This is a genomic window from Stenotrophomonas sp. STEN030, assembly GCF_056759995.1.
Map to the genome: position 1 here is coordinate 1 of NZ_JBRREB010000025.1, position 57,671 is coordinate 57,671.

45 protein-coding genes and 1 pseudogene (1 of these 46 running past the window's edge) are annotated in these 57,671 nt (G+C 63.2%); 25 read left to right on the forward strand and 21 right to left on the reverse strand.

Features of this window, described 5'->3' with window-relative positions; translation table 11 throughout:
• Positions 1 to 343: 343 nt before the first annotated feature.
• The 11 genes from gyrA to rpsF all read right to left on the reverse strand — a co-directional run bounded on the left by gyrA (position 344) and on the right by rpsF (position 15,243).
• Positions 344 to 3,043, reverse strand: a complete 2,700-nt coding sequence (gene gyrA / locus ACVOLR_RS10400; protein WP_481536347.1) for a DNA gyrase subunit A — start codon at positions 3,041 to 3,043, stop codon at positions 344 to 346.
• Between the two features lie 395 nt (positions 3,044 to 3,438).
• Positions 3,439 to 4,503, reverse strand: coding sequence for an S-methyl-5-thioribose-1-phosphate isomerase (mtnA, locus tag ACVOLR_RS10405; protein ID WP_481536348.1), 1,065 nt, complete (start codon positions 4,501 to 4,503; stop codon positions 3,439 to 3,441).
• Between the two features lie 62 nt (positions 4,504 to 4,565).
• Positions 4,566 to 5,249: a DUF3011 domain-containing protein gene (locus ACVOLR_RS10410; RefSeq protein ID WP_481536349.1), complete on the reverse strand. Its 684-nt coding sequence runs from the start codon at positions 5,247 to 5,249 to the stop codon at positions 4,566 to 4,568.
• Positions 5,250 to 5,371: 122 nt separating this feature from the next.
• Positions 5,372 to 6,319, reverse strand: a complete 948-nt coding sequence (gene epmA / locus ACVOLR_RS10415) for an EF-P lysine aminoacylase EpmA (protein WP_481536350.1) — start codon at positions 6,317 to 6,319, stop codon at positions 5,372 to 5,374.
• Positions 6,316 to 6,792, reverse strand: coding sequence for an N-acetyltransferase family protein (locus ACVOLR_RS10420; protein ID WP_481536351.1), 477 nt, complete (start codon positions 6,790 to 6,792; stop codon positions 6,316 to 6,318). The genes epmA and ACVOLR_RS10420 overlap by 4 nt, the downstream gene beginning before the upstream one ends.
• Positions 6,789 to 9,266, reverse strand: coding sequence for an NAD-dependent DNA ligase LigA (gene ligA, locus ACVOLR_RS10425; RefSeq protein WP_481536352.1), 2,478 nt, complete (start codon positions 9,264 to 9,266; stop codon positions 6,789 to 6,791). The genes ACVOLR_RS10420 and ligA overlap by 4 nt, the downstream gene beginning before the upstream one ends.
• Before the next feature lie 185 nt (positions 9,267 to 9,451).
• Positions 9,452 to 10,192: a cell division protein ZipA gene (gene zipA, locus ACVOLR_RS10430; protein ID WP_481536353.1), complete on the reverse strand. Its 741-nt coding sequence runs from the start codon at positions 10,190 to 10,192 to the stop codon at positions 9,452 to 9,454.
• Between the two features lie 48 nt (positions 10,193 to 10,240).
• Positions 10,241 to 13,744, reverse strand: a complete 3,504-nt coding sequence (gene smc, locus ACVOLR_RS10435; protein ID WP_481536354.1) for a chromosome segregation protein SMC — start codon at positions 13,742 to 13,744, stop codon at positions 10,241 to 10,243.
• Positions 13,745 to 13,975: 231 nt separating this feature from the next.
• A complete protein-coding gene (rplI, locus tag ACVOLR_RS10440) occupies positions 13,976 to 14,425 on the reverse strand; it encodes a 50S ribosomal protein L9 (RefSeq protein WP_282266083.1) in 450 nt (149 codons plus the stop codon).
• A 144-nt stretch (positions 14,426 to 14,569) separates the two neighbouring features.
• The gene (gene rpsR / locus ACVOLR_RS10445) at positions 14,570 to 14,800 is read right to left on the reverse strand and encodes a 30S ribosomal protein S18 (RefSeq protein WP_002804494.1); all 231 of its coding nucleotides are present in this window, start codon (positions 14,798 to 14,800) and stop codon (positions 14,570 to 14,572) included.
• 11 nt (positions 14,801 to 14,811) lie between these two features.
• Positions 14,812 to 15,243 (reverse strand): 30S ribosomal protein S6, encoded by a 432-nt coding sequence (gene rpsF, locus ACVOLR_RS10450; protein ID WP_282266085.1) that lies wholly within the window; start codon positions 15,241 to 15,243, stop codon positions 14,812 to 14,814.
• Positions 15,244 to 15,492: 249 nt separating this feature from the next.
• Between rpsF and ACVOLR_RS10455 the strand changes: the two genes are divergently transcribed.
• On the forward strand, positions 15,493 to 16,707 hold the full coding sequence (locus ACVOLR_RS10455) for an MFS transporter (protein ID WP_481536355.1): 1,215 nt from the start codon (positions 15,493 to 15,495) through the stop codon (positions 16,705 to 16,707).
• Between the two features lie 236 nt (positions 16,708 to 16,943).
• Here ACVOLR_RS10455 and ACVOLR_RS10460 read toward each other — a convergent pair whose 3' ends face one another.
• Positions 16,944 to 17,282, reverse strand: a complete 339-nt coding sequence (locus ACVOLR_RS10460) for a HesB/IscA family protein (RefSeq protein WP_481532009.1) — start codon at positions 17,280 to 17,282, stop codon at positions 16,944 to 16,946.
• A gap of 149 nt (positions 17,283 to 17,431) precedes the next feature.
• On the opposite strand from ACVOLR_RS10460, the gene asnS reads away from it, so the two are divergent.
• The 13 genes from asnS to ACVOLR_RS10525 all read left to right on the forward strand — a co-directional run bounded on the left by asnS (position 17,432) and on the right by ACVOLR_RS10525 (position 27,667).
• The gene (gene asnS / locus ACVOLR_RS10465) at positions 17,432 to 18,826 is read left to right on the forward strand and encodes an asparagine--tRNA ligase (RefSeq protein WP_481516321.1); all 1,395 of its coding nucleotides are present in this window, start codon (positions 17,432 to 17,434) and stop codon (positions 18,824 to 18,826) included.
• 32 nt (positions 18,827 to 18,858) lie between these two features.
• Positions 18,859 to 19,164 (forward strand): hypothetical protein, encoded by a 306-nt coding sequence (locus ACVOLR_RS10470; RefSeq protein WP_481536356.1) that lies wholly within the window; start codon positions 18,859 to 18,861, stop codon positions 19,162 to 19,164.
• Positions 19,161 to 19,472: a hypothetical protein gene (locus tag ACVOLR_RS10475; protein ID WP_481532012.1), complete on the forward strand. Its 312-nt coding sequence runs from the start codon at positions 19,161 to 19,163 to the stop codon at positions 19,470 to 19,472. The genes ACVOLR_RS10470 and ACVOLR_RS10475 overlap by 4 nt, the downstream gene beginning before the upstream one ends.
• A gap of 7 nt (positions 19,473 to 19,479) precedes the next feature.
• Positions 19,480 to 20,124 (forward strand): FMN-binding negative transcriptional regulator, encoded by a 645-nt coding sequence (locus ACVOLR_RS10480; RefSeq protein ID WP_481536357.1) that lies wholly within the window; start codon positions 19,480 to 19,482, stop codon positions 20,122 to 20,124.
• An 81-nt stretch (positions 20,125 to 20,205) separates the two neighbouring features.
• Positions 20,206 to 20,868, forward strand: coding sequence for a carbonate dehydratase (can, locus tag ACVOLR_RS10485; RefSeq protein WP_481532014.1), 663 nt, complete (start codon positions 20,206 to 20,208; stop codon positions 20,866 to 20,868).
• A 309-nt stretch (positions 20,869 to 21,177) separates the two neighbouring features.
• On the forward strand, positions 21,178 to 21,705 hold the full coding sequence (locus ACVOLR_RS10490) for a 3-hydroxyanthranilate 3,4-dioxygenase (RefSeq protein ID WP_481536358.1): 528 nt from the start codon (positions 21,178 to 21,180) through the stop codon (positions 21,703 to 21,705).
• 50 nt (positions 21,706 to 21,755) lie between these two features.
• Positions 21,756 to 23,030 (forward strand): kynureninase, encoded by a 1,275-nt coding sequence (gene kynU / locus ACVOLR_RS10495; RefSeq protein ID WP_481536359.1) that lies wholly within the window; start codon positions 21,756 to 21,758, stop codon positions 23,028 to 23,030.
• Positions 23,031 to 23,048: 18 nt separating this feature from the next.
• The gene (locus ACVOLR_RS10500) at positions 23,049 to 24,419 is read left to right on the forward strand and encodes an FAD-dependent oxidoreductase (protein WP_481536360.1); all 1,371 of its coding nucleotides are present in this window, start codon (positions 23,049 to 23,051) and stop codon (positions 24,417 to 24,419) included.
• Positions 24,419 to 25,858: an exodeoxyribonuclease I gene (gene sbcB, locus ACVOLR_RS10505; protein WP_481536361.1), complete on the forward strand. Its 1,440-nt coding sequence runs from the start codon at positions 24,419 to 24,421 to the stop codon at positions 25,856 to 25,858. Before ACVOLR_RS10500 ends, sbcB begins: the two co-directional genes overlap by 1 nt.
• A complete protein-coding gene (locus ACVOLR_RS10510) occupies positions 25,855 to 26,541 on the forward strand; it encodes a DUF2461 domain-containing protein (RefSeq protein ID WP_481536362.1) in 687 nt (228 codons plus the stop codon). The genes sbcB and ACVOLR_RS10510 overlap by 4 nt, the downstream gene beginning before the upstream one ends.
• 71 nt (positions 26,542 to 26,612) lie before the next feature.
• Entirely contained in the window at positions 26,613 to 26,900 is a 288-nt protein-coding gene (locus tag ACVOLR_RS10515) for an SRPBCC family protein (RefSeq protein WP_481536363.1), read from the forward strand.
• Positions 26,901 to 26,958: 58 nt separating this feature from the next.
• Positions 26,959 to 27,093, forward strand: coding sequence for a hypothetical protein (locus tag ACVOLR_RS10520; RefSeq protein WP_481536364.1), 135 nt, complete (start codon positions 26,959 to 26,961; stop codon positions 27,091 to 27,093).
• Between the two features lie 19 nt (positions 27,094 to 27,112).
• Positions 27,113 to 27,667: a DUF2939 domain-containing protein gene (locus tag ACVOLR_RS10525; RefSeq protein ID WP_481536365.1), complete on the forward strand. Its 555-nt coding sequence runs from the start codon at positions 27,113 to 27,115 to the stop codon at positions 27,665 to 27,667.
• Between the two features lie 15 nt (positions 27,668 to 27,682).
• Here the strand turns inward: ACVOLR_RS10525 and ACVOLR_RS10530 are convergent, their stop codons facing one another.
• The 4 genes from ACVOLR_RS10530 to ACVOLR_RS10545 form a co-directional block, all read right to left on the reverse strand.
• Positions 27,683 to 29,056 carry an NAD(P)-binding domain-containing protein gene (locus tag ACVOLR_RS10530; protein ID WP_481536366.1) on the reverse strand — a complete coding sequence of 458 codons (1,374 nt, stop codon included), beginning with the start codon at positions 29,054 to 29,056 and terminating at the stop codon, positions 27,683 to 27,685.
• Positions 29,057 to 29,522: 466 nt separating this feature from the next.
• On the reverse strand, positions 29,523 to 30,467 hold the full coding sequence (locus ACVOLR_RS10535; RefSeq protein ID WP_481516308.1) for a 5'-nucleotidase: 945 nt from the start codon (positions 30,465 to 30,467) through the stop codon (positions 29,523 to 29,525).
• A gap of 76 nt (positions 30,468 to 30,543) precedes the next feature.
• Positions 30,544 to 31,308: an NAD kinase gene (locus tag ACVOLR_RS10540; RefSeq protein ID WP_481536367.1), complete on the reverse strand. Its 765-nt coding sequence runs from the start codon at positions 31,306 to 31,308 to the stop codon at positions 30,544 to 30,546.
• 291 nt (positions 31,309 to 31,599) lie between these two features.
• Positions 31,600 to 36,582 (reverse strand): NAD-glutamate dehydrogenase, encoded by a 4,983-nt coding sequence (locus ACVOLR_RS10545; RefSeq protein WP_481536368.1) that lies wholly within the window; start codon positions 36,580 to 36,582, stop codon positions 31,600 to 31,602.
• A 246-nt stretch (positions 36,583 to 36,828) separates the two neighbouring features.
• On the opposite strand from ACVOLR_RS10545, the gene ACVOLR_RS10550 reads away from it, so the two are divergent.
• From ACVOLR_RS10550 to ACVOLR_RS10560, 3 genes and pseudogenes are all read left to right on the forward strand, one after another.
• Positions 36,829 to 37,491 carry a TetR/AcrR family transcriptional regulator gene (locus tag ACVOLR_RS10550; protein ID WP_481536369.1) on the forward strand — a complete coding sequence of 221 codons (663 nt, stop codon included), beginning with the start codon at positions 36,829 to 36,831 and terminating at the stop codon, positions 37,489 to 37,491.
• Positions 37,491 to 38,660 (forward strand): annotated as a pseudogene (locus ACVOLR_RS10555) (efflux RND transporter periplasmic adaptor subunit); the annotation flags it as partial. The gene ACVOLR_RS10550 and the pseudogene ACVOLR_RS10555, both read left to right, overlap by 1 nt.
• Positions 38,661 to 38,684: 24 nt before the next feature.
• On the forward strand, positions 38,685 to 41,849 hold the full coding sequence (locus ACVOLR_RS10560; protein ID WP_481536370.1) for a multidrug efflux RND transporter permease subunit: 3,165 nt from the start codon (positions 38,685 to 38,687) through the stop codon (positions 41,847 to 41,849).
• Between the two features lie 329 nt (positions 41,850 to 42,178).
• Here ACVOLR_RS10560 and ACVOLR_RS10565 read toward each other — a convergent pair whose 3' ends face one another.
• Positions 42,179 to 43,327, reverse strand: a complete 1,149-nt coding sequence (locus ACVOLR_RS10565) for an acyl-CoA dehydrogenase family protein (RefSeq protein WP_481536371.1) — start codon at positions 43,325 to 43,327, stop codon at positions 42,179 to 42,181.
• Between the two features lie 126 nt (positions 43,328 to 43,453).
• Here ACVOLR_RS10565 and ACVOLR_RS10570 point away from each other — a divergent pair, with 126 nt between their 5' ends.
• The 5 genes from ACVOLR_RS10570 (at position 43,454) to ACVOLR_RS10590 (ending at position 49,732) form a co-directional block, all read left to right on the forward strand.
• On the forward strand, positions 43,454 to 44,383 hold the full coding sequence (locus ACVOLR_RS10570; protein ID WP_481516303.1) for an ArsR/SmtB family transcription factor: 930 nt from the start codon (positions 43,454 to 43,456) through the stop codon (positions 44,381 to 44,383).
• Positions 44,384 to 44,407: 24 nt separating this feature from the next.
• Positions 44,408 to 45,487 carry a homocysteine S-methyltransferase family protein gene (locus ACVOLR_RS10575; protein WP_481536372.1) on the forward strand — a complete coding sequence of 360 codons (1,080 nt, stop codon included), beginning with the start codon at positions 44,408 to 44,410 and terminating at the stop codon, positions 45,485 to 45,487.
• A 10-nt stretch (positions 45,488 to 45,497) separates the two neighbouring features.
• Positions 45,498 to 46,100 carry a short chain dehydrogenase gene (locus tag ACVOLR_RS10580; protein WP_481536373.1) on the forward strand — a complete coding sequence of 201 codons (603 nt, stop codon included), beginning with the start codon at positions 45,498 to 45,500 and terminating at the stop codon, positions 46,098 to 46,100.
• On the forward strand, positions 46,100 to 48,976 hold the full coding sequence (gene metH / locus ACVOLR_RS10585) for a methionine synthase (RefSeq protein WP_481536374.1): 2,877 nt from the start codon (positions 46,100 to 46,102) through the stop codon (positions 48,974 to 48,976). Before ACVOLR_RS10580 ends, metH begins: the two co-directional genes overlap by 1 nt.
• 72 nt (positions 48,977 to 49,048) lie before the next feature.
• A complete protein-coding gene (locus tag ACVOLR_RS10590; protein ID WP_481536375.1) occupies positions 49,049 to 49,732 on the forward strand; it encodes a hypothetical protein in 684 nt (227 codons plus the stop codon).
• Positions 49,733 to 49,771: 39 nt separating this feature from the next.
• On the opposite strand, the gene ACVOLR_RS10595 is transcribed toward ACVOLR_RS10590, so the two are convergent.
• Entirely contained in the window at positions 49,772 to 50,671 is a 900-nt protein-coding gene (locus ACVOLR_RS10595; protein WP_481536376.1) for a LysR substrate-binding domain-containing protein, read from the reverse strand.
• Between the two features lie 91 nt (positions 50,672 to 50,762).
• Between ACVOLR_RS10595 and ACVOLR_RS10600 the strand changes: the two genes are divergently transcribed.
• The 3 genes from ACVOLR_RS10600 (at position 50,763) to ACVOLR_RS10610 (ending at position 54,665) form a co-directional block, all read left to right on the forward strand.
• Positions 50,763 to 51,434: an ankyrin repeat domain-containing protein gene (locus ACVOLR_RS10600; RefSeq protein ID WP_481536377.1), complete on the forward strand. Its 672-nt coding sequence runs from the start codon at positions 50,763 to 50,765 to the stop codon at positions 51,432 to 51,434.
• Between the two features lie 52 nt (positions 51,435 to 51,486).
• Positions 51,487 to 52,938 carry an amidohydrolase family protein gene (locus ACVOLR_RS10605; RefSeq protein WP_481536389.1) on the forward strand — a complete coding sequence of 484 codons (1,452 nt, stop codon included), beginning with the start codon at positions 51,487 to 51,489 and terminating at the stop codon, positions 52,936 to 52,938.
• 536 nt (positions 52,939 to 53,474) lie between these two features.
• Positions 53,475 to 54,665 carry an MFS transporter gene (locus ACVOLR_RS10610; protein ID WP_481536378.1) on the forward strand — a complete coding sequence of 397 codons (1,191 nt, stop codon included), beginning with the start codon at positions 53,475 to 53,477 and terminating at the stop codon, positions 54,663 to 54,665.
• Positions 54,666 to 54,827: 162 nt separating this feature from the next.
• Here the strand turns inward: ACVOLR_RS10610 and ACVOLR_RS10615 are convergent, their stop codons facing one another.
• The 3 genes from ACVOLR_RS10615 to ACVOLR_RS10625 all read right to left on the reverse strand — a co-directional run.
• Positions 54,828 to 56,891 carry an acyltransferase family protein gene (locus ACVOLR_RS10615; protein WP_481536379.1) on the reverse strand — a complete coding sequence of 688 codons (2,064 nt, stop codon included), beginning with the start codon at positions 56,889 to 56,891 and terminating at the stop codon, positions 54,828 to 54,830.
• A gap of 62 nt (positions 56,892 to 56,953) precedes the next feature.
• The gene (locus tag ACVOLR_RS10620) at positions 56,954 to 57,622 is read right to left on the reverse strand and encodes a DUF2058 domain-containing protein (protein ID WP_481536380.1); all 669 of its coding nucleotides are present in this window, start codon (positions 57,620 to 57,622) and stop codon (positions 56,954 to 56,956) included.
• Between the two features lie 8 nt (positions 57,623 to 57,630).
• Positions 57,631 to 57,671, reverse strand: partial view of a SlyX family protein gene (locus ACVOLR_RS10625; protein WP_481513831.1) — the 3' end only. The gene runs 199 nt beyond the window's last position; only the last 41 of its 240 coding nucleotides appear in the window; its start codon lies beyond the right edge, outside the window; its stop codon occupies positions 57,631 to 57,633.

Sequence of the window (57,671 nt, forward strand, 5' to 3'; positions counted from 1 at the left end):
GGTTGTTGCCGTAGTTTTGGTTGTTTGGTGTGTTCCCTATAACCCGCCGCCCGCTCTTGGGCCCCCACTACGGAGGAACCCGTGCGACACGTGTACTTGTCGCTGCGACGCTGGTCGCGGATTCCGGATCTTGGATTACGAGCTAAAAGCCTGCCCTCACCCCAACCCCTCTCCCGCGCGCGGGAGAGGGGCTAATGCACCGCGAGCGCAAGCATTGCTAGCCCCTCTCCCGCCTGCGGGAGAGGGGTTGGGGTGAGGGCAAGCTCCTAGCCGATAAAGCCTGTCGACCCCAAAGAAAAAGCGCCGGCATGCCGACGCTTTTTCAAACTCAAATCCTGAAAAATCAGGCTTCCGGCGCCGCCGGTGCCACTGCTTCCACAGCGCCTGCAGCATCGTCTTCCAGCACCTCGTCCTCAGCCTCAAGCGAAGCATCCAGGCGTTCAACCGCCTGCAGCTTCTCGCCCTTGGACAGACGGATCAGGGTCACGCCCTGGGTGTTACGGCCGACGCGTGAGATCTCCGAACCACGGGTACGCACCAGCGTGCCGCCGTCGGAAATCAACAACACTTCATCGCCGGTACCCAACAGCACCGCGCTGACCAACTTGCCGTTGCGCTCGCTGGTCTGGATGCCGATCACGCCCTGCGTGCCGCGACCCTTGCGCGGGTAGTCCGCCAGCGGGGTGCGCTTGCCGTAGCCGTTTTCGGTCGCGGTCAGGATGTACTGCACGCCAGCATCGTCTGCAGCTTCGACGATCTCGCCGCCGTCCACTGCCACTTCCTCGACGCCGTTGTCCTCTTCGTTCTCATCCTCAACGCCGCCAGCACTTTCGGCGACGATCAGGCTGACTACTTCCTCGCCCTTGGGCATCTTGATGCCACGCACGCCGGTAGCGGTACGGCCCATCGAGCGGACCTTGTCCTCGCCGAAGCGGACGGTCTTGCCGTTGGAGGCGAACAACACGATGTCACGCTCACCATCGGTGAGGCCGACGCCGACCAGCGCGTCACCGTCATCGAGGTTGATGGCGATCTTGCCGCGCGCCAGGCGGAAAGCGAACTCGCTCAGCGGGGTCTTCTTGACCGTACCGTTGCGGGTAGCGAAGAACACGAAGTGGTTTTCGTCGTACTCGCGCACCGGCAGCACAGCCTGCACACGCTCGCCGTTCTCCAGCGCGATCCAGTTGATGATCGGGCGGCCACGTGCGTTGGAGCCGGCTTCCGGCAACTGATGCACCGGCAACCAGAACACCTTGCCCGAGCTGGTGAAGGTCAACAGCGTGTCATGGGTGTTGACCAGCCACAGCTGTTCGATCGAATCCTCGTCCTTGGTCGCTGCAGCACTGCGGCCACGGCCACCACGACGCTGTGCGCGATAGGCACTGACCGGCTGACGCTTGACGTAGCCAGCACGCGACAACGTCACCACCACGTCTTCCGGCGCGATCAAATCCAGAATATCCAGATCTTCTTCGCTGTGACGGATTTCGGTACGACGCGCATCGCCGAATTCGGCGCGCACGCTCTCCAGCTCATCGCGGATGACCTGCAGCAGCACGTCCGGGTTTTCCAGAATGCGGATCAGGCCAGCGATGACTTCCAGCAACTGCTTGTATTCCTCGGTCAGCCTGTCCTGCTCCAGCCCGGTCAGGCGGTGCAGGCGCATTTCCAGAATCTGCGTGGCCTGCACTTCGCTGAGCTGGTAGGCACCGTTGACCAGACCAATACCCTTGGGCAGGTCTTCCGGACGCGATGCCTCGGCGCCGGCGGCACCCAGCAACGCGCCGACCAAACCTGGCTGCCACACCTTGGAGAGCATGCGCTCCTTGGCTTCAGCCGGATTGGCCGAGGTCTTGATCAACTCGATCATTTCATCGATGTTGGCCAAAGCAACGGTCAGGCCTTCCAACACGTGCGCACGCGCACGCGCCTTGCGCAGTTCAAAGATGGTGCGGCGGGTCACAACCTCACGGCGGTGGCGGATGAACGCCTCGAGCACTTCCTTGAGGTTCAACAGCTTCGGCCGGCCATCGACCAGCGCCACCATGTTGATGCCGAACACCGACTCCATCTGGGTCTGCTGGTAAAGGTTGTTGAGCACAACCTCGGCCGACTCGCCGCGCTTGATTTCGATGTAGATGCGCATGCCGTCCTTGTCGGACTCATCGCGCAGCTCGCTGATGCCTTCGAGCTTCTTTTCCTTGACCAGCTCGGCGATCTTCTCGATCAACCGCGCCTTGTTCACCTGGTACGGAATCTCGGTGACGATGATCGACTCGCGACCATTGTCAGCCACTTCGATATCCGCCTTGGCACGGATACGCACGCGGCCACGGCCGGTGCGGTAACCAGCGATGATGCCGGCGGTGCCATTGATGATGCCGGCGGTGGGGAAATCCGGACCTGGGATGTATTCCATCAAGCCGTCAACGTCGATCGACGGATCGTCGATCAGCGCGATGCAGGCGGTGATGGCTTCGGTGAGGTTGTGCGGCGGAATATTGGTCGCCATGCCCACCGCGATACCGGCCGAACCATTGACCAGCAGGTTCGGGAACCGGGTCGGCATGACCGTCGGCTCCAGTTCCTTTTCGTCGTAGTTAGGCTGGAAATCGACGGTTTCCTTGTCGATATCGGCCATCAACTCATGCGTCAGGCGCGACATGCGGGCCTCGGTGTAACGCATTGCTGCCGCCGAGTCGCCGTCGACCGAACCGAAGTTACCTTGGCCGTCCACCAGCATGTAGCGCAGCGAGAATGGCTGCGCCAAACGCACCAGCGCGTCGTAGACCGACTGATCGCCGTGCGGGTGGTACTTACCGATCACGTCACCGACGATACGCGCCGACTTGAAGTACGCCTTGTTGCTGTGAGCACCCAGCTCATTCATCGCAAACAGGACGCGGCGATGAACTGGCTTGAGGCCATCGCGGGCATCGGGGAGTGCGCGGCCGACGATCACGCTCATCGCGTAATCGAGGTAGCTCTTGCGCATCTCGTCTTCCAGGTTGACCTGGATGATTTCCTTGGCGTTTTCTGCCATTCGGGTTCCGTTGTCAGGTAGCGATCCCGTCCGCTGGCAGCACCATGACGGGCCGCCCTGCCGGAAACTCGGATCAACCTGCGGAGTCTACCACAAGGGCAGGTTTTTCGCCGCCATTTAGGGTGCTTTTACCGGAAGAAATCAGGAACTTAGGGGCAGCCATAGGGTAGTGCCGAGCCATGCTCGGCAGGGGCATTACCGGCGACCCCTGTAGGAGCGGCGCAAGCCGCGAAGCCACAGACCCAACAGGTCGCAACCCTCTCCGACTCAAGCACCATCAGCTTCGCGGCTTACGCCGCTCCCACAATGCAAAAGGCTCCCTGTAGAGCCGAGCCATGCTCGGCCGCGAGGCCTTACGGGGCAAGCCCCTGCCGAGCATGGCTCGGCGCCACCGGTTAGTCGGCGAACGCGGCAGACATCGTCGCCAGGTCTGGCTTCAGGATCACCCCACGCTCGGTGACGATGGCGTCGATCAGCTCGCCTGGGGTCACGTCGAATACCGGATTCCAGGCGGCAATGCCCTCGGCCACGGTACGCACACCGCCCACACCGAACAGTTCGCCCGGATCACGCTGTTCGATTTCGATCTCGTCGCCATGGGCGGTGCCCATGTCCACGGTCGAGGACGGCGCAACCACCATGAACTTGACCCCATGATGGCGGGCCGCGATGGCCAGCTGATAGGTACCGATCTTGTTGGCGGTGTCGCCGTTGGCGCAGATCCGGTCGGCGCCAACGATCACCCACTGCACCGCGCCGGTCTTCATCAGGTGCGAAGCGGCCGAGTCGGCGATCAGGGTCGCGTCGATGCCATCCTGCTGCAGCTCCCACACGGTCAGGCGTGCGCCCTGCAACCACGGCCGGGTCTCACCGGCAAATACCTTCGCAATACGCTCCTGCGCGACACCCGCGCGGATCACGCCCAAGGCAGTGCCGAAGCCAGCGGTGGCCAGCGAGCCGGTGTTGCAATGGGTCAGCACGCCGCTGCCCGGTGCAATCAACGCTGCACCCAAGGCGCCCATATGACGGTTGGCAGCAAGGTCTTCATCAGCGATTGCCTGCGCTTCAAGCGCGGCGACCAGCTTCCAGTCCGAACCGGCAGCGGCCAAAGCGCGGCGCATGCGTGCCAGCGCCCAGGCCAGGTTGACTGCGGTAGGACGCGAGGCATTGAGTCGATCCAGGGCCGGCGCCAATACCTGCAACGCAGCCGCGCCGTCATCGGCCTGCACCTCGCGCGCGGCCAACACCACGCCCCAGGCTGCGGCGATACCGATGGCGGGCGCACCGCGCACGGTCAAGGCATGGATTGCTTCTGCAACCGCATCGCTGTCGTGGCACAGCACGCGGTCGACGATAAACGGCAGTTTGCGCTGATCCAGCAGCTCCAGGGCCTCGCCGGTCCAGCGGATCGGGCGGATATGGTCGTAACGGGCGTAATCAATGGCAGGGGTATCGTTCATTCGCCCATTGTAATCGGCGCTGCCCGGCACGGACCAATAACATCGGATCAGCCAGCTCCCGCTCAATCGGCGGAGAATTCGCCGCGGCAGCCCTTGTCCACCCATATCCCATTGCGATCCCAGCCCCAGCTGTCACCCTCCCGGCAGGCGGCTTTGGACAGCTGCTCCACCAAGGTCACCCGACGGGCCACGCTGACGCCGCATTCGCGCCGCAGCTCACCCTTGGACTCACAGGTCACCCTGCGCGGGGTATCCACAAAGCCCGAGCCGTCCTCGGCACCAACCTCGAACAACCCCTGGCAACCGCGACTGACCCAGATCTCCTTGCCGCTGTATCCCCAGCTGCGGCCTTCGCGGCACGGCAGCACCGACTGCTGCCGCAACAAGCGCACTGGCGCACCACGCAACACCACCGGGCAAACCTCCGTCCGCCCTTTTGATTCGCAGCGCACCACGCGGCGCGTCGTGCGACTGGAAGCCTGCGGGCGGGCAAATTCAGCGCTGCAGCCCTGGCTCACCCAAACCGCATTGCCTTCAACGCCCCAACTGGTCTCGCGGATGCAGTCGCGCCTGGACAGCTGCCGCACCAGTTGCACGCCAGCACTGGTGTCCATCGGGCAGAACGTCCGCAACTGTTCACCCGATTCGCAGCGCACCACCTGCCGGTCCGCCGCTGTTGGCGCAGATTCCCGGGCTGCCAGTACGGTCGGCGCCAGCAATAGCAGCAAGCCGCAGACCCGCTTCATCAGACGCTCCCCTGTTCGGTCATGATGGGTTCCGATGATCACACACTGCCTGAGTCATTGTGAGCAAAGCATTATCATCGTCGCCGGCGAGATGCAGATCCATGATCGAGCGCAAACCAGCATCAGGCGTTGGCGAAATCAAACGCCAATACATCGCCAATGCGCGGCGTACCGGCCAATGCCATCAGCAATCGGTCCACGCCAACCGCAACACCGGCGCAAGCAGGTAGCGACGGCAATGCCGCAAGGAAGGCCTCATCCAAGGGCGGTTGTTCAGCTCCGCGCGCGGCCCGGATCGCCAGATCACGCTCGAAGCGCTGGCGCTGCTCGACCGCGTCGTTCAGCTCGTGATAGCCGTTGGCCAATTCAACCGGGCCCAGATACAGCTCAAAGCGTTCAGCCAATGGCGGTGTACCCGGACGAATCTTCGCCAATGCGGCCTGGCTGGCCGGCCAGTCATGAATCACGGTAATGGCGTCGACTGCGAACTGCGCCTGGATGCGATGGCTCATGAGCAGATCCAACCAGTCATCGCGAGTCAGGCCATCCGGCTGGATACCGACCTCGCCCAGGCCTGCACGTAGCTGCGCTTCGTCACTCAGGAACGGATCCAGCGCCACCGCCTGGATGAACAGGTCGCGGTAGCTGACGATGCGCACCGATGCCGGCGGACGCTGCACCATCGCCAAGGCCTGCTGCACCAGCGCAGTGGCTTCATCAATCAGGCGATGATGATCCCAGCCCACCCGATACCATTCCAGCATGGTGAACTCGGGATTGTGGCGACCACCGGCCTCGCCGTTGCGGAACACCCGGCCCAGTTCATAGCAATCACCAACGCCGGCAGCCAGCAGCCGCTTGAGTGGATACTCCGGCGAAGTGCGCAGCCAGCGCTGCGGTGAACCGGCGTCGACGTGACCACTGAAGCGGGTCTGGAAGCCCTCGATGTTCGGCTCGGTATTGCCGGCAGCCGACATGATTGGCGTTTCCACTTCCAATACATCGCGCTCGGCAAAAAAGCCGCGGATCAGTGCATTCAAGCGTGCGCGCTGACGCAGGGCCTCGATCACGAGTGCAAACGTCCAGCGGACCCGTTCAATGACAGGGTCAGGATGTCGCGCTCATCGTCGCGGTAGCCGGCCGACAGATACAGCGACTTGGCCTTGGCATTGTGGTGGTTCACCTCAAGCCGGATCACCGCAGCACCCCGCCCTGCGGCCCAGTCGCGAGCAAGCGCCAAGGCCTGCCGACCCCAGCCACGACCACGCGCTGCCGGGCCCAGGTACAGCTCGTCCAACAATACGAAACGACCGCCCTGCTCGACGCTGAAGCACCAGCCCAGGGTGATGTAACCAACTACGCTGTCGCCATCGAGCAACAGCAATGCCGCGCCACAGCTCGGCTGTTCCAGCAACGTATGCAGGCCCGGCTCGACCCGTTCGGCGATATAGGGAATCTGGTCTTCCACATAGAAGTCGCAAACCATCGCGATCAGCTGCGGAAAATCTTGCGGTTGCGCCAAGCGCGCCTTGATCTCACTCATGCCTGTTCTCCGTGCTCGGCAAGGAAGGCAAGCAGACGCGCTTCGTCCCACACTTCCACACCGAGCTCATTTGCCTTGTCCAACTTGGAGCCGGCTTCGGTACCGGCCACCACGAAACTGGTTTTCTTCGAGACGCTGCCGGCGACCTTGGCGCCCATGGCCTCCAGCTTGGCCTTGGCCTCGTCGCGGCCCATCTGCGTCAGCGTGCCGGTCAGCACCGCCGTCTTGCCATCGAGCACACCGGCGACCTGTTGCTGTTCCACCGGCGTGATTGCCAGCAAACGTTCCAATGCTGCGCCAGCAGCGCTGAACAGCTGCGCGTTGGCATCAACGTTCAACCACGAAACCAGCGCATTGGCGGTTTCCGCCGGCAAACCAGCGGTCATGAAGTTATGTGCTTCCTCATCGAGGATGGCTGCCGTCGATCGGAATGCCTCGGCCAGCTGGCGCGCGCGCACCGGCGTGACCTTGGGAATCTCAAGATCCGCCAACAAGGTTGCCAGATTCAGATCGGCACGCAACTTTGCATTGGGCGTGTGCGTATCGCTGATCTGCACGCCACGCTCCAACAATGCATCAATGGCCTGCTGGTTGCCCGGTTGTGCCATGAAGTGGCCAATCGAACGAGCCACTTCGCCACCGATGTCCGGCACGCGCTTGAATATCGGCCACGGCAGGTGACGGATCAGCTCAAGATCACCGAACCAGGCCGACAAGGCCTTGGCGGTGCTTTCGCCCACATGCTCGATGCCCAGCGCAAACAGCAAGCGCTCCAGCGTGGTGTTGCGGCTGGCGGCAATCGCAGCGATCAGGTTATCGGCCCACTTGGTGGCGATCTTCTTGGTATTCCATTGGAAGCTGGCCGGCACCGACAAGGCCTGTGCGCGCCAGGACGCGTCACTCGCATCCAGTTTGAGAATGCGATTGAGGGTGTCGCCACTGCCTTCGGGCTGCAGGTGCAGGCCGAGCTGCGAAGCCAGGCCTTCCGGTGAGTCGGCATCCAGCGCCAGCTTCAACACCAGCAACTGGTCGCGGTTGAGTGCATACAGATCGGCGACGCCGCTCACGATGCCCGCATCAACCAGCACCTCGATGTACTTGTCGCCCAGCCCGTCGATATCCATCGCCTTGCGTGAGGCGAAGTGCGCAATGGCTTCCTTGCGCTGCGCCGGGCAGCTCAGCTCACCGGAGCAGCGCCACGCCGCCTCGCCTTCCTCGCGCACGATCTCCGAACCACACACCGGGCAGGCACGCGGCATCTGCCACGGCGTGGTGCCCTCGGGGCGGCGATCGACAATGACGCTGACCACTTCCGGGATCACATCGCCGGCACGGCGCACGATCACCGCATCGCCGACGCGTACATCCAGGCGCGCGATTTGGTCGGCGTTATGCAAGGTCGCGTTGGTCACAACGACACCGGCCACATGCACCGGCTTCAGCCGTGCAACCGGCGTTGCTGCGCCAGTGCGACCGATCTGGATCTCGATGGCTTCGACCGTGGTGGTCTGCTCCTGCGCCGGGAATTTGTGCGCGATCGCCCAGCGTGGCGCGCGCGCGACGAAGCCCATCTCCTGCTGGCCGTCGCGGTCATCAAGCTTGTAGACCACGCCATCGATGTCATAGGCCAGGCTGTCGCGGCGCTCACCGATATCACGGTAATACGCGAGCAGACCTTCGGCGCCCTGCACCACCTTGCACAGATCGCTGACCGGAAAACCCCATTGCGCCAGCTGCGCCAAGGTTGCCGAATGCGTCTCGGGCAGCTCGCCACCGGACACTTCACCGAGGCCATAGGCATAGAAACTCAGCGGCCGTTGCGCACTTATCTTCGGATCAAGCTGGCGCAGTGAGCCGGCGGCGCCATTGCGCGGATTGGCCAGCACCTTGCCGCCGTGCAGGCGGGCCTGTTCGTTGTAACGTTCGAAGTCGGCGCGCGGCATGTAGACCTCACCACGTACTTCAAGCACTTCGGGCCAGCCCTGACCATCCAGCTGCTGCGGGATGACCTTGATCTGGCGCAGGTTGGCACTGACGTCTTCGCCGGTTGCACCGTCGCCACGGGTCGCGCCTTGCACGAACACGCCATTCTCGTAACGCAGATTGATGGCCAGGCCATCGAGCTTGGGCTCTGCGGAGAAAAACAGTTCACGGCGATGCAGGCGCTCGTCGATGCGGCGCACGAAGTCATGCACTTCGGCATCACTGAAGGCGTTGCCCAGCGACAGCATCGGCACGGCATGTACGACTTCGGGGAAACGCGATGACGGTTTGCCACCGACCTGATGGCTGGGCGAGTCGGCACTGTCCAGTTCCGGATGCGCAGCTTCGAGCGCTTCCAGCTCACGCATCAACCGGTCGTATTCGACATCCGGGATGATCTGCTCGTCGTGCTCGTGGTAGGCACGCGAGGCGTCGGCCAGCTGGCGGCGGAGTTCGCTGATGCGCTGGGTGGCGGCGTTGTTTTGATTCATGTGGCGATTTTACCTGCGCGGAGTGTTTGCGCGGTAAAAGCGGGGGTGCTTTGGCTCTTCGTTTACCGCTAACAGCACCCCTCCCCGGCCTTCCCCTTGCCTGCGGCAAAGGGAGGGAGCGAAGCTCTGCCCCCTCCCTTTCGCATAGCGAAGGGGAGGGTTGGGGAGGAGCAGCCCTTAGAGCTTTACCAACGCGGCGACTTGGTCAGCGGCGGCGCCTGATGCTGGCGATCGTAAGCACGCAGATCATCGCGGATATGCGCGATGCGCTGCCGGCCCAAGGCATTGCGGCTGTCATCCAGCACCACGCCATCCAGCAGTTCGCCCATGCGCTGCACGGTCGGCAGCATCTTTTCCCAGGCGTCGAGCGCGGTCATCGGTGCCGGCAAGGTCAGGAAGAAGGCGATGGCCGGGGTTTCCATCTCGCGGATGTTGCCCATGTCGAAACTGCCCGGCTTCATGATGCTGGCCATCGAGAAGATCGGGCCGCGCTCGGAATGCCCTTCCACCAGCCGGTGGAACACATTCATGTAGCCAAAGACCAGACCGGTCTTCTCTGCCGCCACCACGATGTCCTCGCCACGCAGTACCTGCCCGGACCGGGCGGCCACGTACAGCGAGACAATCTTGTCGAAATCCTGGGTAGGCCGCTTGCCGAGCTCGCTCAGATTGCCTTCATCCACGTCAGGCAGGCCGAGCTCTGGCTGGGTTACTGCGTCGCCTTGTGCACCGCCCTCGCCCACATCGGCGCCAGTAGTGCCCTCAGCACCGCCCAGCACCGGCTCGCGACGCGGTTGCTCAGCACCGGCCGGCTCCTTGCGCTTGCCTTGCGCCAGCCGCTTGGGCCGGCTGAAAAAGAAAATGGCCGCTACCAGCAAAACGCCGGCAACCAGAATGCCGATACGCAACAGTGCCGTGTCAGACATGCGCTGCAGTCTCCGGGTTAATCGTTCAGGTGGTTAAAGGATGGCACGTCAGGCCGCCCCCGCCAATCGGGCAGCCTCTTCCAGATCAACACTGACCAGTCGGCTGACACCCGGCTCGCGCATGGTGACGCCCGACAACTGGTGCGCAGCCTCCATCGTCGCCTTGTTATGGCTGACGAACAGGAACTGCACCTTCTCGCTCATTTCCTTGACCATATTGGCCAGACGACCGACGTTGGCCTCGTCCAGTGGCGCGTCCACCTCGTCCAGCAGGCAGAACGGGGCCGGGTTGAGCTGGAAGATGGCAAACACCAGCGCCACCGCAGTCATCGCCTTCTCACCACCGGACAGCAGCGAGATGTTGGATACGCGTTTGCCCGGCGGTCGCGCCATGATGGTCACACCGGTATCGAGCAGATCTTCGCCGGTCAGTTCCAGATAGGCATGGCCACCACCGAACAGGCGCGGATACAGCGCCTGCACGCCGGAATTGACCCGGTCAAAGGTGTCCTTGAAGCGGCCCCGGGTCTCCCGGTCGATCTTGCGGATGGCGTCTTCCAGCGTTTCCAGCGCGGTGTTCAGATCGGTGTTCTGCGCGTCCAGATACTCCGAACGCTGCGAGGCCTCGCCGTACTCGTGGATCGCGGCCAAGTTGACCGGCTCCAGCCGACGCATGCGGCCGTCGATCTGGTGCACCGTCGACTCCCAATCCGACAGCCGCGCATCTTCGGGAAGCGTATTGATCACGTCCTGCAGCACGAAGCCGGCTTTCTCCACCGCTGCCGATAGCTGCTCGGCGCTGAGCACCAAGGCCTGCTGGTCAAGCTTGCGCTGCGAAATACGTTCGCGCTGCGCCAGCGACTGTTCGTCGCGCTGATGGCGGGTCTGCTCCAGCCCACGCAACTCATGGTCAATGCCATCGAGCAAGGTACGCGCCTCGGCCAGCACGCGGTCGACACGCACCCGCTCGGCCAATGCATTCTGATGCTCTGCTTCCAGGCTGTGGACCGGCGTATCGCCTTCGTCCAGCTGCGAATGCAGTTCGCCAAGGCGCGAGTCGAGCTGACCGCGCTGGCTGCCCATGCGCTCCAGGGCGTGGCTCAGCGAGCTGATCTGGGTGCGCTGCGACTCCAGCGTCAAGGCCAGCGCATGCATGCTGTCGCGCACATTGCGCGCCGCATCACGGGCCTGGTCGCGGGCATCACTCATCTGCCTGCGCTCACTTTCCAGCGCGTGCCGTGCGGACTCCAGATCACCCATGCTGGACACCGCCTCATCCAGTCGCAGGCGCGCCTCGGTGGCCTGCTCGCGGCTGCCATCCAGCGTTTCCAGCAGCTGCGCCAACTCGCCTTCGATACGTTCGATGCGCGTGCGGGTGGATTCCAACTTGCCTTGCTGGCTCTGCAGCTGCCCTGCCAACTCGGAGCCGGCGCGATGCGCTTGATGCAGCGAGCGCTGCACGTCTTCGCGCTGCTGCTCGGCAGCTAACAGCTGGTCACGCAAGGCGGCCAACTGCTGTTCCAATGCAGCTTCGCGTTCCTGCAGGGTTTCGATCTGCTCGCGCAAGGTGACAATCTCGCGCTCACGCAGCAAGGCCCCCTGCTCGGCTGCGCCGGAGCGCGACAAACGCACCCAGCCCTGCCCCAGGCGTTCACCGCTGCGGGTGATCACCGATTCGCTGTCACCCAACTTGCGCTGCAGCTGCCGCGCCTGCGCCAGATCTTCAGCGCCATGCAGTTGCGCAAGCAGTCGACGAATCGCCAGCGGCCCCTGCACTTTTGCCGCCAACGAGGTCGGCGCGAAATCAGCCTTGCCATCCGCACCTGCGACCAGCGCAATGCGCCCTTCGCCCAGCTCAGCCAGCGCATCAACCAGGGCTTCCGGTGCATCCACCAGCACGCCTTCGATAAGCTGGCCGAGCGCGCTTTCAACTGCGTTTTCCCAGCCACTCTCAACGGTGATGCGCTCGCCTACGCGTGCGGCTGAATCCAAGCCGCGCGTTTTCAGCCATGCTGCGGCCGCGCCCTGCTCCTGGCCGAGTGCGGCCTGCTGCAGTGTTTCCAGCGACGACAACCGACCGCGTGCCGACTGCGCCTGCTTGCGCACATCGGCCAGTTCCGACTGCCCGGCACGCTGTTGCTCCTGCAGTGTCGCCACCGATTCCTTGCGCAGCTCGACCTGCTCACTCAAGGTTTCCAGCGCGGTCTTCTGCGTTTCATGTTCCACCTGCAGCTGTTCGAAGGCCTCGGCCAGCGCATCCAGGTCCAGACCGGCGCGCTCTGCCTGCAAGGCCTCGCGGCGGCGATCGGCTTCGAGGACTTGTTTGTCCAGGTAATCAACGCGGGTGCGCTCAACCTCGCCGGAGCGGGTCGCTTCGGAGGTGTTGCGGTTATGCGCTTCCCAACGCTGCTGCCAGTCAGCCAGCTTGGCCTCGGCCTCGCGCAGCGCTTCCTGGCGGATCTCGTTGTCTTCCTGCAGCTGCTCCAGCTGCGGCTCGGCGTTCTCGACCGACTCACGCAACACGATCAACTTGGCTTCATCGCCGCTGATGTGCTGGCCAAGTTCGGACAGCGCCTGACGGGTTTCATCGCGCGCCTTGTGCAGGCGCTGCGCCATTTCCCGCTGGTGGTGGATCTGCTGCTCAAGCCGCGCCAGGGTGCTGCCCACCTGGTAGACGTCGGCCTGCGCCTTGTTCAAATTCTCTGACGCTTCTTCGCGACGCACACGACCGGTTTCAATCCGGCTCTCGGCATCGCGCTGCTCGGCGATCAGCTGCTGCAGCTTGGTCTCTTCACGCGACAAGGCTTCGCGCAGGCCGCCCAGACGCCCATCTAGGCCGTGGTATTCCAGCGCCTTCCATTCCGCATCCTTGACCCGGCGTTCTTCCTGCAGCGCCTGGTACTGCTCGGCCTGCCGCGCCTGGCGCTTGAGATGTTCGAGCTGCTTGCCGATTTCTTCGCGCAGGTCGTTGAGGCGATCGAGGTTTTCGCGGGTGTGACGGATGCGGGTTTCGGTTTCCTTGCGGCGCTCCTTGTACTTGGAGATGCCGGCAGCCTCTTCCAGGTACACGCGCAGGTCTTCCGGGCGCGCCTCGATGATCTGGCTGATCATGCCCTGCTCGATGATCGAGTAGCTGCGCGGGCCCAGCCCGGTGCCGAGGAACAGATCGGTGATATCGCGGCGGCGGCACTTGGTGGCGTTCAAATAATAGTTGCTGCTGCCATCACGGCTGACCGTGCGCTTGACCGAGATCTCGTTGAACGAAGCGTACTCACCGGAGATGGTGTGGTCGGCGTTGTCGAAGATCAGCTCCACCGTCGCCTGCGACACCGGCTTGCGTCCCGCCGAGCCAGAGAAGATCACGTCGGTCAGCGAATCGCCACGCAGGCGGCTGGCTGAGCTCTCGCCCATCACCCAGCGCACCGCATCGATGATGTTGGACTTGCCACAGCCATTGGGACCGACGACGCCGGTCATATTGGTTGGCAGGTGCAAGGTCGTGGGATCGACGAACGACTTGAAACCGGAGAGCTTGATCGTGGATAGACGCATGGAATCGGGCTGTTGGCGGACATCGGCAGCAACTGCCGACACCCGGAATGAGGTTCCGGAGGTTCCCTTCCCGCGCTCAAGTCATTGATATTCCGTGGAATTCAACAGCCAAAGCGCGGCACTGGCAACCGAGTATAGCGACACCCATGGCCGCCGGTGGTCAGACCAACCAGCCGGCCAAAAGAAACGGGCGCCTTGCGGCGCCCGTTCTTTACAACCAGTCCGGCAGAATCAAGCGTCGGATTCGACGATGACCTTGACGGTGGCTTCCACGTCGGCGTGCAGCTTGACGATAACGTCGAACTCGCCAACGTTGCGGAAAGCGCCTTCGCCCATGATCACTTCGCTCTTGTTCAGCTCAAGGCCGGCAGCGGTGAAGGCTTCAGCGATATCACGCGGGCCAACCGAACCGTACAGCTTGCCTTCGGTCGAAGCGTGCGCAGCGATGGTGACGCTGGCGCCTTCGAACTTGGCAGCGCGGGCTTCAGCACCGTTGTGCGAGGCCAGAGCCTTGGCTTCGTACTCAGCACGCTTGGCTTCGAACTCGGCGATGTTGGTCGCGGTGGCCGGAACGGCCTTGCCCTGCGGCACGAGGAAGTTACGGCCGTAGCCCGGCTTCACGTCGACCAGGTCGCCCAGGCCGCCGAGGTTGGTCACTTTCTGGATAAGAATCAGCTTCATGATGTAGCTCCGTTATTCGTTAGCGGCGCCAATGGCTCCGCAACGCTTGCTGTCCGAATAGGACGGTGGGTACGGAAAATCCGGCCAAGGCCGGATTTCCTGTCGAGAACCCGCAGCGAATGCGGGCTCTTCCGAAAACTCGGATTAGACGTCGTGGTTGTCCGTGTACGGGATCAGGGCCAGGAAACGGGCGCGCTTGACGGCCGTGGCCAGCTGGCGCTGGTACTTGGACTTGGTGCCGGTCACGCGGCTCGGAACGATCTTGCCGTTCTCGGTCAGGTACTGACGCAGGGTGTTGAGATCCTTGTAATCGATCTCTTTCACGCCTTCAGCGGTGAACTTGCAGAACTTACGACGGCGGAAGAACTTGGACATGAAAGTGCTCCTTATTCAGCAGAAGCGGCGTCGTCGCCGGCTTCGTCATTGTTGGAAGATGCACCTTCTTCGTCGTCACGACGACGGCGCTCGCCACGCTCGGGCTTGTCACCCTTCTCGTCCTTGCTCTTCATGATCAGCGACTGCTCGGTGTCAGCCTCGTCACGCTTGATGACCAGGTTGCGCAGCACGGCGTCGTTGAAGCGGAAGCTCTCGGTCAGTTCGTTCAGAACTGCCTGGTCGGCTTCGATGTTCAGCAGAACATAGTGAGCCTTCACCAGGTTCTGGATCGGGTAAGCCAGCTGACGACGGCCCCAATCTTCCAGACGGTGGATGGTGCCGTTGCCGGCTTCGACCAGCGCCTTGTAGCGCTCGATCATGGCGGGGACCTGTTCGCTCTGATCCGGGTGGACCAGGAACACGACTTCGTAATGACGACTCATGTTTTTATACCTTTCGGATATAGCCCTGACGGGCTGGACAGCCCCCCGCTGTGTATCGCGGTGGGGCAAGGGATCCTGCACTTGGAGCACAGGAAGCCGGGCATTATCCACTGGAAGTGAACTGGAGGCAAGTCACCCCCGACCCGTGCAACACAGTATCCGGCGTCGGAATGGGTCTCGGCCGCTACGGATGCTGCGTCGCAACAGTACACTATGTAACCGATTCCACGCCCTCCCGGACCGCCCGACGTGAATTCCACGCTTTCCCTGGCAGCGCAGCTGACCCCGCGCCAGCGCACCTTCATTCTCATCGCGCTCTCATTGGGCGGCTTCGCCATCGGCACCAGCGAATTCGCAAGCATGGGCCTGATGCTGGAAATCAGCCGCGGCCTGGCAATCACTGAAGCCCAGGTCGGCCACCTGATCAGCGCCTACGCCATCGGCGTGGTGGTCGGCGCGCCGCTACTGGCCTTTGCTGGCGCCAGCCTGCAGCGCCGCAGCCTGCTGCTATGGCTGATGGGCTTCTACGCCATCGGCAACCTGGCCAGCGCATTGGCACCGAGCTACCACACGATGCTACTGGCGCGCTTCGTCGCCAGCCTGCCGCATGGCGCCTATTTCGGCGTGGCGATGCTAGTTGCCGCATCCATCAGCCCGCCAGAACAGCGCGGCGCTGCCGTTTCCAAGGTTCTGCTGGGCCTGTCCATCGCAATCCTGCTCGGCAACCCACTGACCACCTGGCTGGGCCAGCAATTCAATTGGCGCAGCGCCTTCGTACTGGTCAGCCTGTTGGCGCTTGCCACGGTGACGATGGTTGCGCGGCAGCTGCCAGCCGATCCGAGCGAGGTCCGCACCTCGCCGCTGCGCGAACTGCGCGCCTTCAACACCACCCAGGTTTGGCTGGCACTGGCCATCGGCGCGATCGGTTTTGCCGGCATGTTCTGTGTGTTCACCTATTTGGCACCGACGCTGGTCAACGTCACCGGCATCAATGAGCGCTGGATGCCGGTCGCGGTCGGCCTGTTCGGCGTCGGCGCGATCATCGGCAATATTGCTGGCGGCAAGCTGGTCGACCGGCTGCAGTTCCGCGCCGCCGGCGTGCTGCTGGCCTGGTCCATCGTCGTACTGATGCTGTTCCCGTTGGCCGCGAACTCGGCCTGGGCAATGGTGCCGGCAATTATCGCCGTGGGCACGATGGGCGCCCTGGCCGTGGCCCTGCAGACCCGCCTGATGGACGCCGCCGGCGAGGCCCAAACCCTTGCCGCTGCTTCCAACCATGCCGCCTTCAATACGGCAAATGCGCTGGGCCCCTGGCTGGGTGGCATGGCGATTGGCGCTGGATACGGCCACGCCTCCACCGGTTATGTTGGCGCGGCGACCGCGGCCGTAGGCCTTTTGCTGTGGGGTATTGCGGTGATGTTGCAGCGCCGTCAGGACGCGCCCGCGCAATTGGCAGCCGACTGAATGTAGTGCCGAGCCATGCTCGGCAGGGGCTTTCCCGGCAAAACCAACCCCAGTAGTGCCGAGCCATGCTCGGCAGGGGCCCTATGCACAATCCCGGACATCGCCGGGAATGCTTCAGCCGAGCATGGCTCGGCTCTACAAGGGGAAGTCCTCTGGAATTCCTGCTTTTCCGGCCCCAACACCGGACTTGCTTCGCGGCTTACGCCGCTCCTACAAAAGCAGCGCAGCCGCCTTGCTCAGCGATGCATATCGTCGGTAGTGAAGCTCTCGCCGCAGCCGCATTCGGCCGCTGCGTTGGGATTCTTGAAGGTAAACGTCTCGCTCAGGCCCTGCTTGCCGAAGTCGATTTCGGTGCCATCCACTAGCGGCAGGCTCTGTGCGTCCACGTAGATGCGCACGCCGTCCTGCTCGAACACGGTGTCGCCCTCGCGCTCATCCTTGGCCAGGTCGGTGATATGGCCCCAACCCGAGCAACCGGTGCGGGTCACGCCAAAACGCAGGCCAAGCGCACCCGGGGTGCCGCTGACGAAACGCTGCACGCGGGAATGGGCGATGGGGGTCAGATGAACAGCCATGGTGGGGCGACTCCAGCAGAATTACGGTCCAATTATAGATGTGGGCGGCCGGCCAGACTGCAAGCGTAGATAAATGCTCGCCTGCCCGGGCCCGGAGCCGCTAAAATCTCGCATTCACAGATCGAGTCGATCAACAGAGGATTCAAGTCATGACGGTGGTCAGCGTTGCACACGCCCTTGCCGGGAAATTCCCGGAAGGCGGAGAAGTCACAGTCCGCGGGTGGGTCCGCACGGTGCGCGGCTCGGCTGGACTGGCCTTCGTCAACGTCAGCGATGGCTCGGGCTTCGCCCCGATCCAGGTCGTGGCCACCGAAGCGCTGTCCAATTTCGAAGACATCAAGAAGCTGACCCCAAGCTGCTCGGTGATCGCCACCGGCACCCTGGTCAAGTCGCAGGGCAAGGGCCAGAGCTTCGAGATCCAGGCGCAAAGTCTCGAGATCGTCGGCTGGGTCGAAGACCCGCTGACCTACCCGATCCAGCCCAAGCCGATGTCGCCGGAGTTCCTGCGCGAAGTGGCGCACCTGCGCCCGCGCACCAACCTGTTCGGCGCCGTCACCCGTATCCGCGACTGCCTGTCCAAGGCCGTGCACCGTTACTTCCACGAGAACGGCTTCTACTGGATCAGCACGCCCATCGTCACCACCTCCGATGCCGAGGGTGCTGGCCAGATGTTCCGCGTCTCGACGCTGGACATGGCCAACCTGCCGCGCACCAGCGATGGCCAGATCGATTTCAGCCGTGACTTCTTCGGCAAGGAAACCTTCCTGACCGTGTCCGGCCAGCTCAACGTCGAGGCTTACTGCCTGGCACTGAGCAAGGTCTACACCTTCGGCCCGACCTTCCGCGCCGAAAACAGCCACACCACCCGCCACCTGGCTGAGTTCTGGATGGTGGAGCCGGAAATCGCCTTCGCCGACCTGGCCGAAAACGCGCGTGTGGCCGAAGAGTTCCTGAAGTACCTGTTCCGCGCGGTGCTCGATGAGCGCGCCGACGACATGGCCTTCATCGCCGAGCGCGTGCAGAAGGACGCCATCACCCGCCTGGAAGCCTTCGTCAATGCACCGTTCGAGCGCATCGAGTACACCGATGCGATCAGCCTGCTGCAGAAATCCGGCAAGAAGTTCGACTACCCGGTCGAATGGGGCCTGGACTTGCAGACCGAGCACGAGCGTTGGCTGACCGAAGAACACGTCGGCCGCCCGGTGGTGGTGACCAACTACCCGGAACACTTCAAGGCCTTCTACATGCGCCTGAACGACGACGGCAAGACCGTCGCCGCGATGGACGTGCTGGCCCCGGGCATCGGCGAGATCATCGGCGGCAGCCAGCGCGAAGAGCGCCTGAACGTGCTCGACGCGCGCATGGCGCAGTTCGGCCTGGATCCGGATCACTACCAGTGGTACCGCGATTTCCGTCGTTATGGCTCGGTGCCGCATGCCGGCTTCGGCCTGGGCTTCGAGCGCCTGGTGGTTTACGTCTGCGGCCTGTCCAACATCCGCGACGCGATCCCCTACCCGCGTGCACCGGGTTCGGCGGAGTACTGATTCATCTGATCCAGTAACAGGAGGCGGTGCCGTTGACCTTGTTCTTCGCTCTTTGCTTTGTCGGCGTGGCCATTGCCGGCCTCAGCGCCTTCCTGATTTTCTGGCCGTTGACGCTGGTCCATATCCGCGACCGGCATCCAGCGCTGGCGACCGAATTCGGCGCCGGCGCCTTTCTTAAACCAGAGTGCCTGCGCTGGCTGCTGGGGCGCGGCTTTGTCCGCATCGCCGACCGCTCGCTATCGGGGCTGGCCACACCCGCCCGCATCGCCCTGCTGGTGATGCTCGGCGGGCTGGGCATGGCACTGCTGTTGTGGCTTTTTTCGCAGGTAATGAAATGACTGATTTCGAGAACATTCCCGACCAGTGGTGGCTGGCACAGCTCGGCGGCACCCTGATCTGGGCGCGCCTGCGGGTCCGCCCGGGCGGCACCGCCGAGATCCTGGACAGCGACGGCAACACACTTAGCTACGACAGCGAAGACACTGCCCGCGCACAGCTGTTCGACGCCGAGTTCGTTGCCTTTGACGGCCTGGACGAAGAAGACGCACTGCATCGCGGCTTCTCGCTGCACGAAGTGGCACCGCCGCAAGGCGATGACGACAGCTTGCGCGAGCGCATGGTTCAACTGCTCGGCACCCGGGTTTAAGCACTCCGTGTTCGCCCAGCGCGTTTTCGTGGAAACCGACCTGCTCTGGCTGGACCGCCTGCTGGCCCGCGACCCGTTCGTGACCTTACTGACCACCGGCGACGATGGGCTGCCCAAACTGACCCGACTGCCGGTGCTTTATCGGCGTGACGGGGACAAGGTGGAACTGATCGGCCATTGGGCCAAGGCCAACAAACAGTCGCGCCACCTCGGCCGCGCCAAGGTATTGGTCAACGGCCCGCAAGGCTATGTCTCGGCCAGCTGGTATCCGGACAAGGAAAGCGCTGCGCGTGTCCCAACCTGGAACTACGCCGCCGCTGAACTGGTCGGCGAACTGCACAGCTTCGACGACACGGCTGCATTGGCGCAGCTGCTGTCAGACACCAGCCACTTCTTCGAGGCCAGCGTCGGCCAGGACTGGCAATTCGATGCCAGCCTTGACGATCACGCCCCTTCGCTGCGCGCCATCGTAGGCTTCCGCCTGTACGTGCAGCAGATCCAGATCAAGCTGAAGCTCAGTCAGAACCACCCGCAGGCAAACCAGCTGGCGGTGATCGAGGCCTTGCAGGCCCTGGACACCCCCGACGCCCGCGAACTGGCGCAGTGGATGCAGCTATACCGCAGTGAGCACGGCGACCAGCACGATGACTGAGCTGCGCCTCGTTTCCCGCGACGCCGCCGTCAACACTTCCGGCAGCGCCCTACCCCTCAAGATCGCAAGGGAAGCTTCACCATGAAAGACATCCACAACCTGCTGCTCAAGAACCGCGAATGGGCGGACCGGATCGAGAAAGAAGATCCCGAGTTCTTCCATCAGCTGGCCAAGCAGCAGAGCCCGGAATACCTGTGGATCGGCTGTTCCGATTCGCGCGTACCGGCCAACCAGATCATCGGCATGGCGCCGGGCGAGATCTTCGTCCACCGCAACATCGCCAACGTGGTGGTGCATACCGACCTGAACTGCCTGAGCGTGATCCAGTACGCGGTGGACCAGCTCAAGATCAAGCACATCCTGATCGTCGGCCATTACGGCTGCGGCGGCGTGCATGCAGCCTTGAACAAGGTGCGCGTCGGCCTTGCCGACAACTGGCTGCGGCACGTCGGTGATGTCGCCCAGAAGCACGACGACATCCTGTCGCAGATCGACGACCCGGAGCTGCGCCACGCGCGCCTGTGCGAGTTGAACGTGATCGAGCAGGTGGTCAACGCCTGTCGCTCGACCATCGTGCAAGACGCCTGGGCGCGCGGCCAGAAGCTGATGGTGCACGGCTGGGTCTACAGCCTGCGCGACGGCCGGGTCAGTGAGATGGGTATTGACGTGGGTGCACCGGAAGAGCTGCAGCCGGCGTATGAGAAGGCGCTGTCGTTTGTGCCGCGGAAGGGCAAAAGGCACTGAGCGGAGGAAGGCACTGCCGGAGCTAGGCTTCCCTAAACCCGGCCGGAGCTAGGCTTCCTCCCCTCTCCCGCTTGCGCGAGAGGGGCTGGGGGTGAGGGCCTACCGCCCCAGCCAAGTCAAAACCATGCCCTCATCCGCCCTCCGGGCACCTTCTCCCGCATGCGGGAGAAGGGACAGAGCAGAAGCCAGAGCAAAGCCAAAGCCAAAGCAACAGCCAAAGCAACAGCAACAGCAAGAGCAAGAGCAAGCCCAAAGCCGCAGCAGCCCCCCCTCCAAAACACCCCCAGCCCCACACCAAACAGGCCCCGCATGCTCCCCCTACCCCTGAATCTGCTCGGCTGGATCGAAGAACACCGCCATCTCCTGAAGCCGCCAGTCGGCAACAAGATGATCGAGAACGGTGACTTCATCGTCATGGTGGTTGCCGGCCCCAATAGCCGCAACGATTACCACTGGGACGAAGGCCCGGAGTGGTTCTTCCAGCTTGAAGGCGAGATGGTGCTGCGCGTGCAGGAAGATGGCGCGGTGCGCGACATCCCGATCCGGGCCGGCGAGATCTTCCTGCTGCCGCCGCGCGTACCGCATTCGCCGCAGCGCATGCCCGGCTCGATCGGCCTGGTCGTCGAGCGCAAGCGTCTTGACCATGAGCTCGATGGCTTCATGTGGTTCTGCCAGCAGTGCAACCACAAGCTCTACGAAGAGTTCTTCCACCTGAAGAACATCGAGACCGATCTACCCAAGGTCTTCGACCGGTTCCATGCGTCCACCGAACACCGCACCTGCAGCCAATGCGGGGCCGTGCATCCACTGCCAAAACCGGTCACGCCAGAGGCCTGAGTGGCCGGGCGCGGTTACACTGCGGATACATCCTCGACGTGTCCGCACCGATGAACGAAACGCTGTCACCCGCCCACGCCATCGCACTTGATGCCGCCGATCCGCTGCGCCACCTGCGCAGCCAGTTCCTGATTCCTCAGCACCAAGGTGCCGATCAAACCTACTTCGTCGGCAATTCGCTCGGCCTGCAGCCACGCGGCGCGCTGGCGATGGTGCAGGAGGTGATGGATCAATGGGGCCGCATCGCCGTCGAAGGCCACTTCACCGGTCCTACGCAATGGTTGAGTTATCACCGCCTGGTGCGCGATTCGCTGGCCGGCGTTGTCGGCGCGCTGCCGCATGAAGTGGTGGCGATGAACACGCTGAGCGTGAACCTGCATCTGATGATGGTCAGCTTCTACCGCCCGAGCAGCGAGCGCCCGGCGATCCTGATGGAAGCCGGCGCCTTCCCGACCGACCGCCATGCGGTCGAGGCACAGATCCGCTTCCATGGCTTCAACCCGGCCACCGATCTGATCGAAGTGCAGCCGGACGAAGCCAACGGCACCATCTCGATGCAGGCCATCGAACAGGCCATCAGCGAACACGGCAAGCGCGTCGCACTGGTGCTGTGGCCGGGCGTGCAGTACCGCACCGGCCAGGTCTTCGATCTGGACGCGATCACCCGCCTGGCACGCGCGCAAGGTGCCAACATCGGTTTCGATCTCGCCCACTCGGTCGGCAATGTGCCGTTGAACCTGCACGACGTCGCACCTGATTTCGCGGTGTGGTGCCACTACAAATACTTGAACGCCGGCCCGGGTGCGGTTGCTGGTGCCTTCGTGCACGAACGCCATGCCAAGGACACTTCGCTGCCGCGCTTCGCAGGTTGGTGGGGCCATGAACAGGCGACCCGCTTCCAGATGGCACCAGAATTCGTTCCCGAGCTCGGCGCCGAGGGCTGGCAGCTGAGCAATCCGCCGGTACTAGGCCTCGCTCCACTGCGTGCATCGCTGGCGCTGTACGACGAAGCCGGCATGGACGCACTGCGCACAAAGTCACTGAAGATCACCGGCTACCTGGAAACCATGGTGCGTGCGCGCCTGGACCATGTGCTGCAGATCATCACCCCGGCCGAACCCGAGCGCCGCGGCTGCCAGTTGTCGCTGCGCGTGGCCGGTGGCCGCGCACAGGGCCGCTCGCTGTTCGAGTATCTGCAATCAGTAGGCGTGCTCGGCGACTGGCGCGAGCCCGATGTCATCCGCATCTCGCCCACGCCTTTGTACAACCGCTACAGCGATGTCTACCGCTTCGTCGATGAAGTGGAAACCTGGGCTGGCGTCTGACCAACGGAATCCTGTGACTTGAATACCCCCACCCCACGCAGCCTCACCTTGATCGGAGCCGGCCTGGCCGGCTCCCTGCTCGCCATTCTGCTGTCGCGGCAAGGCTGGAAAATTACTGTCTACGAACGTCGCGGTGATCCGCGTATCGCTGACTACGAGTCCGGCCGATCGATCAATCTCGCACTGGCCGAACGTGGTCGCAATGCCTTGCGCCAGGCCGGTGTCGAAGACGAAGTGATGGCCAAGGCAGTGATGATGCGCGGGCGCATGGTGCATCCGCGCGAAGGCGAGCCCGACCTTCAGCGTTACGGTCGCGATGACAGTGAAGTGATCTGGTCGGTGCACCGCAAGGACCTCAATACCACCTTGCTGCAACTGGCCGAAGAAGCCGGTGCAACCGTGCATTTCCACCGCCGCCTGCACACCGTGGACTTCGACGCTGGCTATGCGCGCCTCATCGATGACCGCGACGACCAGCCGCACGACATCCACTTCAACACGCCGCTGATCGGTGCCGACGGCGCCGGTTCGGCACTGCGTGCAGCAATGAACCGCAAACTCCCGTTGGGCGAGCGCATCGAGTTCCTCGATCATTCGTACAAGGAGTTGGAGATCCCGCCAGCAGCAGACGGCAGCTTCCAGATCGAAGCCAATGCCCTGCACATCTGGCCGCGCGGCAACTACATGTGCATCGCCCTGCCGAATGACGAAGGCACCTTCACCGTCACCCTGTTCCTGCCCAATGAAGGTACGCCCAGCTTCGCCACGGTGCGCAATGGTGCCGAAGCGGAGGCACTGTTCCAGCGCGACTTCGCTGATGCGTTGCCGTTGATACCTGACTTGCGCGCCGATTGGGACCAGCATCCACCCGGCCTGCTCGGCACGCTGTACCTGGAACGCTGGCATCAGCGTGGCAAGGCGGTGCTGATTGGCGATGCCGCGCACGCAATGGTGCCCTTCCACGGCCAAGGCATGAATTGCGCGTTCGAGGACTGCGTGGTGCTGGCGCGCTGCCTGGCCGAGCATCCCGGCACCGAAGAAGCCTTCGTCGCATTTGAAGCCGAACGCAAGCCCAACGCCATCGCCATCCAGCAGATGGCCTTGGACAACTATCTGGAAATGCGTGACCGCGTCGCCGATCCAAGCTACCTGCTACAGCGCGAGCTGGAGCAGGCGCTGCAGGCACGCTGGCCAACCCGCTTCGTGCCGCATTACACGATGGTCACCTTCCTGCACACTCCGTACTCGGTTGCACTGGAACGTACCCGTCTGCAGCAGGCCATCCTTGCCGACGCAACCGCCGGCCACGACTCGCTGGACAATATCGACTGGGCCGCGCTTGAGCAGATCGTCCATGCCCAGCTGCCGGTACTGGAAGGAGCGCGCTGATGGCCGAGAGCTTCCTGTTCTACGACCTGGAAACCTTTGGCCAGGACCCACGCCGCACCCGCATCGCCCAGTTCGCCGCGGTGCGCACCGATGCCAACCTGAAAGTCATCGACGAGCCGGTCAGCTTCTATGTCAAGCCGGCCGACGACCTGCTGCCCTCGCCGATTGCCACGCTGATCACCGGCATCACCCCACAGCATGCGCTGGCCGAAGGTGTCAGCGAAGCCGAGGCCTTCGCCCGTATCAACGAGCTGATGAGCAAGCCGCAGACCTGCACGCTGGGCTACAACACGCTGCGATTCGATGATGAGTTCGTGCGCTACGGCCTGTTCCGCAACTTCCATGATCCCTACGAGCGCGAGTGGCGCAGCGGCAACTCGCGCTGGGACCTGCTCGACATGCTGCGGCTGGTGCACGCACTGCGCCCGGACGGCATCAACTGGCCCAAGCGCGAAGACGGCGCCACCTCGTTCAAGCTCGAGCATTTGGCGCTGGCCAATGACGTACGCGAAGGCGACGCCCACGAGGCACTGTCCGACGTCTACGCCACCATTGGCATGGCCCGCCGCTTCCGCGAGGCGCAGCCGCGCATGTGGGATTACGCACTGCGCCTGCGCGACAAGCGCTACGTCGCCAGCCTGCTCGATGTAGTAGCGATGGAGCCGGTGCTGCACATCTCGATGCGCTACCCGGCCAGCCGTCTGTGCGCCGCGCCGGTGCTGCCTTTGGCTCGCCATCCGCATATCAACAACCGGGTGATCGTGTTTGACCTGGAAGGCGATATCGAGCCGCTGCTGGAGCTGTCGGTCGAAGAGATCACCGCGCGCCTGTACACCCGCGCCGCCGACCTGCCCGAGGGCCAGCAACGCATTCCGCTGAAGGAAGTGCACCTCAACAAGGTACCGGCGCTGGTGGCCTGGAACCATCTGCGCGATGCCGACTTCGAGCGTCTTGCCATCGACCCAGCGGTGATTGAAGCCAAGGCCGAGAAGCTGCGTGCGCTTGCTCCGCAGCTGGCCGAGAAGGCCCGCCAGGTGTTTGCGCGTGAACGCACGAATGACGGCCCGGTCGATGCCGACGCCTCGCTGTACGACGGCTTCCTGGCCGAAGGCGACAAGGGCCTGCTCAGCAAGGTGCGCACTGCGCCGCCGGAAGCACTGGCCGAGCTGGAACAGCGCTTCCGCGATCCGCGCCTACCCGAACTGCTGTTCCGTTACCGCGCCCGTAACCATCCGCAGACCCTGGACGCCACCGCGCGCTCACGCTGGGATGCGTATCGTCAGCAGCGCTTCACTATCCCGGGCATGGCCGAGCAGACCTTACCCGAGTACATCGCGCAGATCGCCCAATTGCGCGAAGAACACAAGGACAACCCGGCCTCACTGGGCTTGCTGGATGCTTTGGACCAGTGGCGCCACACCCTGCAGGACACACCATGACCCAGTATTTCAGCGATGCCAGCTTCAAGTTCCTGAAAGCGTTGGCACGCCATAACGACAAGACCTGGTTTGCCGAGCACAAGCAGCAATACGAAGACCATGTACGCCAGCCCTTCCTGCGCCTGATCACCGATCTGCAGCCAAACCTGAGCGAGGTCAGCACGCACTTCCAGGCCGATCCGCGCACCGTCGGCGGCTCGCTGTTCCGCATCTACCGTGATTCGCGCTTCTCCCACGACAAGGCACCCTACAAGACCTGGCAGGGTGCACGCCTGTTCCATGAGCGTCGCAAGCAGGTACCGGCGCCGTCGTATTACATCCATCTGGCGCCGGGTGAGAGCTTCGTCGGCGCTGGCATCTGGCACCCGGAACCGGACGTACAGCGTCGCCTGCGGCAGTTCATCCTCGACAACCCCGGCAGCTGGAAGGCGGCCGCGCATGCGCCGGCCACGCGCAAGCGCTATGAGTTCGAGAGCAGCGAGAAGCTTGTGCGGCCACCGCGCGGCTTCCCGGCCGATTTCGAGTTCATCGACGACCTCAAACACCGCAACTGGGTGCTGTGGCGCTCGCTCGACGACGAGACGATGACCGGCCCGCGCCTGCGCCAGACCCTTGCCAAGGACCTGGCCGCACTCGGTCCGTTCGTCGACTACCTGTGCGCCGCGCTGGACCTGGAATTCTGATTAGCGCGGGCTTCACGCAAACCAACCTGGTTTGCGGCACGCTTGGCGGCAACCTTCGACAGGAAGCCGCCATGACCAGCATCCACCTGCAAGTCTGGATCGATGCCCCGCTGGCCACCGTCTACAGCGGCTTGGCCAGTGCCGAGGGACTGAGCCATTGGTGGATTCCGCACCAGCAATCGCTCATCGACGACGACACGGTGATCAGCCACAACCCCGGCTCCGGCCATGGCGTGGTGGCGCTGAAGGTGCTGGAGATCATTCCCGAGCGCTGCATCCGCTGGGAAGTGATCAGCCGCCACCCGCCACCCGCCACAAAGCCCGGCCTCGGCCTGGACCGGCACCGAGATCCGCTTTGAACTGTCACGCCGGGCCAGCCCCGGCGCCTGGCGCGGCCTGCCGCACGAAGGCGAGCCGATGACCGTACTGGAGTTCCACCATCTGGGCTGGAACGGCGACAGTGAGTACCTGGGCTTCTGCAGCCAAGCCTGGGCCGAAACCCTGGTGATGCTGCGCCGCTGGGCCGAAGCAAGCATCCCCGCACATTCCTGATATCGAGGACAGCAACGCAATGAAGAAGTGGATACTCGCCGCCGTCATCGCCATCGCCGTATTGCTGGCCGCCTACGTCATCGGCGGCCCCTATCTGGCAATCCGAGGCATCAGCCAAGCCATCGAACAGCGCGACACCGGCAAGCTGGCGCGGCATGTCGACTTTGGCGCAGTGCGGGTCAACATCAAGGCGCAGGTCAACGATTACATCGTGCGCCGCGCCGGCAGCGACATGCAGTCCAGTCTGTTCGGCCAGGTAGCCTTGGGCATGGCCGGAAATCTCACCGGCGCAGGCGTCGATACCTTCGTCACCCCCTTGGGCATTGCCGCGCTGCTGCAAGGTGACAGCCTGTGGAAGCGGGCCATCGGTGACACCGTCGGCGGTGACACCTGGGCACCGCCCTCCCCGGCCAAGCCGCTGGCCAATACCACTGGCCACTACGAATCGCTGTCGCGTTACACCGCTACCACGCACCTGGAAGATGGCCGCGAGGTCGTGTTCGTGCTCAGCCGCCAAGGGCTGCGCTGGCGGCTGACCAATATCGTGCTGCCACTGGGACAGGCGCCGGGCTGACCGGCGCCGGTTCCGTCAGGCAATCTTGCGCGGCGCTACTTCGACATCGCTGTCAGCGAGGAAGGCATCCAGTGAATCATCCATCGCCTGCATCCAAGGCGTGTGATGCAGCGGCGCCAGCGTGCCAGTCAGCACCGAGCGATAGCTGTAGTTGCGATAGCCGAGGATGTCGTCCTTCTTGTCGTGCTTCCACTGTTTGAACAGCGTGGCCACGGCCTCGACGTTGAAGTCCGGATAGTCGGTGGCATCAAGCAGATCACGCACATAGCCGGTCTGGAAGTCGATGTCCTGCTCGGCCGATGTCGTCGCCTCCTCGCGCGCCAACCAGGCTTCACTGTCAGCACGCATTGCATCGGCGGCCGGCAGCGCGATCCTGTCGAGGATCACGTCGCGCGCATACCAGGCCTGGGCATCGAACATGTTGAAGGTGTAGTACTGGTCCTGCATGCCCAGATAGATCAGCTTGGGGTTGTCGATCCAGAACACACCCTTGTACAGATCACCGGGATACAAGCGATTGCGGGTACGCAGGGTCAAAGCATCGGGCAGAAACGGGAAATGGTGCTGGTAGCCGGTGCACAGCACGATCGCATCCACATCCTTGCTGCTGCCATCGATGAAGTGCGCTGTATTGCCCTCGACACGCTGCAGCAGCGGCTTTTCCTCGAACGCAGCCGGCCAGTCGTAGCCGGTCGCAGCACTGCGATAGCTGAAGGTCACCGACTTGGCACCGTACTTGTAGCATTGCGTACCGATGTCCTCGGCCGAATAGCTGCTACCTACCAGCAGCAGGTCCTTGTCGGTGAACTCGCAGGCATCACGGAAATCGTGCGCATGCAGCACGCGCCCCGGGAAACGATCCACGCCTTCGAAGAACGGCGCGTTCGGCGTGGAGAAATGCCCGGTGGCAACGATTACCCGGTCGAACTCCTCGGTCAGCAACTCGTCTTTCTTCAGGTCACGGACGGTGACGGTGAAACGCTCGGTCTCTTCCGAGTAATCGACCCATTGCACGGCCATGTTGAAGCGGATCTGATCACGCACGCCGCTTTTTTCGATGCGGCCCATGATGTAGTCGCGCAGCACGGCGCGTGGCGGATAGGAGGCGATCGGGCGGCCAAAATGCTCTTCGAAACTGTAGTCGGCAAACTCCAGCGCTTCCTTCGGGCCGTTCGACCAGAGGTAGCGGTACATGCTGCCATGTACGGGTTCGCCATAAGCATCCAGCCCGGTACGCCATGTGTAGTTCCACATCCCGCCGAGATCGGATTGCTTTTCGAAGCAGACGATCTCTGGCACTTCAGCCCCACCTCGACGGGCAGATTCAAAGGCACGAAGTTGCGCCAGGCCGCTCGGGCCGGCTCCAAGAATGGCGATACGCATGGTCATTCGGGTTGTTTCTCCTGTGTAGCTGCAATCGCGCAAACGCGACGGCACTGCGCAAGGGCGCGTTATGCGCCGTGCAGGAGAGACAATGCGTCCAGTCCCGCGCGGCGCGCGAAACACCCGGCCGCCACGCAAGGCAGCGCGAAAGGGAGTGGCAGGTACATGACGCTACCGGTCGGGGAACAGGCCCCGCCCCTGGATCACCGGGTGGGTGCAGTGCGGGAGGGATCTGCTGCATTCGTGCAGATCAGGGCGCGGCAGGATTGCCGCTGGTTCAGCTGGGAACCCGCGAAAGCACCTTCATCCTAGCATGTGGGGAATGTAGGGCTGCAAATCGAGCTTTTGTAGGAGCGGCGTAAGCCGCGAAGCCACAAATCTTGCCGATACGGCATTTGCTGCCATTGCAGGCAGTATGCATTCGGTCTTGTCACCAGCTTCGCGGCTTACGCCGCTCCTACAAAAAACCGGTTCAATCCGGATTGGCTACGCCATGCGGCACATGCCCTGCAGCCACATGCTGACGCGCGCTGTCGATGTTGTGCTGCGAATCATCAAAGAAGATGTCAGCACCAAACGCTTCCAGGAACGGCCCCTTGTGCCGCCCGCCGAGGAACAGCGCCTCATCCAGACGCACGCCCCATTCACGCAAGGTGCGGATCACGCGCTCATGCGCAGGTGCCGAACGTGCGGTTACCAGCGCGGTGCGGATAGGTGCTGCTTCGCCAGCCGGGAATGCTGCCTGCAAGGCATGCAATGCCGAAAGGAAGTTACGGAACGGGCCACCACTGAGCGGCTCGTGCGCACGCTCGCGTTCGTGGCGGCCGAATGCCTCCACGCCCTGCTCGCGCGAAATACGCTCGCTTTCGTCCCCAAAGATCACCGCGTCGCCATCAAAGGCGATGCGCAGCTGGGTCTTGGAACGACCGGTATCGGTGGCAGCAGCCGAAGCCGCAGCAACGTCCTGCGCACTCTGCGGCAGGATGGTCGCCGCAGCGACGCCGTTGACCAGCGCACGCCGCACCGAATCCGGGTTGGCCGAAAGAAACAGATCCGTACCGAACGGTTTGACGTAAGGCCAGGTCGGCTCGCCTGCGGTGAAGGTGGCGCGCACGATATCCAGCTTGTAATGCTGGATGGAGTTGAAGATGCGCAGGCCGGTGTCAGCGGAATTGCGCGACAGCAGGATCACCTCGACGCGCGGAGTCTCTTCCGGCGCCCCGTCATTCAGCGCAAGCAGCTTACGCACCACCGGGAACGCCACGCCGGGTTTGAGCACATCATCCTCGTGCGCCCGCTGGTAGGCGGCATAGGCCTCCAGACCTTCGCGTTCGAACAAGGCATGGCCTTCTTCGAGATCGAACAAGGCGCGCGAAGTAACCGCGACGGTGAGAAGCCGGGGAGTGTTGTCACCCATGGACGATGAACCCAATACGATCAAGGAACGGGACCCAGTCTACCCGGAAGCGGCCCCGCTGCTGCCATTCCGGCCCTCAGACCATGAACTGCTCGCTCAGGATGCGCTCTTCGAGGTTGTGCTCGGGATCGAACAGCAAGGTCACCTGGCGCTCGCGCGACTCACGGATCGTCACTTCCACCACGTCACGGGTTTCGTGCGAATCGGCGGTGACGCTGACCGGACGCTTATAGGGATCGAGTACGCGGAAGCGCACTTCGGTCTCGGCCTTGAGGATGGCGCCACGCCAGCGCCGCGGCCGATACGGGGCCAACGGGGTCAAGGCAATGGTATTGGAGCCCAGCGGCAGGATCGGGCCATGCGCTGAGTAGTTGTATGCGGTGCTGCCGGCGGGTGTGGAGACCAGCACGCCATCGCAGATCAGCTCTTCCACCCGCTGCTGGCCATTGAGGTCGATACCGATATGCGCGGCCTGTCGGGTTTGCCTTAGCAGCGACACGTCGTTATAGGCCAGCGAGCCGGTGGTGGTGCCTGATTCGGTCTGCGCGATCATTTCCAACGGCCGCAGGTAAGCCGGTTCGGCCAAGGCCAGGCGCTCGATCAGGTCGTCTTCGCGATGGTGGTTCATCAGGAAGCCGACGGTGCCCAGCTTCATGCCGAACACCGGCTTGCCCTTGCTGCCATGGCGATGCAGGGTCTGCAACATGAAGCCATCGCCGCCGAGCGGGCAGATCACGTCCGCGTCTTCCGGGTTGTGATCGCCATAGCGCGCAGCCAGGCTGACACGGGCCTGCTGGGCAGTCTCAACGGTGCTGGCGAGGAATGCGATTCGGGGGGACACGGGCGCGTCTTTTCGTTCGGCTTGGAGGGCGAGGATAACCTGCTGGTGCGTTGGCTGGTGTTTTCGTTTGCTTGGAAACTGAAGGCCAAAGCGAAGAGCTTGCCCTCACCCCAACCCCTCTCCCGCGCGCGGGAGAGGGGCTGAAGCTGCAATTGCACGCGGTGCTTGCGCTCGCAGATCACTAGCCCCTCTCCCGGGCGTGGGCGAGGGGTTGGGGTGAGGGCAAGCTCTTGATTTCCCCAAAAGAAAACGGGCCCAAAGGGCCCGTTCTCCAAAACAAAACCTAACGCTTTATGCGCCGTGCGCAGCCAACTGGCCCAAACGCTGCACCGCTACCGACACGGTCGGGTAGTCCAGCGTCTTCTGCTCGGCCAACTCAGCCAGCATGGCCAAGGTGAAACGCAGACCGCTGTCATCACGACCCAACCACGCAGCCACCTTGGCCTCGGCGGTCGCGCCCTTCATCGACAGCACCTGACCAGCCAGTGCACGCTGATGCGCAGCCAGCTCGTCGCGCAGCACGCCACGGGCAACCGCATGCCAACGGCCGTTGACCTCCAGCGCATCGATCTGCTCGAACAGCCACGGCATCTGCAGGGCTTCGCCCAGGCGGAAGTGGACCTTGGACACGTCCACCGGCTTGAGCTTGCGCGGACGCGCCAGTTCAATGATGTCGAACGCCGGCTCCAGGAACTGCAGTTCGGACAGCTGCTGTGCCAGTGCCGCCGGCAAGCCCTTCTCCTTCCATGCCGCGACGCTGGCCTCATAGGCCGGGCGCTGCGAATCCGGCAGTACGCCCGAGGCGACACGGATGTCGTTGAACGGCCCCTGGTAGCGATCCACTGCGGCAGTGATGCCCGGCATCGTGCCCGGACGGGTCAGCAACCAACGCACGAACGAACGCTGCAACTTCCAGATCACTTCCAGTGCGTCCACCTGCACTGCTTCCGGCAAGGTGCCGTCGAGCGCGTCGATCTGCGTCCACAGTGCACGTGCATCCAGCGTTTCACGGCTGATGGTGTAAGCCTTGGCGACCTCGGCCACGGTGCGGCCGGTGTCTTCCTGCATACGCATCAGGAAGGTGGCGCCCATGCGGTTGATGGTCTGGTTGGTCACGGCCGTGGCGATGATTTCACGCTTCAGGCGGTGACGCTCCATCGCGTCGGCGTACTTCTTCTGCAGCGGCTGCGGGAAGTAACGCAGCAGCTCCTTGGACAGGTACGGGTCTTCCGGGATATCCGACTCCAGCAGCTGCTGGAACGCGACGATCTTGGAGTACGACAGCAGCACTGCCAGCTCCGGACGGGTCAGGCCCTGGCCACGCAGCTTGCGTGCCGACAGCTCGGCATCGGACGGCAGGAACTCGATCTGGCGATCCAGCAGGCCCTGCTTCTCCAGCGTGCGGATGAAGTGCTGCTTGGAGCCTAGACGCTTGCTGCTCATCCGCTCCATCAGGCTCAGCGCCTGGTTCTGACGGTAGTTGTCCATCAGCACCAGTTCGCCAACCTCGTCGGTCATCGAGGCCAGCAACTTGTTGCGCTGCTCCACGGTGAGCTTCTTGGCGCGCACTACATCATTGAGCAGGATCTTGATGTTGACTTCGTGGTCGGAGGTATCAACACCGGCCGAGTTGTCGATGAAGTCGGTGTTGAGCAGCACGCCTACCTGTGCGGCTTCGATGCGGCCGAGCTGGGTCATGCCCAGGTTGCCGCCCTCGCCCACGATCTTGCAGCGCAGCTCGCCGCCGTTGACGCGCAGGCCGTTGTTGGCGCGGTCGCCGACATCGGCATTGGTCTCGCTGGCCGACTTGACGTAGGTGCCGATGCCGCCGTTCCACAGCAGGTCAACCGGCGCCTTCAGCGCGGCATTGATCAGGTCGGTCGGGTTCATCGCCTTGATGCTGGCGTCGATGCCCAGTGCATCGCGCACTTCCGGGGTGATCTCGATCGACTTGAGCGAACGCGGGTAGATGCCGCCGCCCTTGCTGATCAGCTTGCTGTCGTAGTCGGCCCAGCTCGAACGCGGCACCTTGAACATGCGCGCGCGTTCCTTGAACGAGCTGGCAGCGGTCGGGTTCGGGTCGAGGAAGATGTGGCGGTGGTCGAAGGCGCAGACCAGGCGGATGTGCTCGGATAGCAGCATGCCGTTACCGAACACGTCGCCGGACATGTCGCCGACACCGACCACGGTGAAGTCCTGCTTCTGGCAGTCCTGGCCCAGTGCACGGAAGTGGCGCTTGACCGACTCCCACGCACCACGCGCGGTGATGCCCATGCCCTTGTGGTCGTAGCCCACCGAACCACCGGAGGCGAACGCGTCGTCCAGCCAGAAACCGTGCGCACGGGCGATGCCGTTGGCGGTGTCGGAGAACGTGGCGGTGCCCTTGTCGGCAGCGACGACCAGGTACGGATCGTCCATGTCATGACGCACAACGCCCTGCGGCGGCACGATCTTGTTGTTGACGATGTTGTCGGTGATGTCGAGCAGGCCGTTGATGAAGCGCTTGTAGCAGGCCACGCCCTCGGCAAACCATGCATCGCGGTCCACCGCCGGGTCCGGCAGCTGCTTGGCGAAGAAACCGCCCTTGGAGCCGACCGGCACGATCACGGTGTTCTTCACCATCTGTGCCTTGACCAGACCCAGCACCTCGGTGCGGAAGTCTTCGCGACGGTCCGACCAGCGCAGGCCACCACGGGCAACCGGGCCGAAGCGCAGATGGGTACCTTCCACGCGCGGGCCGCACACGAAGATCTCGCGGTACGGGCGCGGCTTGGGCAGGTCCGGCACCTTGGCGGCGTCGAACTTGAAGCTGATGTAGTCGGCCGGACCACCATCGGCGCGCACGCCGTCCTTGCGGACCATGTAGTAGCTGGTGCGCAGGGTGGCTTCGATCACGCCGATGAAACTACGCAGGATGCGGTCTTCGTCCAGGCTGGAAACGCCGTCGAGCAGCTTGATCAGCACTTCGTGCACCAGCGCCATGCGCGCGGCACGGTCGCTCTTGCGCGCCTTGACCACGCCGTCGAGCAGCTTGAGGGTGGCAGCATCGTCACCGGCCAGCTGCTTGAACTGGGCCAGCTGCGCATCCAGCACCGCCTTGTCTGCCGACGGGGCCGGCTCGAAGCGGGCTTCGAAGAGTTCCACGATCAGGCGGGCCAGCAGCGGATAGCGATTGAAGGTGCCTTCCACATAGGCCTGCGAGAACGGCACGCCGATCTGCAGCAGGTACTTGCAGTAGCCACGCAGCATCGACACCTGGCGCCAATCCAGACCGGCGCCCAGCACCAGGCGGTTGAAGCCGTCATTCTCGGCATCGCCGTGCCAGACACGGGCGAAGGCATCGCTGAAGGCGGCATTGGCGCTGGCCGGGTCGATCGCACCGATGGTGGATTCGACTTCGAAGTCCTGCACGTAGACCGGCGCTTCATCGACCATCAGCTTGTACGGGCGCTCGGCGATCACGCGCAGGCCCATGTTCTCCATCATCGGCAACACATCGGACAGCGGAATGTCTTCGAGCTGGCGGTAAAGCTTCAGACGCAGGCCATCAACCTCGTCACGACGGATTGCCTGCAGGCTCAGGCGCAGATCGTCCGGGCCGGTCAGTGCGTCCAGCTGGGCAACGTCGGCTGCAGCGATTTCAGCGCTGGAGTCTTCGATGTAACCGGCCGGCAATGCCTTGCCGATACGCGAGGCAATGCGCAGGCCTTCGGCTTCGCCATGGCTGCCGACCAGCGCTTCGCGCAGATCGTCCTGCCAGTTGCGCAGTACGTGGGCCAGGCGCTTCTCCATGCCTTCCACGTCCAGCTCCAGGCTCTCTCCAGCCTTGGGACGCACGATCAGGTGCACCTGGGCCAGCGGCGAATCACCAAGCACCACGCTGGAATCGACGTATTCGCCGTGCAGCGCGTCCTTGAGCATGTTCTCAACGCGCAGACGCACGTCGGTGTTGAAGCGCTCGCGCGGCAGGAACACCAGCGCCGAGATGAAGCGGCTGAACTTGTCGCGACGCAGGAACAGGCGGCTACGCACACGCTCCTGCAGGCCGAGCACGCCCATGGCGGTGCGGAACAGTTCGTCCTCGCTGGACTGGAACAGCTCTTCGCGCGGCAGCGACTCCAGGATGTGGCGCAGTGCCTTGCCGCTGTGGCTGGACAGGCTCAGGCCCGAACGCGCCATCACGTTTTCATAGCGCTGACGTACCAGTGGGATTTCCCACGGGCGGCGGTTGTAAGCGCTGGAGGTGAACAGGCCGAGGAAGCGCTGCTCGCCGATGATCTTGCCCTTGGCGTCGAATTCCAGCACGCCGATGTAGTCCATGTAGCCGCCGCGATGGATATGCGAGCGGGCATTGGTCTTGGTCAGGATCAGGGCGTCGTGCAGGCTGCTGGTGGCGTTCAGGCCTTCGGCGGCAAGGCCCTTGACCGGGCGCGCGACCATCGTGTCCTTGCCACGCATCAGGCCCAGGCCGGTGCCGTTCTGGGCGACCAGCACTTCTTCCTTGCCCTTCTTTTCCACCTTGTATTCGCGGTAACCGAAGAAGGTGAAGTGGTTGTCAGCGGCCCAGCGCAGGAACTCCTGCGCCTCGGCACGCGAGGCCTTGGTCACCGGCAACGGACGCTTGCCGAGGTCTTCGGCCAGCGCCATGGCCTTGTCGGTCATCGGCTGCCAGTCATTCACGATGGCGCGCACGTCTTCCACCGCAGCACTCACGCGCTTGGCAACGGCATCCAGCGCATCGGCCGGCTGGCGGTCGATCTCCAGCAGCATCACCGACTCCAGCTTGCCCTCGCCCACGCCGCTGAGCTTGCCAGCCTTGTCACGCGCGATGCTGATCACCGGATGGCCCAGCACATGCACGCCGATGCCCTGCTCAGCCAGTGCCAGCGTTACCGTGTCCACCAGGAACGGCATGTCGTCGTTGACGATCTGCAGCACGGTATGTGCCGATTCCCAACCGTCGGCCTTCAGCGTCGGGTTGAACACCCGCACATTGGCCTTGCCCGGCTTGCGGGTGCGAGCGAACTCGAGCATGCCCGCAGCCAACACCGCCCAATCATCGGCCGAGTGCAGCTTGAACTCATCGGCTTCCATGCGCTTGTAGAAAGCCGTAGCAAATGCCACCGCCTGCGCCTGCGCGGCCGCAGCGGGATAACGCTTCCGCAAGGCTGCAAATACCGATTCTAGCGAGAGGCCAGCTTCGGCGATGTTCTGCTTCACAGCTGGTTTGGATTTCGTCTTTACGGACTTGGCAGCACTGTTTTGCGATTTCATGGCAGAGCTTTGGGTGTTGCTCGTTTGGAGAAACCGCGATTGTATCGCTGGTAACAAAAAGAACCTTGCTGCAGGGCCGCATTATCTGCATCGCAATTTGCTGCCAAGCGATAGCGACAGCCACGGTTTTGCTGATAGGCGATCAGCAGACAATGTCCGCCACCTGAATCTCGTTTGCTCACAGGGAGCAGTGAAAGACGAATTACGTTGCGGTGTTTCTGTACTGGACGGTATAGTCCACCGCTTATGCAAACCCCCTCTGCCAACCCCGCGCCAACCGATGCGCGTGACCAGCGCGTGCTCGAAGCGGTGCGTGAGCTATTGGCCAAACAAGGCATACGCCTGAGTATGGATTCAATAGCGGTAGCGGCAGGTTGCTCCAAACAGACGCTCTACAGCCGCTACGGCAGCAAGCGTGAGTTGTTGCGGCAAGCGATGCAGCTGCATGTGTCGACCGCGACCGCTGCGTTATCTGTATGTGAAGACAAACCATTGCACGAAACCGTGCTCGACTTTGCCGTCGGCTATCTAGAGCACCGCAACAAGCCCAACGTCCGCCGCACCGCGCAGTTGATCGGGGCCAGTGTCCATGAGTTCCGCGACGAAGCGCAGTTCATGTACCTCGGAAGCAACGAAGCGCTCCGCAACCATGTTGCTGAATGGATGCACACCGAAATGCAACGTGGTCGCCTCAAGCATGACGACCCGCAGTTCATGGCCGAGCTGTTGATCAGCATGATTGCCGGCCAGGATTTTGAAAGACAGCGCTTTCACACCCCTTACCGCGATGATCCACAACAGCGTCGCCGCTGGGCCGAATTTGCCACCGACGGTTTCCTACGCGCCTTTGCCTGCACGTACCAAGCCGCCGCAGCTCCAAATAAAAACAACACCCGGAGTTTCTCCTGATGACCGCCCCACTGCGCCTTCTCGCTCTCACCTGTGCAGCGACACTGAGCCTTGCCGCCTGTAAAAAACCGCAGGAGCAAGCCGCACCGCCTCCGCAGGAGGTCGGCGTAGTCGACGCCAAACCGCAGACCCTGCCGTTGCAGCGCGAGCTGGTTGGGCGCCTGTCGCCGTTCCGCTCCGCAGATGTCCGCGCCCGCGTGGCCGGCGTGCTGCAGAAGCGCGTCTATGAAGAAGGCAGCGCGGTCAAGGAAGGCCAGGTGCTGTTCCTGATCGACCCGGCACCGCTGCAGGCTTCGCTGGCTTCGGCCGAAGGCGCACTGGCTTCGGCCCGCGCTACTTACGCCAACGCCCGCGCCACTGCCAACCGCGCCCGCTCGCTGGCACCGCAGAGTTATGTGTCCAAGTCCGACCTGGACAGTGCCGAAGCTGCCGAACGCTCCTCTGCCGCCGCCGTGCAGCAGGCTGAAGCCGCGGTCACCACCGCCCGTATCAATCTTGGCTATGCCCGCGTCAGCGCGCCGATTGCTGGCCAGGCTGGCAAGCAGCAGGTCACCGAAGGCGCGCTGGTCGGCCAGGGTGATGTAACCCTGCTGACCACCGTCGACCAGATCGATCCGCTTTATGTGAACTTCTCGATGACCGCCGACGAGCTGAGCCTGCTGCGCGCAGCCCAGGACAAGGGCGCAGTGGCACTGGCCGGCGACGGCAAGACCACCGTGCAGGTCAACCTGCCTGACGGCAGTGCCTACGGGCACGAAGGCACCCTGGATTTCTCCTCGACCACGGTTGATCCTGCCACCGGCACGGTGTCGCTGCGCGCGCAGCTGCCCAACCCGGACCACATCCTGCTGCCGGGTTCGTTTGTCAGCTTCAAGGCCAACCTGGGCGAGCGCCACAATGCTTTCCTGGTTCCGCAGGCGGCTGTGCAACGCGATACCCAGGGCGGCTATGTGCTGATCGTCGGCAAGGACGGCAAGGTCGTGCGCAAGAACGTCGCCCTGGACAACCAGCAGGGCGGCAACTGGCTGGTTTCCTCCGGCCTGGCCGCTGGCGACCAGATCATTGTTTCGGGCGTGCAGAAGGTCAAGGAAGGCGCACCGGCCACGGCCAAACCGTGGCAGCCCGATGCCGCCAAGCCCGCCGCTGGCGCGCCTGCGGCAGCCCCGGCAAAGAAGGAATAACGGGACTCCGCCATGCCTAAATTTTTCATTGAGCATCCCGTCTTCGCCTGGGTGGTGGCGATCCTGATCTCGCTTGGCGGCGTGATCTCGATCCTCAACCTGGGTATCGAGTCCTACCCCAGCGTGGCGCCACCGCAGGTGACGGTCACCGCCAACTATCCGGGCGCCAGTGCGTCCACCGCGGAAAAATCGGTCACCCAGGTGATCGAGCAGCAGCTGACCGGCATCGACAACCTGATGTACTTCAGCTCGTCGTCGTCCTCCACCGGCCGCGTCACCATCACCCTGACCTTCGACAGCGGCACCGATGCCGATATCGCCCAGGTGCAGGTGCAGAACAAGGTGTCGCTGGCGACCCCGCGTCTGCCCTCTGAAGTGACGAAACAGGGCGTAGTGGTGGCCAAGGCCAACGCCGGCTTCCTGATGGCCATCGGCGTACGTTCGGATGACGGCACGGTCGACCGCGATGCGTTGAACGACATCGTTGGTGCGCGTGTGCTGGAACAGGTTTCGCGTGTTCCCGGCGTCGGCAGCACCCAGCAGTTCGGCTCCGAATACGCCATGCGCGTATGGCTGAACCCGGAAAAGCTGCAGGGTTATCACCTGTCGGCAACCGATGTGTACAACGCCATTGGCACCCAGAACCTGCAGTTCGCTGCCGGTTCGGTGGGTGGCGACCCGGCGCCAAACGGCCAGGCTTTCACCGCCACCGTTGCCGCCGAAGGCCGTTACAGCTCGCCGGAAGAGTTCGAGAACACCATTCTGCGGGCCAACAATGATGGCAGCGTGGTCAAGCTCAAGGATGTCGCCACCGTTTCCTTCGGTGCGTCCAACTACGGCTTCGACACCAAGTACAACGGCAAGCCGGTGGCAGTGTTCGCCATCCAGCTGCTGCCGGGTGCGAACGCACTGGATGTGTCCGAGGCCGTGCGCGCAAAGATGGACGAGCTGGCACCGAGCTTCCCGCCCGGCGTGAGCTGGTTCACCCCGTACGACAGCACCACCTTCGTGACCATCTCGATCGAAGAAGTGGTCCACACCCTGGTCGAAGCCATCATCCTGGTGTTCCTGGTGATGCTGGTGTTCCTGCAGAACTTCCGCGCCACCATCATCCCCACCCTGGTCATCCCGGTCGCCCTGCTCGGCACCTTCATGGGCATGCTGGCCATTGGCTTCACCATCAACCAGCTGACCCTGTTCGCGATGGTGCTGGCGATCGGCATCGTGGTCGATGACGCCATCGTCGTCATCGAAAACGTCGAACGCATCATGACCGAGGAAAAACTCGATCCGAAGCCGGCCACGCAGAAAGCCATGGGCCAGATCACCGGCGCGGTGGTTGCCATTACCGTGGTGCTGGCAGCGGTGTTCATTCCGTCTGCGCTGCAGCCGGGCGCCTCGGGCGAGATCTACAAGCAGTTCGCGCTGACCATCGCCATGGCGATGGCCTTCTCCGCCCTGCTGGCACTGACCTTCACCCCGGCGCTGTGCGCGGCCTTCCTCAAGCCCACCCACAACGACAACCCGAACTGGGTCTACCGCACCTTCAACAAGTACTACGGCAAGCTGGAAAAGAGCTATGTCGGCACCGTCGGTGGCGTCATCAAGCACGCCCCGCGCTGGCTGATGGTGTTCGCCCTGCTGCTGGTACTGTGCGGCTTCCTGTTCACGCGTCTGCCGGGCAGCTTCCTGCCGGAAGAAGACCAGGGCTATGCGCTGGCCATCGTGCAGTTGCCGCCGGGTGCCACCAAGACTCGTACCAGCGCCGTGTTCGATCAGCTGCTGGGTACCTTGCAGGACGAGGAAGCCTTTGAAGGCCTGATGCAGATCACCGGCTTCAGCTTCATCGGTGCCGGCGAGAACGTGGGTATGGCCTTCGTCCGCCTCAAGGACTGGAGTGAGCGCAAGGAAACCGCGCCCGAGTTCATCCAGAAAATGAACAAGAAGGCCTATGGCATCAAGGATGCCCAGATCTTCTTCGTCAACCTGCCGACCGTGCAGGGTCTGGGTCAGTTCGGCGGCTTCGACATGTGGCTGCAGGACCGTACCGGCGCAGGCCAGGACGCATTGATGGATGCGCGCAACACCTTGCTGGGAGCAGCCAGCCAGGACAAATCGCTGGTTGGCGTACGCCCCAACACCCTGGAAAACGCGCCACAGCTGCAGCTGAAGGTTGACCGCGTGCAGGCCCAGGCCATGGGCGTGTCGGTCAATGACGTTTATACCGCCATCCAGATGATGCTGGCGCCGGTCTACGTCAACGACTTCTTCTATGGCGGCCGCATCAAGCGCGTCAACATGCAGGCCGACGCGGCATACCGCACCGGCCCGGAATCGCTGAACAGCTATTTCGTGCCGAGCTCACTGAGCAAGGATGCAACCGGCCAGCCGGCAATGATCCCGCTCAGCGCGGTGGTCAAGTCCGAGTGGATCTATGCCCCGCCGGCACTGAACCGCTACAACGGCTACTCGGCAGTCAACATCGTCGGTGCGCCGGCTCCAGGCGGCAGTTCCGGTCAGGCCATGAGCACCATGGAGCGACTGGTGCATGACGACCTGCCGGTAGGCTTCGGCTTCGACTGGTCGGGCATGTCCTATCAGGAAATCCTCGCCGGCAATGCCGCAACACTGTTGATGGTGTTGTCGATCGTGGTGGTGTTCCTGTGCCTGGCCGCACTGTATGAAAGCTGGTCGATCCCGGTCTCGGTGCTGCTGGTGGTGCCGATCGGCATCCTCGGCGCGGTGGTGTTCTCGCTGATGCGCGGCCTGCCGAACGATCTGTACTTCAAGATCGGCATGGTGACGGTGATTGGTCTGGCGGCGAAAAACGCGATTCTTATCGTCGAGTTCGCGGTGGAACAGCGTGCCGCCGGCAAGACCCTGCGTGAAGCGACCATCGAAGCGGCGCATCTGCGTTTCCGCCCGATCCTGATGACCTCGTTCGCCTTCATCCTGGGCGTGCTGCCGATGGCCATCTCCACCGGTGCCGGCGCCAATGCCCGTCACTCGCTGGGTACCGGCGTCATCGGCGGTATGTTGTTCGCCACAGTGATCGGTGTGTTGCTGATCCCGCTGTTCTTCGTAAGCGTGCGGCGCATGCTCGGTGACAAGCTGGACGAACAGTCCAAGGAGTTCATCGAACAGCACAAGGTGCACGCGGAACAGAAGGACCGCTGACCAAAAAGCCCCGGCACTGCCGGGGCTTTTTTTTGGGGCTTTCCTGTAGTGCCGAGCCATGCTCGGCAGAGGCTTTCCCGGTAACGCCCCAGCCGAGCATGGCTCGGCACTACCGTCAACACATCCCCAAAGCCACAAACAACAAACCCCGGCATTGCCGGGGTTTGTTGTTGTCGCTTGTGGGAGCGGCATAAGCCGCGAAGCTCGCACCCCATCAGATTGCCGGGGTGGTTCACCACCGAATGCTGTCGGCTTCGCGGCATACGCCGCTCCTACACGCGCTGCCTTGCGGGGAAAGCCAATGCCGAGCATGGCTCGGCACTACAGGTTCAGCGCACGCCGGTTTCGTTGCGGGCGATGACCAGACGCTGGATTTCCGAGGTACCTTCGTAGATCTCGGTGATCTTGGCATCACGGAAATATCGCTCCAACGGCATCTCCTTGGAATAACCCATGCCGCCGTGGATCTGCACAGCCTGGTGGGCGATCCACATCGCTGCCTCGGACGCGGTGAGCTTGGCTACCGCCGCCTCGGTGGAGAAGCGCTTGCCCTGTGCTTTGGTCCAGGCCGCGCGCAGGGTCAGCAACATCGCCGCATCCAGCTTGCACTTCATGTCGGCGATCTTGGCCTGGATCATCTGGAAACTGCCGATCGGCGCACCAAACGACTTGCGGTCCTTTACGTACGCCAACGACGCCTCATAGGCGGCACGGGCGATACCCACCGCCTGCGAAGCAATGCCGATACGACCCGAATCCAGCAGGCTCATCGCGATCTTGAAACCCTGGCCTTCGACGCCGATCACATCCTCGGCCGCGGCAACATAGTCCTGGAACTCGATCTCGCAGGTTGCCGATGCGCGTACGCCCAGCTTGGGCTCGGTCTTGCCACGGCCGAAACCGGGCTTGCTGGTATCGATCATGAAAGCGGTGATGCCGCGCGAGCGCTGTTCCGGGTCGGTCATCGCGAACAACACGATGTAACGCGCCACCGGGCCGGAGGTGATCCAGCTTTTCTGGCCGTTGATCACGAACGAACCATCAGCCTGTTTGACCGCACGGCAGCGCATCGCGGTCGCGTCGGAACCGGACTGCGACTCGGTCAGCGCGAACGCGCCTATCTCGCTGCCTTCGGCAATCGCACGCACATAGGTCTGCTTCTGCGCTTCGGTGCCGTAACCCAGCACGGCGTTGCAGAACAGCGAATTATTGACCGACATGATGGTGGCATGTGCCGCGTCGGCAGCCGACACCTCGATGATGGCCAGCACGCTGGAAATCGGGTCCATGCCGGAGCCGCCGTACTCGACCGGCACCTCGATGCCCATCAAGCCGTTCTCACCCAGCAGACGGATGTTTTCCAGCGGGTACTCACCGGTGGCGTCGAAGTGCTCGGCGCTGGGGGCGATCTTTTCTTTGGCGATGCGACGCGCGACGTCCTGCAGCATCAGCTGCTCGTCGGAAAAACTGAAGTCCACTACACCCCTCCCAGGGTTTATCAAGTTGCGATTGTAACCATCACAACCCCATTCAGCCTATGCATCGCCTTGACCGAAACTGGCAACACAGGGAGAATATCTCTATATCGCGATAGGTAGATATTTATGGATCTGGAAGACTGGTCAACCCGTCTGAAAGTGTTCGCCGATGCGACGCGCGTGCGTCTGCTGACGTTGTTGGAACAGGAAGAATTGACCGTGGCCGAGCTGTCGGCCATCACCACGCTGGCGCAGCCGCGCGTGTCCACCCATCTGGCCAGGCTCAAGGAAGCCGGCCTGGTGCGTGATCGCCGTGCAGGCGTCTCGGCGTATTACCGCTTTGACGAGGCCGCACTGGACCCGGCACAGCGCGCATTGTGGCATGCCTTGAGCAGCGGCAGCGACGACCCGCTGCTGCGCCAGGACGCCGAACGCGTGCCGTCCGTGCTGGCCATGCGCGCCGCCGACCAGAACTGGGCCGACAGCGTCGCCGGCGACATGGAGCGTCATTACTCGCCGGGTCGTACCTGGGAAGCGATGGCCCGCAGCGCCCTGCCCCTGCTGGAAACCGGTGACGTGCTCGACATCGCCTCCGGCGACGGCGTGCTGGCCGAGCTGCTGGCCCCGCACGCACAGCGCTACGTCTGCATCGACACCAGTGCCCGCGTCGTTGCCGCCGCCAGCGAACGTCTGCGCAAGTTGCCCAATGTCGAAGTACTGGAAGGCGACATGCACAAGCTGCCGTTCGCCGATGGCAGCTTCGATCTGGTGGTGATGATGCACGCCCTCACCTACGCCGCCCAGCCAGCCAAGGCCGTTGCCGAATGTGCCCGCGTGCTGCGCCCGCAAGGCCGGCTGATGCTGTGCAGTCTGGCCCGCCACGAGCACAAGGCCGCAGTCGAGGCCTACGGCCACGTCAACCTTGGCTTCACCGGCAAGGAACTGCGCAAATTCGTCGAAAAGGCCGGCCTTGAAGTGTCCAGCCTGGAGACCGTCACCCGCGAAAAGCGTCCGCCGCATTTCGAAGTGATCTCGCTGATCGCGCATCGTCCCTGATACCCCTACCTGGTTGATTGCCCCATGCACGCCCTGCCCTGGCTCCATCCCGACCGCGTCGCCAAGCTGCTCAGTGCGCTTGAACAGCGCATCCTGATCATCGACGGCGCCATGGGCACGATGATCCAGCGCCATCGTCTTGAAGAAGATGATTATCGAGGTGCGCGTTTCGCTGGCGGCTTCGACAGCCAGCACGTGCATGGCGCAGGCTGCGAGCATGACCTGAAGGGCAACAACGACCTGCTGCTGCTGAGCAAGCCGGAAGTGATCGCCGGCATCCACACCGGCTATCTCGAAGCCGGTGCGGACCTGCTGGAGACCAATACCTTCAATGCCACCTCGGTCAGCCAGGCCGACTACCACCTTGAGCATCTGGTCTACGAGTTGAACAAGGCCGGCGCCCAGGTAGCACGTCGGTGCTGTGACGCGATCGAAGCCAGCACGCCGGACAAACCGCGCTTCGTCATCGGCGTGCTTGGCCCGACCAGTCGCACTGCCTCGATCAGCCCTGACGTCAACGACCCGGGCTTCCGCAACACCAGCTTCGACGAGCTGCGCGCCACTTACCGCGAGGCCATCGATGGTCTGATCGACGGTGGCGCTGACACGCTGATGGTGGAAACCATCTTCGACACGCTCAACGCCAAGGCGGCGTTGTTCGCCATCGAAGAGGTATTCGACGCACGTGGCGGGCGCCTGCCGATCATGATTTCCGGCACCATCACCGATGCCTCCGGCCGCACCTTGTCCGGGCAGACCGCTGAAGCTTTCTATGCCTCGGTCTCGCACAGCCAGCCGCTTTCAATCGGATTCAACTGCGCACTGGGCGCCACCGACATGCGTCCGCATGTGGAAACGCTGTCGCAGGTGTCCAGCGGCTATGTCAGCGCCCACCCCAACGCCGGCCTGCCCAATGCCTTTGGCGAGTACGACGAGACGCCCGAGGAAATGGCGACCACGCTGAAAGAGTTCGCCCAGTCCGGCCTGTTGAACCTGGTCGGCGGCTGCTGCGGCACCTCACCCGATCACATCCGCGCCATTGCCGAAGCCGTTGCCGGCTTGCCGCCTCGGGCGCTACCACTGGCTGCAGCCAAGGCTGCCTGAGGACTACACGATGAAGAAGATCCTGCTGATCGGTGCCAGTGGCACCTTGGGTTCGGCGGTTGCGCAACATCTGCAGCAACAGCATCAAGTCATCACCGCATCGCGTTCGGACCCGCTGCACAGCGTTGATCTGGGCAGCGATGACAGCGTGACCGCGCTGCTGCAGGCAATCGGTCCACTCGACGCTATCGTCGCCACCACCGGCAGCGTCCACTTCGGGCCTCTGACGGAAATGAGCCCGGCGCAGTTCACGCAGGGACTGCACGACAAACTGCTTGGTCAGGTCCGCCTGGCCTTGCTGGGCCAGCACCATCTGCGCGATGGCGGCAGCATCACCTTGACCACCGGCATCCTCACCGAGCAACCGATCGCCCAGGGCGCCAGTGCCACCAGCGTCAATGCCGCCATTGAGGGCTTCGTTCGCGCCGCCGCACTCGAGCTGCCGCGCAGCCTGCGCATCAACGCGGTAAGCCCAAGCGTGCTGAGCGAAGCGCTGGATGCCTATGGCGGTTTCTTCCCCGGCTTTGAACCGGTCACCGCCGCCCGCGCCGCACTGGCCTACCAGCGCAGCATCGATGGCATCGCCAACGGACAGGTTTTCAAGGTCTGGTAATGAGCAACGACACCGCAAGCCACTACACCCGCCTGTCCGGCCTTGAACCGCTGGTCATCACTCCTGACCTGCTGTTCATCAACGTCGGCGAGCGTACCAATGTCACCGGCAGCGCCCAGTTCCGTAAACTGGTCAAGGAAGAACGCTACGAGGAAGCCGTTGACGTCGCCCGCCAGCAGGTCGCCAGCGGCGCACAGATCCTCGACGTCAACATGGACGAGGGCCTGATCGATTCCGAGAAAGCGATGGCGCGCTTCCTCAACCTGATCATGTCCGAGCCGGATATCGCCCGCATTCCGGTGATGGTCGATTCGTCCAAGTGGAGCGTGATCGAAGCGGGCCTCAAGTGCCTGCAGGGCAAGAGCGTGGTCAACTCGATCTCGCTCAAGGAAGGCGAAGAACTGTTCATCGAACACGCACGTCTGGTACGCCGCTATGGCGCCGCTGCGGTGGTGATGGCGTTCGATGAAGTGGGCCAGGCCGATACCTGCGAGCGCAAGGTGGAGATCTGCACTCGCGCATACCGCATCCTGACCGAGCAGGTCGGCTTCCCGCCGGAAGACATCATCTTCGACCCTAACATCTTTGCCGTCGCCACCGGCATCGAGGAACACGACAACTATGCGGTGGACTTCATCGAAGCCACCCGCATCATCAAACGCACGCTGCCACATTGCCATGTGTCCGGCGGCGTCTCGAACGTGTCGTTCTCGTTCCGTGGCAATGAAACGGTGCGGCAGGCGATCCACTCGGTGTTCCTGTATCACGCGATCAAGGCTGGCATGGACATGGGCATCGTCAATGCCGGTGCGATGCCGATCTACGACCAGCTCGACCCGGAACTGCGCGAGCGCGTGGAGGACGTGATCCTCAACCGCCGCCGCGACGGTACCGAGCGCCTGCTGGAAATCGCCGAACGCTACAAGGGCAAGAAAGGCGAGAAGAAGGTCGAAGACCTGGCCTGGCGTGAGCGTCCGGTACGCGACCGTCTTGCTCACGCACTGGTGCAAGGCCTGGATGCCTGGGTTGAGGAAGACACCGAGGAAGCCCGCCAGCAGTCCAGCCGTCCGCTGGATGTGATCGAAGGCGCGCTGATGGATGGCATGAACGTGGTCGGCGACCTGTTTGGCGCCGGCAAGATGTTCCTGCCGCAGGTGGTGAAATCCGCACGTGTGATGAAGAAGGCCGTGGCCTATCTGCTGCCCTTCATCGAAGAAGAGAAGGCGCGCACCGGCGAAGTCGGCAAGTCCAACGGCAAGATCATCATGGCCACGGTCAAGGGTGACGTGCACGACATCGGCAAGAACATCGTCGGCGTGGTACTTGCCTGCAACAACTTCGAGGTAGTCGACCTTGGCGTGATGGTGCCGGCGCAGAAAATTCTGGATGCTGCCCGCGCCGAGAATGCCGACATCATTGGTCTGTCCGGCCTGATCACGCCATCACTGGAAGAAATGAGCCACGTCGCCAAGGAAATGCAGCGCCAGGGCTTCGAGATGCCGTTGATGATCGGCGGTGCCACTACCTCACGTGCGCACACCGCGTTGAAGATCGACCCGTTCTACAGCGCACCGACGGTGTGGGTGAAGGACGCCTCGCGCGCCGTCGGCGTGGCCCAGTCGCTGATCTCGCGCGAACTGCGCGCCAGCTTCGTCGCCGCCAACGATGCCGACTATGCCGACATCCGCCAGCGCCATCGCAACCGCGGTGATGCCAAGCGCCTGGTCTCGCTGGAGCATGCGCGCGGCCAACGCTTTACCTGCGACTGGAGCCAGTACACCCCGCCAACGCCGAACCAGCCGGGCGTGCATGTGTTCGACAACTATCCGCTGGAAGATCTGCTGCCAGTGATCGACTGGACGCCCTTCTTCCAGGCCTGGGAACTGGCTGGAAAGTACCCGGCGATTCTGACCGACGAGATCGTGGGTCCGCAGGCCAGTGATCTGTTCGCCGATGCGCAGGCGATGTTGAAGCGGATTGTTGATGAGAAGTGGTTGACGGCCAGGGCTGTGTTTGGGATCTGGCCGGCGAATAGTGATGGCGACGACGTCGTGCTTTCCCTTCTCCCGCTTGCGGGAGAAGGTGCCCGAAGGGCGGATGAGGGCAAGCTTCTCGCTCCATCGCTTGTGCCAACTACCCTCACCCCAACCCCCGCTCCGCGCCCCGGCCCTTGCGCTGACGCAAGTGCGTTCGAGCAGCAACGAACCAATGGTTCGCAGCCTGCTGCTCTCACCCCGCAAGCGGGAGAGGGGCTTGAGCGGCAGACCCTCCACTTCCTGCGCCAACAAGTCGACAAACCCGCCGAGCGCCCAGACTTCTGCCTGGCCGACTTCATCGCGCCGGCAGACAGCGGCAAGCAGGACTGGATCGGTGCATTCGCAGTCACCGCCGGCATCGGCATCGATGAACACGTTGCTCGCTTCGAGGCGGACCACGACGACTACAACGCGATTCTGCTCAAGGCCTTGGCCGATCGCTTGGCCGAAGCCATGGCCGAGCGCCTGCACCAGCGCGTACGCACCGAGTTCTGGGGCTACGCCAAGGACGAGCAGCTCGACAATGAGGCGCTGATCGCCGAGAAGTACAGCGGCATCCGCCCCGCCCCGGGTTACCCGGCCTGTCCCGAGCACAGCGAGAAGCAGACCATCTTCCAGTTGCTGGACGCCGAAGGCATCGGCATGTCGCTGACCGAAAGCTTCGCCATGCTGCCAACCGCTGCGGTGTCCGGCTATTACTTCAGCCACCCGCAAAGCCAGTACTTCGTGGTTGGCCGGGTATCGCGCGAGCAGGTCACCGACTACGCCAAGCGCAAGGGCGTGGAGCGGGCGCAGGTAGAACGCTGGCTGGCCTCCAACCTCGACTACGATCCGGAATAACCTGCAACTGCAGGCGGCGACAACAGCGCCGCCTGCACCTATCCTGCCCGCAGTCCTCCAAGCCCAGATCCCATGCAAAGCCGCAATGCAGAGCTGATCCGCAAGCACGCCGCACCCGGTCGCATCGGCCTGTGTGGCACCGATGACTGGGTCGGCAAGGCGATCCGCAAGGCACAGGCGCCGCTGACCCAGGACGGCCACCGCAGCCTTTGGTCGCACGCGTTTCTGTTCAGCGAGCAACGACTGGACGGCCACTGGTGGGTATTGGAATCGGATCTGGACCTGCGCAATCGCCAGCTGCGGCTGGGTGCACAGGAGAACCGCGCCGATCGCTACTTCGACGACGAAGCCTTCCCGAACCTGGCCATCCTCGACTTCGGCCTGGATGCCGCTCAGACCCACAAAGTACAGATCGCGGCTTTGGATCTGCTCTCAGGGCTGTCCAGTTATTCGCTGAGCGAACTGGTCGGCACCTTGTTTGCAATGCATAGCACCCGTCTGCGCCGACGCAGCAACCTGCTGTCCAAGGAGGGCGCGCTGTATTGCTCGGCGATGGTGCAGCACTGCTACGCGGCTGCCGGTATCGATCTACTGCCCGGTGTACACGGCAAGAACGTCGCACCGCAGGACATCTACGATGCCCAACTGCCACACACCACCCATTCGTTGATCCGCGACCTGGGCATTTCCAGCCTGCGTCGCTTCACCCATGGCGCCAAAGAGCTGCTGGATACGCCGGTCGAAGACCTGTTCTAGCAAAGTTCGCAATCGACAGCTGCCCTGCTGTCGCAGACCTCAGCCCATTTCCTGCTCAAGCATCCGGATCAACAACGCTGCCAAGGCCTTGGCTTCCGGGTCCGCTGACGGGCGGTGCAGGACGGCCAGCTCGACACTGTCTATCCGTGGCAAGCCCGTTTCCAACCCCAGCACCACATGCCCGGCTGTCATCGCCCGTGCCGGCAACAAGCTGATGCCCAAACCGTCGGCAACCGCTGATTGGATGCCACCAAGACTGGAGCTGGTGAAGCTGATGCGCCAGCGCCGGCCCAGGCTTTCAATCGCGTCGATCATGTCTTCGCGGTACATGCCACGCGGCGGAAACGCCACCAGCTGCACCGGATCCGTCCCGAACGAGGGACTGCTGGCACTGTCCACCCAGCACATCGGCTCCGGCCAGCATGCCACGCCCTCGCGACTGCCACGACGTTGCTTGACCAGGATCAGGTCCAGCTCGCCACGGTCGTAGCCCTCGGCCAAGGCACGGCTCAAGCCGCTGCTGACTTCCAGCTTCACCCGCGGATAGGCTCTGGTGAACTCAGCCAGTACCGGCGTGGTACGCCCTGCAGCGAAATCTTCCGGCACACCCAGCCTTATCACCACGGCCGCACCATCGCCCGACAAGGCTTCTGCCAGCTGCTCGTTGAGCGACAACATACGCCGGGCGTAGCCCAACACGGTCTCACCGATGTCCGTCGGTCGCACATCGCGCACCCCGCGATCCAGCAGGCGGTGCCCGGCAAGGTCCTCCAGCCGCCGTACTTTCTGGCTGATGGTGGACTGGGTGGAATGCAGACGCGCGGCCGCAGCAGTGAAACTGCCGCAATCGGCCACCATCACCAACGCCCGCAGCAGATCCAGGTCGAAGTAGGCCCTATTTGTTTTTGAACTGGACTCGACCACGACATTTAATTTCACGATGGATCGCTGCACTTGTAGCATCGCCTGCAGGTTTGGGCAAACGCCCGACCACGCCGCAAATGCACAGAAACCCGGACAGAGGCAGGCAATGACCGTAGAGAACTGGATCACCGTACCGGTATTGGCCGCGGCGCTACTGACATCAAGCTGCGTCGGCGCGAGCCCGGCCATCGCGGAGCAGTTGCAAGGCGCGGCCGAAGCCGGCGACAGCCAGCGCATCGCGGTATTGCTCAGCCAAGGCAGCAGCATCGACAGCCGCGATGCGAGTGGACGCACCCCCTTGCTGATCGCCATCCGTGCGCGGCAGATGGAAGCTGCGCGCGTATTGATCGCCGCAGGAGCCGATGTCAACGCAAAAGATCAGCTCCAGGACAGCCCCTATCTCTACGCCGGTGCCAGCGGGCAGACCGAAATCCTGCGCATGACCATCGCACACGGTGCCGACCTGCGCAGCACCAACCGCTATGGCGGCACCGCCTTGATACCGGCAGCCGAACGCGGCCATGTCAGCACGGTGCAGCTGCTGATCGAGGCCGGTGTTGACGTCGACCACATCAACAACCTGGGTTGGACCGCCTTGCTGGAGACCGTCATCCTTGGTGACGGCAGCCAACGCTACGCCCAGATCACCCAACGACTCATTGCCGCCGGCGCCGACGTCAACCTTGCCGATGCGCAGGGCGTCACGCCTCTGGCACATGCGCAGCAACGTCGGCAAACCGCTGTTGAGCACCTGCTACGCGCAGCAGGTGCTCGTTGAAGCACTCCACGCAACCGAACTGCCCGGCAATCGCCTACCACTGGAACCACCGATGAAGACCACGCTCGGCCTGCTGCTGACCACACTCGCAGCAACCATCTCGCCCGCAATCGCCGCCCAATCCCAGGCGGACGTAGTGATCCGCCATGCAACCGTGATCGATGTCGAACATGGCCGCGCGATCCCAGACCAGAGCGTCGCCATCCGCGATGGCAGCATCGTCGCGGTCGGTGACGATGCGCGCGTGGGCACGCAGTGGCGCGCGACCACCGCCATCGATGGCCGCGGCCGCTATCTGATTCCCGGGCTGTGGGACATGCACGTTCACTTTGGCGGCGGCCCGGCACTGATCGAAGAGAACAAGGCCCTGCTGCCGCTGTACGTCGCACATGGCATCACCACCGTGCGTGATGCGTCGGGTGATCTGGCCGAGCAGGTCTTGTCGTGGCGCGGGCAGATCGCAAGTGGTCAGTTGTTCGGGCCGCAGCTGTTTACCTCCGGCGCCAAGATCGAAGGCCTGGCGCCGGTCTGGAAGGGTACGATTGAAGCAGGCGACAAAGCCGGCGTTGATGCGGCACTGGACCGCGAGCAGCGCGACAAGGTCGACTTCGTCAAGATCACCGACAGCACGCTGAAGCCGGAGCTGTTCCTCTACGCCGTCAGCCAGGCCAAGGCGCGCGGCATGCGCAGTTCCGGTCATGTACCGATGGCCTTGACCGTGGGCCAGGCCATCGAGGCCGGCATGAGTTCGATCGAACATCTGGACTATGCCTTCAAGGCTGGGGTCAAGGATGAGGCTGCAATCGCTGCTGATTTCGCCGCCGGCAACATCGATCGCGCAGAGGCCAACCGTAGACTGCATGCCGGATTCGACCGCGTCACCGCGATGGCGGCGTACCGCCGTTTTGCCGAACTCGGCGTCGCCGTGACTCCTACACTGGATGGCGGCCGCATCATCGACTTCCTCGATGTCGAACCGCGCGACAACGATCCCTATCTGGCCTACATCGGCCCGGGCTTGCGTGACACCTATGCCTGGCGCGTCGAACGTGCGGCCAAGGCAACGCCCGCACAGATCGAAGCCCGCCACGCCCACTACGCCCAAGTGGCAGCGGTACTGCCGATGCTGCAGGAAGCCGGCGTGCGCATCATGGCCGGCACCGATGCGGGCTTCCTGAACTCCTACAACTTCCCCGGCATTGGCCTGCACAACGAGTTGGCACTGTATGTCCGCGAAGGGCTGACGCCGGCTCAGGTACTACAGTCGGCCACCCGTGCCGGCCCCGCCTGGTTCGGCAAGCTGGACCGCTACGGCGCGGTCGCCGAAGGCAAGGCTGCCGACCTCGTGTTGCTGGACCGCAACCCGCTGCAGGACATCGCAGCCACCCGCGCGATCAATACCGTGGTGATGCGCGGCAAGGTCTATGACCGTGCCGCACTGGACGCCATGCTGGCCGAGACGAAGGCGCAGGTCGCCGAGTGGAACGCGCAGGCAAAGCCCTGATATCTGCATTTCCGGCCCCGCCCATGTAGGGCGCCGGCAGGACCATAGCCCGAGCCAGCGCAGCCCGGGCTACATGGACGACACGCAAACCTGCAATTTGTGGGAGCGGCGTAAGCCGCGAAGCAGGAACACCATCAGATCGCAAAGGCATCTGGAACTTCAGTAACGCCAGCTTCGCGGCTCACGCCGCTCCCACACTCAGAGGCCGCCCCTGCCGGGCAACACGCACACCCGCTGCTTGTGGGAGCCACGTAAGCCGCGAAGCGGGAACATCATCAGATCGCATAGGCATCTGGAACTTCAGAAACGCCAGCTTCGCGGCTGACGCTGCTCCCACAATCGGTTGTCAGCTGGCTCACGCTGCTTGGCGAAAGCTGACAACATTGCACCAGCAGACGTTCGGTTCACCCGAAACAACGGGAATCAGCCGGATCGCCACTCTGCGAACTGCCATCCAAAGCCAGCAAAAGGCACAATAGCGGCAGCGATGCTTGCCACCGCCCCCTTTGCCTGCCCAGCGCCCCCAGCGCCCTCCCATGACGTCCGTTGCCTTGCCATCACAAGCCGTGCCGACCGCACGCTTGTCGAGCTTCTACTTCTTCTACTACGCCGCGCTTGGCGCGTTTACGCCGTACTGGAGCCTGTACCTGCAGTCGCGCGGCATGACCGTCACCGCCATCAGCGTGATGATGAGCCTGTGGTACGCCACGCGGGTGATCGCGCCCAGCACCTGGACCTCGCTGGCAGCCGTCTCGCCGCACCCGATCCGTTGGCTGCGCGTGGGCTGTGTACTGACCATCGCCTGCTTCGCCGGCTTCCTGGTGCCCGCACCGCCGTGGACGCTGTACGCGGTAATGATCGCGTTCTGCTTCTTTTACAACGCGGTCATGCCGCAGTTCGAATCGATCACCCTCACCCATCTGGGCGCGGACAGCCATCGCTACGGCATGATCCGGGTCTGGGGCTCGGTGGGCTTCATCATCGTCGTTACCCTGTTCGGCTGGCTGATTGAAAAGCACGGCGCCGGCAAGCTGCCATGGCTCATGCTGCCGTTGTTCGTACTGATGACAGGCTCAGCCTTCCTCAATCGCTACGCTCGCAATATCGGCTCGCGCAGCCAACACGACGCAGGCTTCTGGAGCATCGTGCGACAGAAACCAGTCATGGCCTTCTTCATCGCCGCCTTCCTCGAACAGCTGTCGTTCGGCCCGTACTACACGTTCTTCTCGCTTTACATGGACCAGCACGGCTACAGCACCTCCTTGCTTGGCCTGATGTGGACCGTCGGGGTAGTATTCGAAGTCGCCGTGTTTTTCCTGATTGCCCGCTTTTTCCGCCGCTGGGATGCCAGCTGGCTGCTGATCATTTCGATGGCCAGCGCCGTGCTGCGCTGGTGGACGACCGCGCTGTGGCCAGAGAACCTGCCGGTGATGTTGGTCGCCCAGACCACCCATTGCCTGGGCTTCGCCGCGTTCTTCGCCTCCGCCATGCAGTTGCTGGCACGCTACTTCCCGGGCAACCTCAATGGCCACGGACAGGGGCTGTTCTATGGCTTTTCGTCCGGCCTGGGCGGCGTGCTCGGCGCGCTCATCGCCGGCCAGCTGTGGCAGTTCGGCGATGGCAAGGTCGCCTTCATCGTCGGCGGCTGCTTCGCCCTGCTCGGCACCCTGATCGCCTGGTATTGGCTGCCGCCGTCGCGGCAGGCGCGCAGCGGCGGCTCAATCTAATACTGCTGTTGCCGCAGGAAAACCGCACCGCCATTCAACTATCCGCAGGCTGTTGCGCGGACAGCTGCGATCAATCCGGACAACGGCTTGGTCTATGCCGTCAGCATATCTGCCACGGGGGCCATCACATTTGCCTCATACGAATGGCCACAAACCAGCGCCTCAGCGGTCCAGCGAAGCTTGATGCTGACGGAACGATGGCAGCAGTGCGCGATTGCCGTGACCACTCAGATGATCACCATCAAAGAACAGCGGTTTACCGTCGTCATCAGGCAGACACACCTGCCCAGGACACAGCACAGGCAGCGGGTCCCAGACGCTTGCACCCGGCAGCGCCTGCGCTACCTGTTGCAAGCTGGACAAGGCAGGTGCACGCAGCGCTTCCGTTCGTTCGCGTGCAACTGACATCCCGTTCACGCAGATCGGATTGCCACGGTTGAACGCGTCCGAACAACGGAACGGGGGCGCCCCCAGCACCGGTTTCGGCGCTTCCAGCACGATACGCACACCGCGATCGGCCAAGGGTTTCAGCTCGGCGATTGCCGCCTGCACGTCGTCAGCTCGCTGCGCAACAGATGCCTCACTCTGCACCGCTGCAAACGCCTGCTGCTGATCAAACAAACCGTACTGCTCAACCAGTCGTGGCACCCGCAGACCGGGCAGGAACAAGACGTCACCGGCACGCGCCTGCGCAGCAACATCAGCGAGCGTGTTGTGCACGTAGGCATTGCAGCCCGGATCGGCTTGTTGCCTGCCCTGCAATCCGACCAGCGCGCAGCCGGCATTGGCGTACAGGCGGGCCTGTCCACCGTCGAGCAGAACCACGCGGCGGAGCATTTCCCCATAAGCCAGTGCATGTGAGTCGCCAGCCACGAACAGGCGCCGCTCGCCTACCGGCCCCGCAGCGCACTTGCCACGCTCGAACTGCTGCACCTGACCACCCGCGACCGGCAGGCGCGACACCACCAGCTCGCAATCAGGGAATTCCTTTTTCAAGCCCTTGGCATACGGATACCAGTCCAACGGATGGCGACTGACCGTACTCAAGGAGATGTGCTTGGCAGCGCGCTCCAGTTGTTTCTGCACGCCGATACCCAGCAGCAACGCCATCACGCCGCCGGCCACCCAGCGCAGATCCGAACCACGCCAGCGCCTGCCAAAGCGCAGCGGTTGCTCGACCCAGCGCCATGACAGCCACGCCAACACCGCCGTGCAAGCCAATGCCAGTGCCCCGGTAACCAGCGAGTCCAGACCAAGCGTCCAGCGGAACAGCACGAATACCGGCCAATGCCATAGATACAGCGAGTACGACATCCGCCCTATCACCAGCATCGGCCGCGCCGACAGGCCGCTGCCAATCCAGCCGGCCGCGGGACGGTGCAACAGCCCCAACAAACCCAACGTGCCAAGCACCGGCCACAGGCCATCGATCCATGGTGAGTGGCCGGGACGCGCTGCCCACAACCCGTAGGCCAGCAAGCTGGCGCTGCCCAACTGCAACAGCATCGACCAAAGTCCTGTTGGACGCGCTTCACTGTTCGCATCCCCACGCATATCCAGCAGCTGGAACAGCAGCACGCCTGCGCCCAACTGCCAGAACCGCGTTGTGGTCTGATAGAAGGAGGCGATCTCCTGCCCGCCCTGCAGCGCGCGACTTATCGCAAACAGCAGCGACCCCGCCGTGGCCAAGCCAAACAGCAGCATCGACAAGCCCCTGCCCCGCCCGCCTTTGGACCAGGCCATGAACAACAACGGGAACAGCAGATAGAACTGCTCCTCCACGCCCAGCGACCAGGTATGCGTGTAAGGGTTGAACTCACTGCGTGGCGAGAAATAGTCATTGCCAGTTCCCGCCAACACCCAGTTGCTCAGCCCGACAAAGGCCATGCGTCCGGTCTTTCCACTGGTTTCGCTGAGCCAGGATTCGGGAATGAACAAGGTGCTCAGTAGCCCAGTAGCCAGCAGACACACCAGCAGCGCCGGCATGATCCGGCGGATGCGTCGCGCATAGAAGGCCAGCATCCCCTTCCAGCCGACGAACCCGGATGACCGCGCCACCGAAGCGCTGACCACGTAGCCTGAGATGACGAAGAAGACATCCACGCCGGTAAACCCGCCCGGCAACCAGCTCGGATTGAGGTGGTAGAAGATGACCGCGAGCACGGCAATGGCGCGCAGGCCGTCAACGTGGGGGAGATAGCCTTCCTGCTTCAACTGTCCCTGCATTGTTTTCCCCATTAAAAAAACGGGCGCCAGCGGCGCCCGTTATCTGCATCATAGCCAATCGTTTACCAGACCAGATCGTCCGGCACCTGGTACTGCGGGTCCGCGTACGGATCAGCATCAGCCGGAGCATTCGGGTCAACCTTCAGCGCCACGGCCTGGGCAAATATCGCCTCGGCCTGCGCCAGCACCTCGGCAGTCACCAACAGGTAGCGACCGTTCTGCTGTAGCACGCCGAGCTCGCCGGCGTTGAGCGCCTTGAGCTGTTCGGCATTGACGTAAACGCGCTTGATCTTGCCGCCGTACGGGAAGTGACGGGCGATGTCGGCATTCGGATCATTCAGACCCTTGTCCTTGATCAGCTCGTCGAGCTTGGCGCGCGCTTCGCGACGCAGGCGTGCCTCTTCCTGCTTGGCCTGTTCGGCCTGGATGCGCTCGTCCTTTTCCTTCTGCGCACGGATCGCATAGGCCTTGGCCAGGTCGATGTCTTCCTGTGAGCGTGGCTTGCGCGGACCCTGCTGCGGCCTGCCCTGCCCGGGCTTGCCCGGATTGGACGGTTTGCCGTGCTGCGCCGGCTTGCCTGCATGAGCAGGCTTGTTGCCCGCCTGCTGCGGTCGGCCTTGGCCAGGCTTGCCCTGCGGGCGGCCATCACGGCGCGCTTCCGGCTTGCGCTCCGGCTTGGGAGCAGGTTTGAAGCCCAGCCCTAGCAGCTGGTCACGAATATTGTCACTCATAGGAAATATCAGTAGTGCGGGGGCGGTGGTTCATCGGCAGCATCGGCAT

Excerpts from the sequence above, each read along its gene's own strand:
- gyrA (WP_481536347.1), bottom strand. The coding sequence starts at position 3,043 with ATGGCAGAAAACGCCAAGGAAATCATCCAGGTCAACCTGGAAGACGAG.
- mtnA (WP_481536348.1), bottom strand. The coding sequence starts at position 4,503 with ATGAACGATACCCCTGCCATTGATTACGCCCGTTACGACCATATCCGC.
- ACVOLR_RS10410 (WP_481536349.1), bottom strand. The coding sequence starts at position 5,249 with ATGAAGCGGGTCTGCGGCTTGCTGCTATTGCTGGCGCCGACCGTACTG.
- ACVOLR_RS10420 (WP_481536351.1), bottom strand. The coding sequence starts at position 6,792 with ATGAGTGAGATCAAGGCGCGCTTGGCGCAACCGCAAGATTTTCCGCAG.
- ligA (WP_481536352.1), bottom strand. The coding sequence starts at position 9,266 with ATGAATCAAAACAACGCCGCCACCCAGCGCATCAGCGAACTCCGCCGC.
- zipA (WP_481536353.1), bottom strand. The coding sequence starts at position 10,192 with ATGTCTGACACGGCACTGTTGCGTATCGGCATTCTGGTTGCCGGCGTT.
- smc (WP_481536354.1), bottom strand. The coding sequence starts at position 13,744 with ATGCGTCTATCCACGATCAAGCTCTCCGGTTTCAAGTCGTTCGTCGAT.
- rplI (WP_282266083.1), bottom strand. The coding sequence starts at position 14,425 with ATGAAGCTGATTCTTATCCAGAAAGTGACCAACCTCGGCGGCCTGGGC.
- rpsR (WP_002804494.1), bottom strand. The coding sequence starts at position 14,800 with ATGTCCAAGTTCTTCCGCCGTCGTAAGTTCTGCAAGTTCACCGCTGAA.
- rpsF (WP_282266085.1), bottom strand. The coding sequence starts at position 15,243 with ATGAGTCGTCATTACGAAGTCGTGTTCCTGGTCCACCCGGATCAGAGC.
- ACVOLR_RS10460 (WP_481532009.1), bottom strand. The coding sequence starts at position 17,282 with ATGGCTGTTCATCTGACCCCCATCGCCCATTCCCGCGTGCAGCGTTTC.
- asnS (WP_481516321.1), top strand. The coding sequence starts at position 17,432 with ATGACGGTGGTCAGCGTTGCACACGCCCTTGCCGGGAAATTCCCGGAA.
- ACVOLR_RS10475 (WP_481532012.1), top strand. The coding sequence starts at position 19,161 with ATGACTGATTTCGAGAACATTCCCGACCAGTGGTGGCTGGCACAGCTC.
- can (WP_481532014.1), top strand. The coding sequence starts at position 20,206 with ATGAAAGACATCCACAACCTGCTGCTCAAGAACCGCGAATGGGCGGAC.
- ACVOLR_RS10490 (WP_481536358.1), top strand. The coding sequence starts at position 21,178 with ATGCTCCCCCTACCCCTGAATCTGCTCGGCTGGATCGAAGAACACCGC.
- kynU (WP_481536359.1), top strand. The coding sequence starts at position 21,756 with ATGAACGAAACGCTGTCACCCGCCCACGCCATCGCACTTGATGCCGCC.
- sbcB (WP_481536361.1), top strand. The coding sequence starts at position 24,419 with ATGGCCGAGAGCTTCCTGTTCTACGACCTGGAAACCTTTGGCCAGGAC.
- ACVOLR_RS10510 (WP_481536362.1), top strand. The coding sequence starts at position 25,855 with ATGACCCAGTATTTCAGCGATGCCAGCTTCAAGTTCCTGAAAGCGTTG.
- ACVOLR_RS10515 (WP_481536363.1), top strand. The coding sequence starts at position 26,613 with ATGACCAGCATCCACCTGCAAGTCTGGATCGATGCCCCGCTGGCCACC.
- ACVOLR_RS10520 (WP_481536364.1), top strand. The coding sequence starts at position 26,959 with ATGACCGTACTGGAGTTCCACCATCTGGGCTGGAACGGCGACAGTGAG.
- ACVOLR_RS10525 (WP_481536365.1), top strand. The coding sequence starts at position 27,113 with ATGAAGAAGTGGATACTCGCCGCCGTCATCGCCATCGCCGTATTGCTG.
- ACVOLR_RS10530 (WP_481536366.1), bottom strand. The coding sequence starts at position 29,056 with ATGACCATGCGTATCGCCATTCTTGGAGCCGGCCCGAGCGGCCTGGCG.
- ACVOLR_RS10535 (WP_481516308.1), bottom strand. The coding sequence starts at position 30,467 with ATGGGTGACAACACTCCCCGGCTTCTCACCGTCGCGGTTACTTCGCGC.
- ACVOLR_RS10545 (WP_481536368.1), bottom strand. The coding sequence starts at position 36,582 with ATGAAATCGCAAAACAGTGCTGCCAAGTCCGTAAAGACGAAATCCAAA.
- ACVOLR_RS10550 (WP_481536369.1), top strand. The coding sequence starts at position 36,829 with ATGCAAACCCCCTCTGCCAACCCCGCGCCAACCGATGCGCGTGACCAG.
- ACVOLR_RS10560 (WP_481536370.1), top strand. The coding sequence starts at position 38,685 with ATGCCTAAATTTTTCATTGAGCATCCCGTCTTCGCCTGGGTGGTGGCG.
- ACVOLR_RS10570 (WP_481516303.1), top strand. The coding sequence starts at position 43,454 with ATGGATCTGGAAGACTGGTCAACCCGTCTGAAAGTGTTCGCCGATGCG.
- ACVOLR_RS10575 (WP_481536372.1), top strand. The coding sequence starts at position 44,408 with ATGCACGCCCTGCCCTGGCTCCATCCCGACCGCGTCGCCAAGCTGCTC.
- ACVOLR_RS10580 (WP_481536373.1), top strand. The coding sequence starts at position 45,498 with ATGAAGAAGATCCTGCTGATCGGTGCCAGTGGCACCTTGGGTTCGGCG.
- metH (WP_481536374.1), top strand. The coding sequence starts at position 46,100 with ATGAGCAACGACACCGCAAGCCACTACACCCGCCTGTCCGGCCTTGAA.
- ACVOLR_RS10590 (WP_481536375.1), top strand. The coding sequence starts at position 49,049 with ATGCAAAGCCGCAATGCAGAGCTGATCCGCAAGCACGCCGCACCCGGT.
- ACVOLR_RS10600 (WP_481536377.1), top strand. The coding sequence starts at position 50,763 with ATGACCGTAGAGAACTGGATCACCGTACCGGTATTGGCCGCGGCGCTA.
- ACVOLR_RS10605 (WP_481536389.1), top strand. The coding sequence starts at position 51,487 with ATGAAGACCACGCTCGGCCTGCTGCTGACCACACTCGCAGCAACCATC.
- ACVOLR_RS10610 (WP_481536378.1), top strand. The coding sequence starts at position 53,475 with ATGACGTCCGTTGCCTTGCCATCACAAGCCGTGCCGACCGCACGCTTG.
- ACVOLR_RS10615 (WP_481536379.1), bottom strand. The coding sequence starts at position 56,891 with ATGCAGGGACAGTTGAAGCAGGAAGGCTATCTCCCCCACGTTGACGGC.
- ACVOLR_RS10620 (WP_481536380.1), bottom strand. The coding sequence starts at position 57,622 with ATGAGTGACAATATTCGTGACCAGCTGCTAGGGCTGGGCTTCAAACCT.